Raw genomic sequence first — 56,804 nt, 5'->3', positions numbered from 1 at the left:
AACTTTAGCTTTAACAGGAGAACCTATGTTAGATGATTATCACCAGCACCAGAAAGCGCGCGCTGAGTCGGGTATTCCGGCGAAACCGTTAACGGCGGAACAAACCGAAGCACTGATTCATCGTTTAATAAAAGATGAGTCCGCACATCATCCACAATTATTGGATTTATTAACCCACAGCGTTCCGCCGGGGGTCGATCCTGCGGCAAAGCTAAAAGCCGATTTTTTATTTAAGGTGGCATTGCAGGAATACCGTGTTAACGGGCTTTCTCCCGACGCGGCCACAGCGCTTCTGGGATCCATGCAGGGGGGCTATAACGTCCAGCCGCTGATTGAGCTTCTTGACCATCCGAACCTCGCGCCGCTGGCCGCCGGGCAGCTTTCTTCAACTATCCTGATCTTTGAAAAATTCAGCCTGGTGGAAGCCAAAGCGAAGAGCGGCAACGTCCGGGCAAAAGAGGTGCTTCAGTCCTGGGCTAATGCCGAGTGGTTCACGCGCCGTCCGGCCATGCCTGATAAAATTACCCTGAAGGTGTTTAAGGTACCCGGTGAGACCAATACCGACGATTTGTCTCCGGCACCGGAGGCGTGGTCACGTCCGGATATTCCGCTGCACGCGCTCTCTATGCTCAGTAACGTCAGGGAAGGGGTAACGCCTGATGAACCCGGCGCGCGCGGCCCTTTGCGCCAGCTGGCAGAACTGAAAGCCTCGGGCTGGCCGCTGGCGTACGTCGGTGACGTCGTGGGGACCGGATCCTCACGTAAATCCGCCACCAACTCCATCCTGTGGCACATCGGGAACGACATTCCGTACGTGCCGAATAAACGTAACGGCGGGTTTGTGTTTGGCGGCAAAATCGCGCCCATTTTCTTCAACACCCTGGAAGATTCCGGCGCGCTGCCGGTAGAGATGGACGTCTCCGCGCTGACGACCGGGATGCTGATCGATCTTTACCCGTACAAGGGCGAAATTCGTGAGACAGAAAGCCAGCGGCTGGTGACGACCTTTACCCTTAAAACCGAAGTGCTGCTGGACGAAGTGCGCGCCGGCGGGCGGATCCCGTTGATTATCGGACGCAGCCTGACGGCGAAAGCGCGGGAATCACTGAAGCTTGAGCCTTCAGCGGTATTCCGCACGTCCGCTTCACCTGCGCCATCCGCAGCCGGCTTTACGCTGGCGCAGAAAATGGTGGGTAAAGCCTGCGGCGTGGCGGGGATCCGCCCCGGGCAGTATTGCGAGCCGAAGATCGCTACCGTCGGTTCTCAGGACACCACCGGCGGGATGACGCGCGACGAACTGACCGACCTTGCCTGCCTCACGTTTTCAGCCGATCTGGTGATGCAGTCCTTCTGCCACACCTCTGCGTACCCTAAGCCGGTAGATGTCCAGCTGCATGAAACCCTGCCGCAGTTTATCACCCGCCGGAATGGGGTGGCGCTCAGGCCGGGCGACGGCATTATCCACTCCTGGCTTAACCGCATGCTGCTGCCGGATACGGTAGGCACGGGTGCCGACTCCCATACCCGCTTCCCGCTGGGGATCTCCTTCCCGGGCGGTTCCGGGCTGGTGGCGTTCGCCGCCGCAACCGGCATCATGCCGCTGGATATGCCTGAATCGGTGCTGGTGCGCTTTACGGGCGAGATGCAGAAAGGGATCACCCTGCGCGACCTGGTGCATGCCATTCCGCTCTACGCCAGAAAGCAGGGGCTGTTGACGGTCGAGAAAAAGAATAAGCGCAACGTTTTCTCGGGCCGGATCCTCGAAATTGAAGGCCTGGAAACATTAAGCGCAGAGCAGGCGTTTGAACTGGCTGACGCCTCCGCCGAACGGTCCGCCGCCGCGTGCGTTATGCGCCTGGCGGAAGAGAATGTCGCGCAATATCTTCGCTCCAATGCGGCTCTTTTGCGCTGGATGGTTAATCAGGGGTATGAAAACGCCGCCACGCTTGAACGACGCATTGCTGAAATCGAGGCGTGGCTGGCTAACCCGTCGCTGCTCCGCGCCGATCCTGACGCGGAATATGCGGCAGTCATTGAGATCGATCTCAATGAAATTACCGAACCGGTGGTCTGCGCGCCGAACGATCCGGACGATGCTCGGTTACTTTCGGAGGTTGCCAGCACTCCTGTCGAAGAGGTGTTCATTGGCTCCTGCATGACAAATATCGGTCACTTCCGCGCTGCGGGTGAAATCATGGCCGGTGCCAGAGAGAACCAGGCGCGCCTGTGGCTCGCACCGCCGACAAAAATGGATGCCCAACAGCTCTCCCGTGAGGGCTATTTTAATCAGTTTATTAAAGCGGGAGCGAGAATCGAGCCCGCGGGCTGTTCCCTGTGCATGGGGAATCAGGCGAGGGTGCGTGAAGGGAGCAGCGTGGTATCGACGTCCACCCGAAATTTCCCGCATCGTCTGGGAACGAATGCGAAAGTGTTCCTTGCCTCAGCTGAATTAAGCACCGTTGCGGCCATGCTCGGAAAAATGCCAACCGTGGAAGAATATTTTGACTATACGAATAAACTTCACGATGCGCATGAAAATATCTACCGCTATCTCAGTTTTGATACTCTGTCCGAATATCAGTCCAGGTGGAGTGATAATATCAATATTGTTAGCGTGTAACTGTTAATTATTTATTTGATAAATGTATTTAATCGGTGGAGGCTTCTCTCAGGAGCGGTCTCCGCTATTCAGGGACCCTTTTCTCATGGGTGAGATATGCTTAATTCCAATGTTTTAAAAACAATCTTACTTGCCGTAATAATATTATTATCAATATTTATTCCTCCACCTGATGGATTAACCAAAGAGGCGTGGATACTGGCAGGCATATATTTGTCCGCTATCGTTGGGCTGGTCATTAAACCGTATCCCGAACCCGTCATTATGCTGGTCGCGGTGGCATTAACCTGTTTTACGGTAACAAAATTCCCGGATTCTCCTGTCAAATCAATGGATGTCCTGAGCGGATACGCCTCGGGCACGACCTGGCTGGTGTTTAGCGCCTTTACGCTGAGCGCGGCCTTTGTCACAACGGGGCTTGGAAAACGTCTTGCCTACTGGTTTATCCTCAAGTTTGGCAGCACGACGCTGAGGTTGGGGTATGTGACCGCCTTACTGGATTTAGTGCTGGCACCCGCCACGCCCTCAAATACCGCGCGGGCAGGCGGCGTGGTTTTTCCTATTATTAACAGCATCGCGATGGTATTAGGCTCAACGCCAAAAGAGACGCCGTGCAGGGCTGGGCGTTATTTAATGGTCAATGTCTATATGGTGACTAAAACGACCAGCTATATGTTTTTAACGGGCTTTGCCGGAAACGCGTTAGCGCTACAGCTCATTTCCGACATTTTCCATATTCATATTAGCTGGATCGGCTGGATGCTGGCAGGGGCTCCGCTGGGGTTATTGATGCTGTGTATCATTCCCTATATTTGCTACCGGGTTGCTTCCCCGGAAATTAAACATATTGATAATATCGCCATTGCGACCAACGGCCTGCAAAGCCTCGGGGCAATGAGCATCAAAGAGAAGGGGCTGGTGGTAATTTTTATCGCCGCGTTATTGGGCTGGATCTTCTCTCGTTACCTTGGGCTCAATGAATCCGCCGTCGCCATTATCGCGATGGGGGCAGCGCTGCTGTTTAATATTATCGGCTGGAGCGACGTACAGAAAAACAAAGGCGGCTGGAATACCCTGATGTGGTACGGAGGCATCATCGGTCTGAGCGCCACGCTGAGCAAGGAGGGATTTTTCCGCTGGCTGGCTGATTTCCTGTCAGCGCACCTCGATTTTCTCAGCGCGGGGAATATGACCATCGTTATTATCGTGTTTCTCAGCGTGCTGGTTCGCTATTTCTTTGCCTCAGGCGGGGCGTACGTTGCGGCGATGGTGCCGGTCTTTGCCACCGTGGGGCTGGTCACCGGAACGGCACCCGTTCTGCTTGCCCTCGCCATTCTCTTTTCCAACTCCTATGGAGGTTGCATCACGCACTATGGCGGCGCAGCGGGGCCGATTATCTTCGCCGCCGGGTATAACGACATCAGGTCATGGTGGACGATAGGCACGCTCGTGGCGCTGTGCACGTTTTTAATCCACATGTTCCTCGGCATTCCCTGGTGGGGTTTCCTGATGCAGCACGGCATGCTGCAGTCTTAACAGACCGGGAGTAGAAAAAGGTAGGCCGGGTAAGGCGTTGCCGCCACCCGGCAACATCACTGCTTAGACGGGGTATTAAACAATTCGAGCGTGATTAATGTATCGAGATGGTTGTTAAACGCGGCTTCGTCCATTTCGGGCATGTTTAAGATATACATTCCGTCAAGACCGCACACCAGACCAATCAAGCGCCAGGCAATATTTTCCGCCCGATCGCCCGGCTTCAATTCTCCCGCCTCCGTTCCCGCTTTGATAAGCGCCACCGTTTCCTGGTGCCACATCTCCATGGTCATCACATAGGCACCCTTGATGTCGGCATCACGGCTGGCAAGGATCTGCGCTTCCCGCCACAGGCGAATATAGGGCTCAAACCTTCCGTCATCGCTGCCGAGCATGGCATGAAGCTGCTCGCGCCATCCGGCCTGTTTACTCGCGACGTCCGCATCCAGCAGCTCGCGAATCAACCGTACGAAGGCCAGCGATTTTAGCTCTCCGCCGGACGTAAAGTGATGATGCACCTGGCCGGTGGCGACCCTGGCCTCGGCGGCAATACGGCGTACCGTCATTGCCGCCAGTCCTTCAGCCAGCGCCACGCGCATGGCGGCCTGTAAGATGGCTTCCCGCCGTTCATCCTTGCTCAGATATCGCATGTTTACTCACTCTCAATGGGAATGAAACGAGTGTAACAAAAAGCTGGACATGCGTTCAACTTTACGTAGGATCGCATCCTGGACATGTGTCCATGTTTTAAAAGAAAAGGATATTTATGTTTCGTCAGTGGTTAGCGTTAGTGATTATCGTGCTGGTGTATATCCCGGTGGCGATCGACGCGACGGTGCTGCACGTGGCGGCGCCGACATTGAGCATGACGCTGGGCGCCAGCGGTAATGAATTGCTGTGGATTATCGATATTTACTCGCTGGTGATGGCGGGTATGGTGCTGCCGATGGGTGCCCTGGGTGACCGCATTGGTTTTAAACGACTGCTCATGATTGGCAGCACGCTGTTTGGCCTGTCGTCGCTGGCGGCAGCGTTTGCCCCGTCAGCAGGGTGGCTGATTGCGGCGCGCGCCTCGCTGGCAATCGGTGCGGCGATGATCATTCCGGCTACGCTTGCTGGGATCCGCACGCTGTTTATCGACGCGCGGGATCGTAATATTGCGCTCGGCGTCTGGGCCGCGGTGGGTTCCGGCGGGGCGGCGTTTGGCCCGCTGATTGGCGGTATGCTGCTTGAGCATTTCTACTGGGGCTCGGTATTCTTGATCAACGTGCCGATCGTGCTGGTGGTGGTTTCGCTGGCCGCGCGTTTTGTGCCTCCTCAGCAGGGCCGTCCGGAGCAGCCGCTGAATATTAGCCATGCCATTATGCTCATTGTGGCGATTTTGCTGCTGGTCTACAGTGCGAAAACCGCGCTAAAAGGCGTCCTGTCACCGTGGGTAGTCGCGTCCGCGCTGGTGACCGGCTCGGTGCTGCTGTTTATCTTCGTGCGTATTCAGCTCCGCGCGCTCGTACCAATGATCGACATGCGTCTCTTCTGCCATCGCATCATCTTGAGCGGCGTGGTGATGGCGATGACCGCCATGATTGCCCTGGTCGGGTTTGAGCTGCTGATGGCTCAGGAGCTGCAGTTTGTTCATGGCTTTACGCCGTTTGAAGCGGGAATGTTCATGCTGCCGGTGATGGTCGCCAGCGGGTTCAGCGGACCGATCGCGGGTGTGCTGGTCGGGCGTTTGGGGCTACGCATCGTCGCGGCCGGCGGAATGGGGCTCAGCGCCGTCAGCTTTATCGGCCTGTCGATGCTCGACTTCAGCACGCAGCAGTGGCAGGCGTGGGGGCTGATGGTGCTGCTCGGCTTCAGCGCCGCCAGCGCGCTGCTGGCCTCAACCTCGGCAATTATGGCGGCCGCACCGAAAGAGAAAGCCGCCGCCGCAGGGGCAATTGAAACCATGTCCTACGAACTGGGGGCCGGGCTGGGGATCGCCATCTTTGGTCTGCTGTTGACCCGCAGCTTCTCGGCGTCGATTGCGCTGCCGCAAGGGCTGAATGCTTCTCTCGTCGATAAAGCCTCGTCATCCATTGGCGAGGCGATGAAGGTGGCGCAGGATCTGACCCCGTCGCTGGCGGAGTCGGTGATTGGGGCGGCGAAAAGCGCGTTTATTACCTCGCACAGCGTGGCGCTGGGCAGCGCGGGCGGAATGCTGCTGCTGCTGGCAGTGGGGATCTGGTTCAGCCTGGCGAAGGTCAAGCCGCAGTAATACAGGACGCGCGGTTGGCGCGGGCGGGGCAGATGGGCTATGTTTTTTATAGGATTATCTGACTCTTGCTGGAAAATATGCGCCCTCGCGACAGCAGTGAACCCTCCCAACCGCTCTCCCGGTTAACCCTGCTTGCAGGGGGCGCGCTGGGCGTCGTTTTTGGTGATATCGGCACTAGCCCGCTCTATACCTTCCGGACGGTGCTTTCGCTCTCTGAGCATGACCCAACGCCCGGCGTCATACTGGGCCTGCTCTCGCTGATTACCTGGACACTCATCCTGGTAACGTCCATAAAATATGCCGCCTTCGCCATGCGAATTGATAATCATGGCGAGGGGGGCATCATGGCCTTGATGTCGCTTCTGGTAGAAAAAGGCAAAGGCGGGCGCTGGGTGATTTTTGCCGCCCTGATTGGCGCAGCGCTGATTTACGGTGACGGCGCGATAACCCCGGCGATCTCCGTGCTTTCCGCTCTGGAAGGGCTGGAGATGGTGATCCCTGAGTCCCAGCCGTACATATTACCCCTGACGGTGGCAGTTCTGCTGGCGCTGTTTCTTATCCAGCCTTTTGGTACCGCCCGAATAGGGAAAATATTTGGCCCGGTGATGGCGCTGTGGTTTCTGGCGATTGCCGCGCTGGGCGTCTGGGGCATCATTCAACACCCTTCGGTGCTGTTGGCCCTGAATCCGGCTTACGGCATCGCGTTTTTGTTCTCAAACGGGTACACCAGCTTCCTGGTCCTGGGCGGCGTTTTTCTCTGCGTAACGGGGGCCGAGGCTCTTTATGCCGACATGGGGCATTTCGGTAAAAAGCCGATCTGGCTTGCCTGGTACGGCGTCGTTTTTCCTTCCCTGCTGTTCAACTATGCCGGCCAGTCGGCGCTGATCCTGGCGGGTGCCGACAGCAAACAAAATCTCTTTTACCTGCTGTGCCCGCCGGTGCTGCAGGTTCCGCTTATCGTTCTTGCCGCGCTGGCGACGATCATTGCCAGTCAGGCGATTATTACCGGCGCGTTTTCCATGACGCGTCAGGCCATTCAGCTTGGCTGGTTACCCCGATTACGCATCAAACAGACGGCGGCAGAAAGCTACGGTCAGATTTATATCGGGATCATAAACTGGCTGCTGATGGTGGTGACCATCGGGCTGGTGGTGTTCTTCAAATCCTCCGATAAGCTTGCCGCGGCGTACGGCATCGCCGTGTCGTTAACCATGCTGATGACCACGGGGCTATTGTTCGTGGCGATGCGGGAAGTGTGGCGCTGGAGCCTGGCCAGCAGCGCGGTGATTGCCCTCTGTTTCCTGGTGATTGATGCCACCTTCTTGTTTGCCAATCTGATTAAGGTCCTGGAAGGCGGCTATATTCCGCTGCTGATGGCCGCAGCGATTTGTACGGTGATGCTGATCTGGCACCGCGGCGTTAAGGCGGTATCCGCATCGGTGGGCGAGAAGGGCGTCAGCGTGGATGCGTTCTTTGCCCAGCTTCAGCAAAAGACGGTGCCCAGGGTGGCGGGCTCCGCCGTCTTTTTGACCCGTACGCAGAACAATATCCCGCCGGTCATGCGCTGGCACGTCGCGCGAAACCGGGCGCTACAGCAGGACGTCTTGTCGCTGACCATTGATATTCTCAACGTGCCCTACGTCGGAGAAGAACAGCGCATCAGCGTGGAGCAGCGCGCGCCGGGCTACTGGCACGGCGTGGCGCAGTACGGCTTTATGGAACACCCGGACATCCCGCGCTTGCTGCAGGGCGTCAGCGAGATTAACGCGCTTTTTGCCACGGATGACGCCACCTGGTACGTCGGGCATGAAACCATTGTGGCTGGCGAAGGCGGGGCCGGAATGGCGGCGTGGCAACGACACATTTTTGCCTTCATGAAGCGCAACTGCACGCACGTCATCAACCACTACCACCTTCCCAGCGATCGGGTTGTCGAAATCAGCCGGCGCGTTGCCGTCTAGCGCCGCGCCTATTTCTCCTGGGCCGCGGAGAGGACGCTGTGTAACAACACATTCGCCCCTTTCTCTGACCACTCCGGGAGGATCCTCTCCGCTTCGTTATGGCTGATGCCTTTCACGCAGGGGATAAAGATCATGCTGGCGGGCGCAATTTTGCTCACATAGCAGGCGTCGTGTCCCGCGCCGGAGACCATCGGTTTCGACGAATAGCCCAGATCCGCCACGGCCTTCTCCGTACGCGCCAGGCATTCGGCATCAAATGCGATGGGCGCGTAGTCAAAGATGCGTTCAACGACAGCCGCGACGCCGCGCAGCTTCAGACTTTCAGCCACCTTGTGCAGCGCCGCTTCCATGGCTTCCAGCGCCTGCTGCGCCGGATGGCGAAACTCAACGCTGCATTCCACGCGGGACGGCACAACGTTGCGCGAGTTTGGCGTAACCTTCGCCATACCGATCGTCGCGCGTCCATCCGGCGCATGCCGATAGCCAATCTCTTCCACCTTCAGCGCCAGCTCTGCGAAGGCGGTCAGCGCGTCGCGGCGGCTGTGCATCGGCGTCGTGCCCGCGTGGGCGGCGAATCCGTCCAGCGTCAGGGTAAACCAGCGCTGGCCCATTGCCGCGCGGACTAACCCGATATCCAGACCTTCATCTTCGAGAATCGGGCCCTGTTCGATGTGCAGTTCGTAGCAGGCGTGAAGCGGAAACGCGCGGGCAGGGGCTTCACCCCGGTAGCCAATGCTCTCCAGCGCTTCGCCCACGGTGGTGCCATCGTTATCCGCGCGGGCATGGGCGTACGCTTCGCTAAACTGTCCCGTCCAGACCCCTGAAGAGAGCATGGCTGGCGCGAAGCGCGCGCCTTCTTCGTTGGTCCAGTTCACCAGCACAATATCGCGCTCCGTCCCAACGCGATGGTCATTGAGGGTGCGCAGCAGCTCCAGCCCGGCCAGCACGCCGTAAACGCCGTCGTAGTTACCGCCCTGCGGCTGAGTATCCACGTGCGAGCCGGTCAGGACCGGCGCGAGAGCCGGGTTTTCCCCCGCGCGACGGATAAACATATTGCCCATGCTGTCAACGTCGCAGGTGAAACCCGCGTCCAGCGCCCAGTCGCGCAGCAGGTTACGCGCAATACGATCTTCCTCACTCAATGCCAGACGGGTCACGCCACCGGCGGGCGTGCCGCCGATCTGCGCCATCATCTCAAGCGTTGACCACAGCCGTTCGGCGTTAACGCGGATCATGTCTTGTCCTTATTGCTGCGGTAGCGGAAATCACAGCACGCGCCGCCCTGCATGATGGTGGTCGTGCGGGTCAGCTTCACGTCCGGCGCATAGCCAACGATGAACTTTTCATCGCGCGCGCAGGAGAGCAGATGACCAATCTCGCCCAGCCCCATCTCGTGATACATCTCCGCGTAGCGGCAGCGGGTGACGTTGTAGTTGTACTGCTGGTCGTCGGCGTCGATCACCTTCACGTCCAGGGCGTTATCTTTCTCCCACAGATACTGCAGGGCGATAAAGCTTTTGACGTCCGCGCCGTTGGGTTCTTTGCTGGCAAACGCTTTGCCAGCGTCAATCGCCGCCTGCTCAATGGCCTCGCCAATGACCGCCTGGGCGCGGGTTTTCCCTATCTCGCGCACCAGGATTTCATAGATTGGCTTAATAATTTCTGCTTCAATTTTGCGGCGGGCGAGAATGCCCAGCTCGTTATTATCACTCATCACATTGCCCTCACTACGTTACTTCGCTTTTGCGCCACCCAGCACGGTCTGCGGCTGCCATTTGCCGTCGACAACTTTGTAAACGGTGAAGGACGGCGATTTCAGGTTTCCTTCTTTATCAAACGCGATCTGTCCGGTGACGCCGGAGTAGCTGATGGCGCGCAGGGCGGGCAGATAGTCGGACGGCTCAACGGAGTCCGCTTTTTCCATCGCCGCAACCAGCACGCGGGTGGCGTCATAGGCGAACGGGGCGTGCAGTTCGATATGGGTGTGGTAGCGGGACTGATAGGCCTGTTCGAATGCCTTTCCACCCGGCATCTGGTCAACGGGCAGACCCGGCTCCAGCGCGACCACGCCTTCGCCTTCTTTCTGCGCCAGCTGCAGGAACGTCTGGCTGACAAATCCGCCTGCGCCCATCAGGGTGGCGTTCATGCCCAGCTGTTTGATACGACGCGCCAGCGGTGCGGCCTGGCTGTCGACGCCGCCGAAGAAGATCAGATCGGCGTTTTTACTCCGGATGGCGGTCAGCACGGCGCTGAAGTCCACCGTTTTGTCATCCACGTACTGACGATCGACAACCTTCACGCCCTGCGCTTCCAGCGATTTAATAAACTGGTCCGCCAGACCCTGACCAAAGGCGGTACGGTCGTCGATCACCGCAATGCGTTTGGCTTTCAGGGTATTCACCGCGTACTGGCCGGCGAGCTGACCGCCGTCATCGTCGTGGCCCATCACGCGGAAGCTGGTGTCAAAACCCTGTTTGGTATAGGCATGACCGGTCGCGACCGGTGCCACCTGGGCAATACCTGCATCGTGATAAATGCGGGCCGCAGGAATGCTGGTGCCGGTATTCCAATGGCCGACAACGCCCGCCACGCCGCTGTCCACCAGACGCTGCGCCACGGCCACGGCGGTGCGCGGGTCGGACTGATCGTCTTCGGACTGCAGTTTGAAGGTCACCGCTTTGCCGCCGATGGTCGGGTGCTGCTTGTTAATGTCGTCAATGGCCAGCTGCGCGCCGTTCTCCAGATCTTTACCGATACGGGCGGACGGGCCGGTGAGCGGGCCTGCCAGACCGATAACCACGGTTTCACCGTCGGCTGCCCACGCGGCCGTCGAGGCAAAACTGCCGAGGAGGATAGCGGCGCTGAGCGCACTGATTTTTACTGTTTTCATTGTATTTCCCTGATGTTGGCTGGTGTTGTTAAACGGGCATTTCGCCCAAATAAATCTGTGCAATCTGGTCGTCATTGAGCAGCGCTTTCGATTCGCCATGATGAACAATGCTGCCGCTGTCCATCACCCACGCGCTGTCGGTGACTTCCAGCGCCAGGCGGGCGTTTTGCTCGATGAGCAGCAGGGCAACGCCGCGCTCGCGCAGGCCGGCAATGACGGCAAAAATGTTTTCGACCATCTTCGGGGCGAGGCCCATCGAGGGTTCGTCGAGGATCAGCAGGCGCGGTCGGCTGAGCAGGGCGCGGTTAAGGGCCAGCAGCTGTTGTTCTCCGCCGGAAAGCAGGCCGGCGAGCTGGTGCTGGCGTTCTCCCAGGCGCGGGAAGCGCTCGAAGATCTCGTTCATCTCACGCTTAACGGTGACAGTGTCACGCCTGAGCCAGGCGCCCATCTGCAGGTTTTCCAGCACCGTCATGCGGGAGAAGATCCCCCGACCTTCCGGAACCATGACCAACCCGTCGCGGAGCAGGGTTTCGGGGGTGTGCTTACGTACCGCTTTACCGTTGAATTCAATACGGCCGCTAAAGTTTTCCAGCCCGGTAATGGCGCGCACGGTGGAGCTTTTCCCCGCACCGTTAGCGCCGATCAGCGTAGCCTGTTCGCCCTCGTGCAGGGTAAAAGAGACATCGCGTACGGCCTGAATGCCGCCGTAATGCACGTCCAGACGTTCCACCTTCAGTAATTCAGACATGGGCGTTGCCTCCAAGCCAGGCGGCGATCACTGCCGGGTCGCGACGCACGCTCTCCGGCGTGCCGGTGGCGAGCGTTTTGCCGTAATCCAGCACCGTCAGGCGATCGCAGATGCCCATCACCAGCTTGACGTCATGTTCAATCATCAGCAGGGTTTTGCCGTCATCGCGCAGTCGGATAAGCAGCTCGCCGAGCGCCACTTTTTCCGCTGCGTTCATCCCGGCTGCGGGTTCGTCCAGCGCCAGCAGCAGCGGATCCGTTGCCAGCGCGCGGGCGATTTCAAGCCGACGCTGATGGCCATAGGCCAGATCGCAGGCGCGGTAGTGGGCGAACTTCGCAATGCCGGTGTACTCCAGCCAGTGCCAGGCCAGTTCCCGGGTCTGCGTCTCTTCCGCGCGGGCGCGTTTGTGGCGACTCAGCGCGGCCCACAGGCCGTTACGGGTGCGCACGTGGCGACCTACCATCACGTTTTCCAGCACCGACATGTCGTTAAAGAGGCGCACGTTCTGGAAGGTGCGCGCGATCCCGGCGGCGGTGACTTTCTCAATGTGCTTTGGGAAATAGGGCTTATCGGCAATGGAAAATTCACCGCTGTCCGCCGGATAAAGCCCGGTGATCAGGTTAAAACAGGTGGTTTTTCCCGCCCCGTTAGGACCAATCAGCCCGTAGATCTCGCCCTTGTTTACGGCGATCGAAACGTCATCCACGGCGGTAAGCCCGCCGAAGCGTTTTGACATATTGCGTACGGTTAACAGGCTCATGTATTCACCTCCTTATGGCGTACCGGCCAGATCCCGGCAGGACGCACCAGCATGACCAGTACCAGCGCCAGGCCGTAGAAAAGCTGACGCAGCACTTCCGGGTCAATCAGCACCGTACCGAACAGCGCCTGCTGAACCGGAGCAGCCTGACTGCGCAGCAGTTCCGGCAGGGCGGTTAGCAGTATCGCGCCGAGGATCACGCCCGGAATATGCCCCATGCCGCCCAGCACCACCATCGCCAGCACGGCAATGGATTCCTGTAACGTGAAGGATTCCGGGGAGACAAAGCCCTGAAACGCGCCGAACAGAGCACCCGCCACGCCGCCAAAAGAGGCACCCATCGCAAAGGCCAGCAGCTTATAGTTACGCACGTTAATGCCCATCGCGCGGGCGACATCCTCATCTTCACGGATGGCGTGCCAGGCGCGACCAATACGAGAATGCTGCAGGCGCAGGCAGACAAAAATAATCGCCACAATCACCAGCATCAGCAGGTAGTACCACAGCCACAGCGCGGGCACTTTGAAACCAAACCAGTGGTATACGCCGCTAAACTTCAGGCCGAACAGGTTGAGCGTATCCACCCCGGTAATACCCTTCGCACCGTTGGTGATGTTCACCGGTCGGTCGAGGTTGCGCATCAGAATGCGGATAATTTCGCCAAAGCCGAGGGTTACTATCGCCAGGTAGTCCCCGCGCAGCTTCAGCGTAGGAGCGCCCAGTAAAATGCCGCAGACCGCCGCGACGAGTGCTGCCAGCGGAATAATCAGCAGATATGACGTGTGCAGCCCGTCCGGGAACCAGACGCCGAGGAGAGGAAACACCTCCAGCAGGTGTGGCGAGGCCATCAGTGCTGCGAGGTAAGCCCCGACCGCGTAAAAGGCGATAAACCCCATATCCAGCAGGCCGGTATAGCCCACCACAATGTTGAGCCCCAGCGCCAGCATGATGTAGAGCAGGGCGAAGTCGATAACGCGCACCCAGTAGTTGCCGCCCAGCTGCGTGGCCACCACGGGGGCAACCAGCAGCGCGAGGCAGAACAGAACCATGCCTGACCAGAATTTGCGCGTCGCCGCCGGGGTTTGTAGTTGAAGTGTTGTCATCTTTTTCCTTACGCCCTGTGCGCCACGCGCTCGCCCAGCAGACCTGCCGGACGGAAGACCAGCACCAGAATCAGGACCATGAAGGCAAAAACGTCCTGATAGTTGCTGCCAAAGACGCCGTGGGTCAGTTCACCCAGGTAGCCCGCGCCCAGCGCTTCGATAATGCCGAGCAGGATCCCGCCAATCATTGCGCCACGAATGTTCCCAATGCCCCCTAGCACGGCGGCGGTGAAGGCTTTTATTCCGGGCAAAAAGCCCATCGAGAAGCTGGCGTTGCCGTAGTTGCTCGCCATCATCACGCCTGCCAGCGCGGCGAACACGCCGCCAATGGCGAACGTCAGGGTAATAATGGCATTGGGGTTAACCCCCATCAGCGTGGCAACGCGCGGGTTTTCCGCCACGGCGCGCATGCCGCGGCCCAGGCGGGTGTATTCAACCAGCAGCCATAGCCCGATCATCACCGCAAGCGCCAGCGCCACGGTAACAATGCCGGTGACGGTCACAATGGCAGGGGGATGCAGTTCACTTCCCGACGTTACGGCGATCGGGTCCATGGGCAGGATCTGCGGGAACATCAGCGGATTGCGCGTCCAGATAATCATCGCCACGGTTTGCAGCAGGACCGAGACGCCGATACCGGAGATCAGCGGTGCCAGGCGCGGGGCGTTGCGCAGTCGGCGGTAGGCAAAGCGCTCCACGGCCATTGCCAGCAGGGCGCAAACGGCCATGGCAATCACCAGGGCAGCGCCAAGCTGCAGCAGCAGCGGCATGTGCGGAAAGGTGGCATTCAGGGCGTTAATGGCGGAGAGCGTGGTGAGCGCGCCGACCATCAGAATATCGCCGTGAGCAAAGTTAATAATGCGCAAGATGCCATACACCATGGTATAGCCCAGCGCGATCAGCGCGTAGATGCTTCCCAGCATCACACCGTTGATCAGTTGTTGTATGAATGTATCCAACGTCTGTACCCGCAAAGTGCTCTGTCTGCGGCTACCATCCGATAAATGAATTAAATTGTAAAATACGCATCTATTATTTCTTATGATAAATAGATATTGCCTTATCTTTATGATTTATATAAAGATAACGAAAGCCTGCTTTTGGGTGAAAAGCCTAAAGAAATCAACATATGAATAAAACAGAACAATCAGTTGGCCTATCTGCGTATGCAGAAAGTCGCCTTGCAAACGATCCGCCGCTTCGGGCCGTGCGTGCCTTTGAGGCCATCGCCCGGCTGGGCAGCGTCACGCTGGCCGCGCAGGAGCTGGCTATCTCTCCGTCGGCCGTCAGCCATCAGCTGAAGGTGCTGGAAGGGTATCTGCAAATGCCGCTGACGGAGCGTCAGGGGCGCAGGCTGGTTCTGAGCCAGCACGGGCGTGAATACTACCGCTCGATCCGTGCGGCGTTTAACGTGCTGCGCCAGGCGACGGAGCATCTGGCTGAGCAGGCGCAAACGCGTCAGGTGACTATCAGCCTGATCCCGCTTTTTGGTATGGGGTGGTTTATCCCGCGTTTGCCTGATTTCATGCGTGCCAACCCGCAGACCGAGATCAACGTTGTGTATGCCAACCATCGTAACTATCTGAGCGATGCCTCGGATATGTCGATTCGTTTCGGTAACGGTCAGTGGGCGGGCTATCAGAGCGAAAAGCTGATTTCCGGGCAGATGGTGCCGGTGTGCAGCCGCGCGTTTTTGCGCATTCATGGCCATATCGACACGCCTGAGCAGCTGCTGCAAATGCCGCTGCTGCATGATGAGGAGCGCACCAGCTGGCCGCAGTGGTTTTTGCAGCAGGGGGTAAAACGCCCACTCCGGCGCAGCGGCCCTCTGTTCGAAGACGGGCTGTTAACGCTGGCGGGCGTGCAGGCCGGGCTGGGCTGCGCGTTAATGCGCGAGCCGCTGATCGCACCTTATCTTGAGAGCGGCGAGCTGGTGAAGATATTTGACTTACCCATTGATGACGGGCGCGACTATCACCTCTGCGTTCGTTCAGATTCAGAGATGACCGAGGACGGTAAGCTGCTGCAAAACTGGCTGCGTCGGGCAGCGAGCGTTGAACCGCTTACGGCGTAAGCAGGCAGTGTTGGTTCAGCGCTTCAACTTCCGATCCGCTGTAGCGCGCGTATTGCCCGGTCAGGCCAAAAAACGCAGGTTGGGTTTCGGTGTAGATTTCTGCCGCGAGCACCAGCCGACGTCGTTCATCCTCACTCATCTCAAGCAGCGTCCAGGGAATGAAGTAGCGCGAGGTTGAGGTCAGTTTGAACCACAGCGGGCAGCCGCAGCCGGGACAGAACCAGCGTTCGCCGCGTGCGGATGACGCAAAATGAGAAGGGGAAATGGAGTCTTGCTCTACCAGCGGCTGGCCCTGTGTCTCAAGATACATGGCAATACCGCCCGACCACTTCTGGCATTGCGTGCAGTGGCACGCGTACACGTCAAAATTGTTGAGGCTCACGCTGAACTGACTCATTGTGCACAAGCAGCGTCCTTTGAATATGTGCATGGCGTACTCCTTTTTGACGCCAGAAATCCGTATAAAAAAAGCCAGCCACAGGGGCTGGCCTTTTAACGTGACAAATCTTAGAACTGGTAGGTCAGACCTACAGCTACGATGTTGTCGGTAGCAACGCCAGTTGCTTTGGTGAAGCTGTTGTCGTCAACCAGGTTGATTTTGTAGTCAACATAGGTAGACATGTTTTTGTTGAAGTAGTAGCTCGCGCCAACGTCAACGTATTCCACCAGATCCTGGTCGCCGTATGAACCGATGTCTTTACCTTTGGATTTCAGGTAAGCGATGGATGGACGCAGGCCGAAGTCGAACTGGTACTGAGCAACAACTTCAAAGTTCTGAGCTTTGTTCGCGATATAACCGTTACCGAAGTTGGTCATGTTGCGGGTTTCAGAGTAGGTGGTTGCCAGGTAGATGTTGTTCGCATCGTATTTCAGGCCAGCAGCCCATACTTCTGCGTTCTCACCGCCAGCGTTAACGGTGTTAGCGACGCGACCTGCAGCAACCTGACGGTCAGTACGGTCAGATTTCGCGTAGGTTGCACCCACACCGAAGCCGTCCATTTCATAGGTAGAAGACAGACCCCAGCCGTCACCGTTCGCTTCGGTGATGTCATTACGGTCGTTTTTACCCTGGTACTGAGCAGCAACGTTCAGACCGTCAACCAGACCGAAGAAGTCGGTGTTACGGTAGGTTGCAACGCCAGTCGTACGGCCAGTCATAAAGCCATCGGTCTGAGTCCAGGTATCGCCACCGAACTCTGGCAGAACGTCAGTCCATGCGCCGATGTCGTAAGCAACACCGTAGTTACGACCGTAGTCGAATGAACCGAATTCGTTGAATTTCAGACCCGCGAATGCCAGACGGGTTTTGTTGCCGTCAGCGCCCTGGGATTCAGAACGGTTGCCTTTGAACTCATATTCCCACTGGCCGTAACCGGTCAGCTGATCGTTGATCTGAGTTTCGCCTTTGAAGCCCAGACGAACGTAAGTTTTGTCGCCGTCGTTGCTGGAATCATCAGAGAAATAGTGCAGACCTGTTACTTTACCGTACAGATCCAGCTTGTTACCGTCTTTGTTATAAACTTCAGCCGCGTTTACAACGCCTGCCGCCAACATGGAAGTCACTGCCACTGCAACTAATTTAAGTTTCATCTTAAATATTCCTTATAATTTTCTTTGGTATTTCCTGAGCCACTTTGAACGATTTCTAAACGAGGCTGTTCGTCAATGGCATGCTATTTTTAAAAATCTTGTAGTCCTATTTCAATAATAAGTTTCAAATTATTAGCAATAATTTCAGTTAGTGTGATCGAGATCGGGTAAATGGCGATGAAACAGCGTGAAATGTTCAGTGTTTAATCAATTTATTCTGGGATTGGTTGTCGTTAATATAATTTCTACATGGTTTTATAAAAAGCGGTAATTATCGGTATTTTCGTTCTTTTAAGGGGGTTTGGTGATAAATTGAACCATAAACCCTTGTTGTAAACCTAAAGAGTGCGGAAATTCCGTTGTATTGAATGAAATAAACAGAAACATACTATTGCACTTTGTGCTATTAAGATCGTGAGTATTCGCAAAGAACTAATCACGCAAGGGTGTCAAGTTGTGTCAATAGAAGTGAATGAGAATTTACGAAAGGACGCTAATATAAACAGAATCTAAACACGCGCTCTACCGGCCTGATGAATATTCTGGCGTGCGCTCACATATTAAATTTATGTTAAGTTTTCGCTATCGGGATAAATACTACCCGACAGCGAAACCGGAATTATTTTCTGGTTGCGTACCAGCAGAGCAACGACCCGGCGCAGACCATCAGCGCGCCTTGCCAGAACGAGAATGAGAGGGGGGAATTCAGCACTGCGGCGGCAAGCGCGGCTGAGAGGACAGGGGTAAAATACGATACGGCAGCCAGTACCGTGACGTTACCGTGAAGGATGCCAATATTCCATGCGGCGTATCCAAACCCGAGTGCGATACCGCACATGACGAGTTTCACCACCACCGGAAGCGTGAACACCATCTCTGGCTGATCGCTCAGGGCATATTTCACCCACAGGCTCAGCGCGGTCAGCAAAACAAACAGCGTGATGCCGTTTTGTCCTTTCGCAAATTTGCTGGTTACCGTGCAGTAGGCGGCCCAGATAAATGCTCCGGCAAACGCCAGCGCGTAGCTTAGCGGGCTGGAAACGATATTGCGGGTTATTTCATCAAGATGTAAACCCTGTTCACCGCCCAATACCCAGCACACGCCCAGCAATGAGACGGCTAAGCCGGGGATCACCCACAGGGTTGATTTCTGTCCGTTGAACAAGATGGCAAACACAATGGTCAGGCTTGGCCAAAGGTAATTGACCATGCCCACTTCAATAGCCTGCGAACGCGTTGCGGCATAGCCCAGCGACAGCGCCAGGCATATTTCGTAGCTGACAAATAAAACGCTGCCGGCAATAAGATAGCGGGGTGAAAACCGCCTGACATCAGGAAATCCTACCGTCACCAGACACAGTAATCCGCTGAGGGTGTAGATCATCGCCGCACCGCCTACCGGGCCCAGTCCCTCACTCACGCTGCGAATAAGGCCGACCATGGTGCTCCATAACAGTATTGCCGCCAGCCCAATTAGCGTTGCTCTTTTTCTGTCCATTACTTCGCCATTGCAATAAAAATCAAACGAAAAATGTATCGCATTCTTCCTGACGCTGTCGCGAATTATTCTCTTAAGCCGTTAATCAAAAAGGGGTATTTAACCGTACCGGAGGTGACTATTAAGGGGGTGAAGACAGATGACCTTGATTTGACGCAAAAAAATCAGGGAGGTTGCTGTTAGTTTGCGCCACGAAGTCTTTTCAGATAACGAGGACAACAATGGACGTCAGCCGCAGACAATTTTTTAAAATCTGCGCGGGCGGTATGGCCGGAACAACGGCAGCCATGCTGGGATTTGCTCCCAAAATGGCTCTGGCTCAGGCACGCAACTATAAGCTGCTGCGCGCGAAAGAGATCCGTAACACCTGCACATACTGCTCCGTAGGTTGTGGGCTTTTGATGTATAGCCTGGGCGATGGCGCGAAGAACGCCAGAGAAGCGATTTACCATATTGAAGGGGACCCGGATCATCCGGTGAGCCGCGGGGCGCTTTGCCCGAAAGGGGCGGGGCTGCTGGACTATGTTCACAGCGAAAACCGTCTGCGCTACCCGGAATACCGCGCGCCGGGTTCAGATAAATGGCAGCGTATCTCCTGGGACGAGGCCTTTTCCCGTATTGCCAAATTAATGAAAGCCGACCGCGACGCCAACTTTATTGAAAAAAACGCGCAGGGCGTAACGGTCAACCGCTGGCTCTCCACCGGGATGCTGTGTGCGTCCGCGGCGAGTAATGAAACCGGCATGCTGACGCAAAAATTTGTGCGCTCTCTCGGCATGCTGGCGGTAGATAACCAGGCGCGCGTCTGACACGGACCAACGGTAGCAAGTCTTGCTCCAACATTTGGTCGCGGTGCGATGACCAACCACTGGGTTGATATCAAAAACGCTAACGTCGTGGTGGTGATGGGCGGTAACGCCGCTGAAGCCCATCCGGTGGGGTTCCGCTGGGCGATGGAAGCGAAAAACAACAACGACGCGACGCTTATCGTTGTCGATCCGCGCTTTACGCGCACGGCATCGGTGGCCGATATCTATGCGCCAATCCGCTCCGGCACGGACATTACGTTCCTGTCTGGGGTACTGCTGTACCTGATCGAAAACAACAAAATTAACGCGGAATACGTTAAGCACTACACCAACGCGAACCTGCTGGTGCGGGATGATTTTGCCTTCGATGACGGGCTGTTTAGCGGCTATGACGCTGAAAAACGCCAGTACGACAAAACGTCCTGGAACTATCAGTTCGACGAAAACGGCTATGCGCTGCGTGATGAAACCCTGACGCACCCGCGCTGCGTGTGGAACCTGCTGAAGCAGCACGTTTCCCGCTACACGCCGGACGTGGTGGAAAACATCTGCGGCACGCCGAAAGCGGACTTCCTGAAGGTCTGTGAAGTGCTGGCCTCAACCAGTGCCGCAGACAGAACCACGACGTTCCTGTACGCGCTGGGCTGGACGCAGCACACCGTCGGCGCGCAGAACATCCGCACCATGGCGATGATCCAGCTGCTGCTCGGCAACATGGGCATGGCAGGCGGCGGCGTAAACGCGCTGCGCGGTCACTCCAACATCCAGGGCCTGACCGACCTCGGCCTGCTGTCGACCAGCCTGCCGGGCTACCTGACGCTGCCGTCTGAAAAGCAGGCCGATCTGCAAACGTATCTTGAGGCCAATACGCCAAAAGCGACGCTGCCGGACCAGGTGAACTACTGGAGCAACTATCCGAAGTTCTACGTCAGCCTGATGAAATCCCTCTACGGCGATGCGGCGCAGAAGGAAAACGACTGGGGCTTTGAGTGGTTACCGAAGTGGGACCAGGCGTACGACGTCATCAAGTATTTCAACATGATGGATAAGGGCAACGTCACGGGGTATATCTGCCAGGGCTTTAACCCGGTGGCCTCCTTCCCGGACAAAAACAAAGTCGTTCGCAGCCTGAGCAAGCTGAAGTACATGGTCGTTATCGACCCGCTGGTAACCGAGACCTCCACCTTCTGGCAGAACCACGGCGAATCAAACGATGTCGATCCGGCGTCGATCCAGACCGAAGTGTTCCGCCTGCCGTCTACCTGCTTTGCAGAAGAAGACGGATCTATTGCCAACTCCGGCCGCTGGCTGCAGTGGCACTGGAAAGGCCAGGACGCCCCGGGCGAAGCGCGTAACGACGGCGAGATCCTGGCCGGGATTTACCATCGTCTGCGCGAAATGTACCGCACCGAAGGCGGCAAAGGCGCTGAGCCGCTGCTGAAGATGAGCTGGAGCTATAAGCAGCCGGACCATCCCGAGTCTGAAGAGGTCGCGAAAGAGAACAACGGCGTGGCGCTGGCGGATCTCTATGACGCGAACGGCACCCTGGTGGCGAAGAAAGGCCAGCTGCTGAACAGCTTTGCGCTGCTGCGCGACGACGGGACGACGGCCTCGTCATGCTGGATCTACACCGGCAGCTGGACGGAGCAGGGTAACCAGATGGCCAACCGCGACAACGCCGACCCGTCCGGGATGGGCAATACGCTGGGATGGGCATGGGCGTGGCCGCTCAACCGTCGCGTGCTGTACAACCGTGCGTCGGCGGACATCAACGGCAAGCCGTGGGATCCGAAACGCATGCTGATCCAGTGGAACGGGGCGAAGTGGACGGGGAACGACATCCCGGACTACAACACCGCCGCGCCGGGCAGCAACACCGGGCCGTTCATCATGCAGCCGGAAGGGCTGGGACGCCTGTTTGCCCTCAACAAGCTGGCGGAAGGGCCGTTCCCGGAACACTACGAGCCGATGGAGACGCCGCTGGGCACGAACCCGCTGCACCCGAACGTGATCTCCAGCCCGGTAGTGCGCATCTACGAAGACGACGTTCTGCGCTTAGGTAAAAAGGACAAGTTCCCGTACGTAGGGACGACCTACCGCCTGACCGAGCATTTCCACACCTGGACCAAGCACGCGCGGCTTAACGCTATCGCGCAGCCGGAACAGTTTGTGGAGATCAGCGAGACGCTGGCGAAGGCGAAAGGCATCGCCAACGGCGACCGCGTGAAGGTGAGCAGCAAGCGCGGGTTTATTCGCGCGGTGGCGGTGGTGACCCGTCGTTTGCAAAGTCTGAACGTGCACGGCCAGCAGGTGGAAACCGTCGGTATCCCGCTTCACTGGGGCTTTGAGGGCGTGGCGCAGAAAGGTTACATCGCCAACACCCTGACGCCAAACGTCGGCGATTCCAACTCGCAAACGCCGGAGTACAAGGCGTTTCTGGTCAACATCGAGAAAGCGTAAGGAGCGATTCAATGGCGATGGAAACACAAGACGTTATCAAACGCTCCGCGACCAACCCGATAACGCCCGCGCCCCGCGCGCGGGACTACAAGGCAGAGGTCGCCAAGCTTATCGACGTCTCCTCATGCGTGGGCTGTAAGGCCTGCCAGGTGGCGTGCTCTGAGTGGAACGATATCCGCGACGAGGTGGGACACTGCGTTGGGGTCTACGACAATCCGGCGGATCTGAGTGCCAAATCCTGGACGGTAATGCGCTTTAGCGAAACCGACCAGAACGGCAGGCTGGAGTGGCTCATCCGCAAAGACGGCTGCATGCACTGTGAAGATCCGGGCTGCCTGAAGGCGTGCCCGTCTGCCGGCGCGATTATTCAGTACGCCAACGGGATCGTCGACTTCCAGCAGGACAACTGCATCGGCTGCGGCTACTGCATCGCGGGCTGTCCGTTTAATATCCCACGCCTCAATAAAGAGGATAACCGGGTATACAAATGCACCCTGTGCGTGGACCGCGTCAGCGTCGGGCAGGAGCCTGCCTGCGTGAAAACCTGTCCGACCGGGGCTATCCACTTCGGCACCAAAAAAGAGATGCTGGACGTGGCGCAGGCGCGGGTGGATAAGCTCAAAGCGCGCGGCTATGAGAATGCGGGCATCTATAACCCGCAGGGCGTGGGCGGGACGCACGTGATGTATGTGCTGCACCACAACGACCAGCCGGAGCTGTATCACAAGCTGCCGAAGGATCCGGCGATCGATACCTCCATCAACCTCTGGAAAGGGGCGCTTAAGCCGCTTTCGGCGGCGGGCTTTATCGCCACCTTTGCGGGGCTGATTTATCACTACATCGGTATCGGGCCAAACAAAGAGGTGGATGAAGACGAGGAGGATCGTCATGAGTAAGTCGAAAACGATCGTGCGCACGAAGTTCGTTGACCGCGCCTGTCACTGGACGGTCGTGATCTGCTTCTTCCTGGTGGCGGTATCCGGGATTTCGTTCTTCTTCCCGACGCTGCAGTGGCTGACCGAAACCTTCGGTACCCCGCAGATGGGGCGCATTCTGCACCCGTTCTTCGGCGTGCTGATTTTCGTGGTGCTGATGTTTATGTTCGTGCGCTTTGTCCACCATAACATCCCGGACAAGCAGGATATCCCGTGGGTGAAAGGGATCGTCGAAGTCCTGAAGGGGAACGAGCATAACGTCGCGAAGGTGGGGAAATACAACGCCGGGCAGAAGATGATGTTCTGGACCATCATGAGCATGATTTTTGTGCTGCTGGTGACCGGGGCGATTATCTGGCGTCCCTATTTTGCGCACTACTTCCCGATTCAGGTGATTCGCTACGCGCTGCTGCTCCACGCCACGTCGGCCATCATTCTGATCCACGCCATCCTGATCCATATGTATATGGCGTTCTGGGTAAAAGGATCGATTAAAGGGATGATTGAAGGGAAGGTGAGCCGCCGCTGGGCGCAGAAACATCACCCGCGCTGGTATCGTGACGTGGAACGTCTGGAAGCGAAAAAGGAAAGTACGGAAGGAATGAAGTGAGTCCTGCGCCGTCGGCTTTGCCCGGCGGCGCTGCGCTTGCGCGGGCCTACGTTATGTATTGGTCACGAACGCATCTATCGCAGCAATTACAGTGCTTCTCGCGCCGCGAAGATTGCATACATAATTTTTATTATTTAGTTTCTTTTTCTCCACGTGTGTTATGCCAGAGGTATTAAGAAAATATCGCTCAAAATCAATATTCACTAAAGGCGTTGCGGCGTTGATATGTCCGCGTAAATAGCTGTGGTAACTTAATGGAATAATTAGTCTTGTTGATAAATCATCATAATAGTCATGTTGAATTATCATAAAATAAGGCTGATAGTCCCGTGTTCTCTCTGAAGTGTTACGGTAAACGTCAAACTGAAAGCACATTAAATCCCTCCAAAGAAAGGGTCGTCTGATAAGAGTCCCGCTTTAGCCGTAAATTCATTCATGGCTCTTATGAACTCTTTATCTTGCTTTTGCTCTCGTCTTCGCGCCTCTGGTGTCCGGGCTTCGCGGGAGACTCCACCCGCCACGCTCTCCCTTTTGCCATAGTCTTTACTTCGGTTTGATTTCATTTTTAGCTCCTTTGTTGGTGCGGTTATTATCAACCGCAGCCAACAAAAAACAATACTGTATCCTCTGGTAATCTACATTCTGCGAGGCCTATTCCAGTAATTTCAGAACCGCTCCTCCACATACCGGAACGGGTATTTTGTGGGTTTGACTTTACCGATTTTACGTTTCGGTAAATCCACCTTGGCGACGTGTATTTCTTTATAGGGGATCTGCGAAAGCAGGTGCGAAATAATATTCAGTCGCACGCGTTTTTTATCTTCTGAACGCGCCACAAACCACGGCGCCCAGGCGGTATCGGTGGCTTCAAACATAGCGTCGCGTGCGCGGGTGTACTCGTCCCACAGGTTAAAGGATTTAATATCCATCGGTGAGAGCTTCCAGATTTTACGACCGTCGTTAATACGGTCGCGCAGACGGCGCTCCTGCTCTTTAGGCGTCACCTCCAGCCAGTACTTCAGCAGGATAATGCCGGCATCCACCATCGCTTTTTCCATGACCGGTGCGCCGTCCAAAAATTTCTCCGCCTGTTCTTCCGTACAGAACCCCATCACCCGTTCCACGCCCGCGCGGTTATACCAGCTGCGATCGAATATCACTATTTCGCCAGCCGAAGGCAGATGCGGCACATAGCGCTGGAAGTAGAGCTGGCTTTTTTCTTTATCCGTCGGGGCAGGGAGCGCAACAACGCGAAACACGCGGGGGCTGACGCGCTCGGTGATCGCTTTAATGGTACCGCCTTTACCGGCGCCGTCGCGCCCTTCAAAAACAATACACACTTTTAGCCCTTTGGCGACGACCCACTGCTGGAGCTTAACCAGTTCAACGTGGAGGCGACGTAACTCTTGTTCATACTCTTTGGTCTTTAACGGAGCATTCTTTACGACATCAACAGCGACGCTGGTTTTCTTTTTGCTTCCCATGATTGTCATCCTCAGGTTATCCGGCGCGGGAAAAAGCGAGGCCGCACTATGAAGTGTAATCCACCTGAATTAATGGATTAACCTGTCAGCCAGCTGATTTGAACTGGCTCACCATACAAGATTATTCAATAATGCCCGTCGCGAGTGATTAACCAGTGGTTGAAGTATGAAAAAGACAATTTTTTCGTTGGCGCTTGGCACCTTTGGCCTCGGAATGGCTGAATTTGGCATTATGGGCGTGCTCACCGAACTGGCACATGACACCGGTATTTCGATTCCTTCTGCCGGGAATATGATCTCGTTTTATGCGTTCGGGGTGGTGATTGGCGCCCCGATTGTGGCGCTGTTCTCAGGCAAGTTCTCGTTAAAAACCACGCTGCTGTTTCTGGTGGCGATGTCCGCTGTCGGCAACGGCCTGTTTACGTTCTCAACGTCGTACTTCTGGCTGGCGCTGGGACGGTTGATTTCCGGTTTTCCGCACGGGGCCATTTTTGGCGTCGGGGCGATTATCCTCTCCAAAATTGCGCCGCCGGGTAAGGTGACGGTCGCGGTGGCGGGGATGATCGCCGGTATGACCGTGGCTAACCTGGTGGGCGTTCCGCTGGGCACCTGGCTTGGGCACCAGTTCAGCTGGCGCTATACCTTTTTCCTGATTGCCGTGTTCGATGCGCTGGTGATCCTCTCGGTGCTGCTCTGGGTGCCGGACATCCATGACAAATCAGAAATTAAATTGACCGAGCAGTTCCACTTTCTGAAAAAACCAGAACCCTGGCTGATTTTTGCCGCCACGATGTTTGGCAACGCCGGGGTGTTCGCGTGGTTCAGCTTCGTTAAGCCGTTTATGGTCAACGTCTCCGGTTTTTCAGAAGGGATGATGACGGCCATCATGATGCTGATGGGGCTTGGTATGGTGTTGGGCAATCTGCTGAGCGGTAAACTCTCGGGGCGTTTTAGCCCGCTGCGCATTGCGGCCACCACCGACACGGTGATTGTCGCCTCGCTGCTGCTGCTTTTTGCCTTTGGTGAACTGAAAACGGCCTCGCTGGTCATGGGGTTTATCTGCTGTGCGGGGCTGTTCGCGCTCTCTGCACCGCTGCAAATTCTGCTTCTGCAAAATGCGAAGGGTGGTGAGATGCTGGGGGCCGCGGGCGGACAGATGGCGTTTAATCTCGGCAGCGCGATTGGTGCGTACTTTGGCGGGATGATGATTACCCTCGGCTTTAGCTGGAGCTACGTCACGCTGCCGGCGGCGATACTTTCGTTCTCGGCCATGAGTGCGCTGCTGATCTACGGTCACCTGCGGGCCAGACGGGCTCAGGCTAACGCTCGCGCGCTAGCCTGACGGGTTTCAGGCAAGCCAGGGCTCACCCAGGGTCAGCATCAGGCGGTTGGCCCAGGCGAAGAACGCGGCGGACTGCACCAGATCAAGCTGCGCCAGGGTATCCAGCCCCTCTTTTTCCAGCGCGGCAAAGTGTAGCGGCGTGGCGGCAGGCGGGGTGACCGACAGCGCCGCCGCAACGTTAATTTCCGCCTGCCAGCGCGCGGACTGCCCTTCGCTGAGGGATTGCCCCGGACGTACCGCCAGAAGCGCCTCTACCGCAGCGTCATCCTTTGACAGCTGGCTGGCTTTACGCGCATGGACAGATGCGCAGTAAATGCAGCCGTTGATTTTACTGGCGACCGTTGCGGCCAGCTCGCGCTCGGCGCGCGGCAATCCTCCCGATGTATAAAAAATCCCTTTATCCGTTAACGTACGCTGTTCAAGCACCGGCAGGTTGCGCGCCAGCAGGCGGAAGTAGTCGGAATCGGTATGACCAAATTTCGTCAGAATGGCAACCTCATCGTCACGGAAGTCCGCCAGCGGTTTGGCCGCTATCCACGGTTCCCATCCCAGCTCCTGCTGGGTAAACGCGACGGGGGCCGCCTTTCCGGTGACCGTTGTTGCGGTGGTGTGCCAGATGCCTGCCGCCACCGGCGCATCGCTTTTGGCGACGGGCCTGTCGTTCAGCAGCCGCAGCCCGGTGATGAGTCGGCTCTGGAAGCTCACAAACGCGACGAGCTGCGCCAGGGTAACAATGCCTTCCTTGCTCCATCCCGCCTGGGTCAGCGCCCTTAACGCTGCAGGCGTCGCTTCGACGGGGGAGAACGTCAGCAGCCGCGCAAAATTCAGCGCCGGGGTCAGGCGTTCTGAGGTGGGATCGGCCAGGCCAAACCCCGCATAGTGCGCTGCCAGCGCCTCCGCGCTGTGCCACCGGGCGACTTTGGCCGCCACGGCGAAGCGCTCGTCGAGTGCAAAATCATCATCCTGCTGGCTAAACAGGATTTCGTAGCTGCCCTGCGCGTGGCGCGTGGCGGCATCACGCGTGGCGCGCGCCTCTGCCAGAGGGGAACCGGGTTTAATTTCCGCCAGCTCGGCGAGAATGTCCTGACTTAATGACATAGGTGTCTCCTCAAAGGATGTGGGGGGCAATACGTTCGGCGATCAGTTCGATGGACCGCAGCGTGTCGCGATGCGTAGGTTCGACCGAATGGACCTGGAATGAGATATCCGTGGCGCGCCTGAGAATGGAATCAGCATTCAGCGAATGCAGCACCGTGTCGGGCGAACCAATATGGGCGTCAAACTGGCGGCGATAATCGGTGACGGTGTCACCTTTAACCACGTGTCCGGCGGCGCGATGCTGCTGGGCCTGTTTCGTGAGGCCCGGCGCCGCGATCTTCAGCGCATAGTCGTCGCTGTCGGCGACGAACGCCGTTCGGGAGGCCAGAATACGCGGTGCGATGCCCGCAGGCAGCGCATCGAGGTAGGCATCCACGATTGGGTTCTGGATCTCGTCGAGCGTCAAATCCAGCCGGTCTGCCGGGCGAGGCTGCGTGCGCGAGAGCATTAAACCGTGTCCGGCCTGCGCGGCGCGAATGGCACCGTCAACGGAGAAGGTGGCAATCCAGATACGGTCAGCAAGCTGTGGCGCAGGCGGGTAAAGGTGGTTATCCGGATGGGTCAGTGAATCCCCGCGCCAGGCGCTTTGAATTACATGCAAATGCTCGGCAAAGGCCGCGCCGCGCGCCTCAAACGTCAGGCCGAACGGCAGAAATGAGGTCGGTGTGCCGCCCGATCCAAAACCGACCTCAAGACGGCCATTGGCGAGTAAATCGAGCACGGCGGCATCTTCCGCGACGCGCAGCGGGTTTTCCATCGGCAGGGTAATGATGGCCGTGCCCAGTCGGATGGTTTCGGTATGCGCGGCGACGTGCGCCAGAAACAGCAGCGGCGACGGCAGGCCGCCTTCACTTTCATGGAAGTGGTGCTGCGCAATCCAGGCGCTGTCAAAACCGTGGCGTTCGGCGTGGCGGATCTGTTCAGTTGCCAGACGATAGCGCTCCTTCGGCGTAGCGTCGTCAAGCAGGCGGGTGAAAAATCCCAGGCGTTTTCGCGTCATGCGAACTCCTCCGTAGCGGGTGAAAAATGGGGAATGGCGTCAATCAGCTCGCGGGTATAATCGTTCTGCGGCGACGCGAATAAGGTTCCGACGTCGCCCTGTTCGACCACCTGACCGCTGCGCAGCACCGTGACGCTGTGGGCGATCCGGCGGACGGTAGACAGATCGTGTGTGATGAAGAGATAGGTCAATCCCAGCTGCTGCTGGAGTTGCTGAAGCAGCGCCAGGATCTGCGCCTGCACGGTGACGTCCAGCGCGGAGGTGGCTTCGTCCAGCACCAGAATGGTCGGCTCCAGGATCAGCGCCCGGGCGATGGCAACGCGCTGGCGCTGTCCGCCTGAAAGTTCCCGGGCGGTGCGGCTCAGAATATCGACGGGCAGAGCAACCCGCTGCGCGACTGTCTCCACGCGGACCTTTCGCTCCGCCTTACCGAGGCGAGAAAAGTTCTTCAGGGGCTCTTCGACGATCTCGAACAGCGTCTGACGCGGATCGAGAGAGGCGAACGGATTCTGGTAAACAAACTGGATCTTCTGGCGCAGCTGACGACGGGCCTCGCGGCTGAGCGCGGTGGCATCAATATCATCAATGATGACCTGCCCGCTGTCGGCCTGTTCAAAACCCAGCAAAATACGGGCGAGGGTGGTTTTCCCGGAGCCGGATTCACCAACCAGCGCATGAGTACTGCCGCGCCTGACGTCAAACGTCACCCGATCCAGCGCCTGAAGCTGATGACCTTTGCCCAGGGAGAATTGTTTGCTGATGGCGCGGGCGCGAATGGCTGGGGACGCGAGCGGGCGACCGGCCACCGGGGCGATGGTCAGGCGCTGGCCCTGGAGATCGCTCAGCAGCTGGCGGGTGTAGGCGTGCTGCGGTGTGCGGACGATATCGGCGGTGTCGCCGTGCTCCTGAACCTCGCCATCGCGAAAAACCAGCAGCCTGTCCGCGCGCTGTGCGGCCAGCGCCAGATCGTGGGTGACAAACAGAACGGCGGTACCCGACTCCCGGCGCAGGATATCCAGCAGATCGAGAATGCGTTTTTGCACCGTCACATCCAGCGCGCTGGTGGGCTCATCGGCAACGATCACATCCGGGCGCAGCGCAATGGCGATGGCAATCAGCACGCGCTGCTTCATTCCGCCGGAGAGCTGATGGGGATATTGCGTCATGCGCTGCTCGGGGTGGCTCAGGCCGACCTTTGTCAGCAGGGCGAGCACCTGCTCGTCGCGCTGGGCGCGGGTTACTTTCTGGTGTAACTGAATAATTTCTCCGACCTGCGCACCGATGGTCTTCACCGGGTTGAGTGAATTACCCGGATCCTGCGGAACCAGGCTAATTCGCGCCCCGCGAAGGGTATCGAGACGCTTCGCGGACCATCCGCTAATCTCTTCGCCGTTGAGCGATATTTTTCCCGCATCGCGCCGGGCGTTGTCAGCCAGCAGACCAATGATCGCCTGCGCCGTGGTTGTTTTGCCGGACCCGGATTCGCCGACAAACGCCAGCATTTCCCCTCGCCCGAGCGTGAAGCTGACGTTATGCACCACCTCTCGCCACTGGCGCGCGGTACGGTAGCTAATCGTCAAATTTTCCACTGAGAGAACGGTCATTAACGACCTCCGCTGAACTGTTGGCTAATACGGTTGGTGGCCAGCACCACGGCGATGACGACGCCGCCGGGGAAGGTGGTGAGCCACCAGGCGGTAGAGAGATAGTTACGGCCTTCGGCGATCAATAAGCCCCATTCCGGCACCGGCGGCGGGGTGCCGTAGCCGAGAAAGCTCAGCGTGGAGAGCGCCAGGATGGCCTGACCAAACTGCAGCGTGGCAAAGGCGAGGACGGCGGTTAACGCGTTGGGCAGGATATGTCGCCACAGCACGGTGAAAAACGTCCCGCCGCTGCCAAATGCCGCCTCAACGTAATCCGTATGGCGGATGCGCACGACTTCACCGCGCGCGAGGCGGGCGAAGCTGGCAATAGAGGCCACGCCGACGGCAATCGCGGCGTTAACGGTGCCAAACCCGAGCAAAATAATCACCGTCAGCGAGAGCAGCAGAGACGGAATGGACAGCAGCACGTCGACGAAACGCATCAGCAGAGACTCGACGCGTCCGGCGAACGCCCCGGCAACCACCCCTAAGCCGGTGCCTACCACCAGACCTATCGCAACGGCGGCCAGCGCCGCGCTCAGGGAATGTGACGCGCCATAAACGATACGCGTATAAACATCGCGGCCAAGCTGATCGGTCCCGAGCCAGTGTCCCGCCTGCGGCGCCAGGCGCTGTGCCCCGGCGATGCCCTCAATCGGGCTGTAGTGGGTTAACAGGCCGGGCGCCACGGCGGCAAACGCAGCGAGAATAATTACTCCCCATGCCAGCCACAGTCCGGGCTGCCATTCCACGCCCTGCCAGGCTGGAACGCGTTTTCGCGCGGCGGCCGCGTAATCGACCAGACTCATGATGCACCTCCGGTAACGGTTTGCAGACGGGGATCCAGCAGCGGCATCAGCAGATCCACCAGCAGATTGATCAGGACAAAACCGAGGGCGGAAATCATCACCACCGCCTGAAGCACGGCGATATCCTGGTTATTCACCGCCTGCTGGGTCAGCTGTCCGAGCCCGCTGCGGCCAAAAACGGTTTCCGCGATCAGCGCCCCGGCAATCAGCTCGCCCAGCAGCAGCCCGGCGATATTCAGGACCGGCAGCAGGGCGTTGCCGGTCACGTGACGCCACAGGACGGCGGCTTCACTCAGCCCCTTGGCCCGGGCAACGGCGACAAACGGCTGCGTCGCCACCTGGTCGAGACTGCGCATCAGAATTTGTGCCAGCGGGGCGGAGATCGGGATAGCCACGGTGACGATCGGCAGGATCAACCCCTGCAGCGGCGTCGGGTTAATCACCGGGATCAGCCGCAACTGAAAAGAGAAGAGCTGGATGAGGGCAATCCCCAGCCAGAACGTCGGTAAGGAGATAAACAGGACCGGCAGAGACTGGAGGGTATTGCTTAGCCAGCGCAGACCGGGCAGCCGCGACGCAAAGGCCAGCGCAAACGCCAGCAGGACCGCGAGTAAAAACGCGGGCAGGGCGAGACTCAGGGTATCCGGCAGATTGCTGGCAATCAGCTCGCTGACCGGCACCCCTGCCTGTAACGAATAGCCGAAATCCCCGCGCAGCATCGCCAGCAGCGTGTGGCCGTATTGCTGCCACAGCGGGCTGTCCGCGCCGTAGGCCACGCGCATCTCCTCGATTTGCGCCGGGCTTAAGCCCAGGTCCGGGTTCTGAAATTTAATCAGCACCGCGTCGCCCGGCAGCACCTGGAGCAACACGAACGAGAGTGTAAAGGCGGCCCACAGTACCAGCAGCCCGTGCCCAAAGCGTTGAAGAAGTGCGTGGCGCATTGTCAGCTCCTCAGTGTTTCTCAATCCACGCGCCGTAGAACGACGGGCGGCCTACCGCTTCAAAATTGACGCCTTTTAGCCACGGCGCACCGGCAAAGACCTGCGGCTCCTCGAAAATTGGAATGACGTAGGCGTGATCCAGCAGGTAGCGCTGGGCGTCTCCCGTCAGTTGCAGGCGTTTTTGCGGATCGATCTCTGAGGAGATATTCACCAGCAGCGCATTCAGCTTGTCGTCACGGAAGTTTTTGACCTTGTCGCTGGATCCGCCTTTTTGCAGCAGCGCGTCGCGGTTAGCCGGGTAGAACATGCTTTTCACCACGTCCGGATCGGCGCGGCCCACTTCGGAGACGGTCAGCGGGGTTTTCAGCGGGTCGAGGTTATCCAGCGTGCGGCTGCCTGCGTCCCCGGCTTTGACGCTCAGCGCCACGCCCACCCGGCGCCACTGCTGGGCAACCAGCTGCAGCACCTCTTTGTTTTGCGGCTGCGGCAGAGATTCATACACCGTCAGCGCCAGACGTTGGCCGTCTTTGGCGCGGATCCCATCGCCGCCCGCTTTCCAGCCTGCCTCGTCCAGCAGCTGGTTGGCTTTTGCCGGGTCAAAGGTCAATTTGTCGCTGAGATCGACAAAGCCTGCGGCGGAATCAGCAATCACCGACTTCGCCTGCGGATAGTTGGCCGAGAAGAGGGTCTCGACCACCTGTTTGGCATTGGTGGCATGCAGCAGCGCCTGGCGTACGCGAATATCGGAGACCAGCGGGTTATCCGGGCGGAAGCTGATGCTGTCATTCACCCCGCGCGTCGGGGCGGCGTAGATTTTATAGCCCTGGTCTGTCGCCTGCTTTTCGTCATACGCCTGCACCTGGCGAATAAAGTCGGCCTGACCCGCCAGCAGGGCGCCCACGCGCACGCTGTCTTCCTGGGTCACGATAAACTTGATGCCATCGAGATTGGCGGGCCCCTGTTGCGCCAGACTTTTCGGTCCCCACCGGTAGTCTTTGCGGGCTTCGAGCGTCACTTCACGACCCAGCTTCTCGTCCTTCACCACAAACGGGCCGGAGCCGATGATGTGGCGGGCATCCCCCAGCTCTTCGAAGTTGCGCTTCAATGTGCTGAGCGAGACCAGACCCGAGCCAATGGTGGCGGTGCCCTGCAGGAACCCCGGCGACGGTTTTTTGAAGTAGAACTTCACGGTCAGCGGGTCGATGACTTCGCTGCGATCGTAGTTATTGATCACTTCTGACACCGGCAGGCGCTGCGCCTTATTGCCTAAACCGTAGGTATCAAAATTTTTCGCCACGGCGTTCGCGTCCAGCGGCGTGCCGTCGGAGAAGGTGATGCCGGGACGAAGTTTAAAGGTGTATTCGGTTTTATCGGCGTTAGTGGTCCAGCTTTCTGCCACCCAGGGTTCCACCTGCAGCGTCTTTGGGTTCTGCCAGGTCAGTTTGTCGGTGATTTGATTCAGAATGCCGCCGTTCGGGTAAAAGCCACCGGCAGGGGGATAGAGGTTGGTGTGCGCCTGTTGCTCCAGATAAATCAGCGTGCCGCCTTTGACGGGCGCATCTGCTGCCCAGGCTGCGGTTGTCGCCAGAATCAGCGCCGCCAGCAGCGGCAGACGAAATGGGGTTTGCATGGTGAATTCCTTTGTTATCTTCTTGTTAGCGTCGGATTCATCATCGGGCGCGGGGGAAAACAAGGGAACAAAGGAATTAAGATAAGGATTGCCGGAAAATGGCTATAAAAAAACCGCCCCAGCGAGGGGCGGTGATGAAAGATGATCGGTTATGAACGTAAGTCGATCACCATACGGCCGCGGATCTGGCCCTGTTCCATCTCTTTAAAGATGGCGTTGATGTCCTCGATTGGACGCATCGTGACTTTCGGCACCACCTTACCTTCCGCGGCGAACTGGAAGGCTTCCTGCAGATCCTGACGGGTGCCGACCAGCGAACCGACCACCTGAATGCCGTCCAGCACCAGACGTGGAATGTCGAGGCTCATCGCTTCCGGCGGCAGGCCAACCGCGACCACGCGGCCACCGGCACGCACGGCATCAACGGCGGAGTTGAATGCGGCTTTTGCGACAGCGGTAACGACCGCGGCATGCGCGCCACTGGTTTTCTCCTGCACAATTTTAGCGGCGTCTTCGCTGCGGGAGTTGATGGTTAAATCGGCCCCCATGCTGGCCGCCAGCTTCAGCTGTTCGTCGTTAACGTCAAGGGCGATGACTTTGGCGTTAAAAACGTTTTTGGCGTACTGCAGCGCGAGGTTGCCCAGCCCGCCCAGACCGTAAATTGCAATCCACTGGCCCGGTTTAATTCCGGAAATTTTTACCGCTTTGTAGGTGGTGACCCCGGCGCAGGTGATGCTGCTGGCCGCCGCCGAATCCAGACTGTCCGGCACTTTTACCGCGTAATCCGCGGTGACGATGCACTCTTCCGCCATGCCGCCGTCAACGGAGTAACCGGCATTTTTCACATCGCGGCACAGGGTTTCGTTGCCGGTATTACAGTATTCGCAGTGGCCACAGCCTTCAAAAAACCAGGCCACGCTTGCGCGATCGCCGACTTTCAGCGACTTCACGCCGGGGCCGATTTCTTTTACGATACCAATCCCTTCATGGCCCAGGATAACCCCGGTCTTATCGCCGAAATCACCGTTTTTCACGTGGAGATCGGTATGGCATACGCCACAGCACTCCATCTTCAGCAGGGCTTCCCCATGCTTAAGCGGGCGTAAAGTTTTTTCGGTGACGTTGACCTGGTGATCCTGAGTGACAACAGCAGCCTTCATGTGTATCTCCTTGTTCATGATAAGAATCTGTGTAGCAGGTGTAGTACCCCTTAAGGATTGATACATTAGCCTGGTAATGCAAGGCTGCGGCAAAATAATGTCATCATTTGATTCGATTGCAGGTTAAGAATACGGCGTTCCTCCAATAATTTAGGGGGAAAATACTGGCCCGACGAGATGCTCGCCGGGCGCAGACTTACAGCTGTGCTTCTATCTCCTTAATCTCTTTACGCCATTGCGCCTGCAGCTGCGGCTTCTGATGCTTTGGCTTACGCGCCAGATCGTCTTCCAGCAGCGTTTCCAGCGCGACCAGCCGTTCGAGCAGATCGTCATACGGTGAGGATTGAACCGTCTGAGTAGCGATAACAGGTGCGGTGGATGTCACCAGCCCCGCGCTTTCACGCAGGCGCTCAAACACCGCTTCTGCATCGTGCCACTCGCTCAGCTTTCCGTCTTCAATCAGCCAGAAACGGTTGCAGCTTTGGCTAATTAGCTGACGGTCATGGCTGACCAGCAGGACGCCGCCTTCGAACTGCTGGAGGGTTTGCGCCAGCGCCTCTTTGCCTTCCATGTCGAGGTGGTTGGTCGGCTCATCCAGCATCAGCAGGCTGTAGCGGGCAAGCGTCAGTCCAACGAACAGCAGGCGCGAGCGTTCGCCACCGCTGAGCGTGCTGACCGTTTGTCCGTGACGCGCCCACGGGAAACCCGCGCTTATCAGTGCCATTTTGCGGTTCTGCGGATCCGGTGCGAAAGGCTCCAGCGCGTCGAGCAGCGTGGCGTTGTCCGCAAGCTGATGAAGCGTCTGGTCGTAATAGCCTGGCGAGACGCGCGGATGGATTTTCAACCCGCTGTCTGCGGACTCATCGGCGAACTGTTCCCAGATAAGCCTCATCAGCGATGATTTGCCGCATCCGTTACGCCCAACGATTGCCACGCGATCGCCGCTTTTTAGCCGCGCCATGTCGATGGTAAACAGCGGCGGTAGCCCGGGTGCAGGCGGGACGCTGAGGTTTTCCATCTCCAGCAGACGATCGGCCCGCAGCGCGTCGCCGCGCAGGGTTAACGTCCACTGGCTGCCTGCCGTGAGCGCCGTCTGGCTCTCCTTTAGCCGTTCGACCTGTTTTTCCATCTGTTTGGCTTTGCGGGCCAGGTCTTCGTTGTCGTAAACCTTGCCCCAGGTCGCCAGCCGCTTCGCGCTGGCGGTCACGCGGTCGATCTCCTTTTGCTCCGCCTTGTGGCGCTGCGCGTCGCTTTCATCCTTTGCTTCAAGCGCCTTGCGGGCGGCCGTGCAGGGAAGGGCGAAGTAGTGCAGCGTTTTATCGCGCAGGATCCAGCTGCCGTTTGTGACGGCATCCAGCAGCTGTCTGTCATGCGAGACCAGCACGAAGCTGCCTGACCAGTTCTGAAGAAAGTGTTCCAGCCAGAGCATGGTCGGCAAATCAAGGTGGTTGCTGGGTTCATCGAGCAGAAGCAGGTCCGGATCGTGAATCAGCGCTCGCGCCAGCAGCAGGCGGGTGTGTTGCCCACCGCTCAGCGTGGCGGATTGCAGCATCATATCCTGCGGCGTGAAGCCCATGCTCGCCAGCAGCGTTTCGGCTTTCCAGCGCAGGCTGTCGCGCTCAGCTAAAGGCAGCTGTGCGAGTACGGCATCCAGCATGGTCAGCGGGAAAATAGCGTCCGGAAGATGTTGCTCCACGCGCGCCATCAGGCAGTGTCCGGCCAGCGCGACCGTACCGGCGGCGGGGGAGTCTGTGCCGTCCAGCACCTTCAGCAGCGTACTTTTTCCGCAGCCGTTGTCGCCCAGCAGGCCAATGCGGTCGCCTTTTTTCAGCGTAAAGGAGAGTGAGTCGAAGAGCGTGCCAAACGCCGTATCAACGCGTAAAGATTGTGCAGTGAGTAAAGTGCTCATTGTTGCTTACCCAAGAGTTACAGGCATGTTTATGCCTCGTCAAACATCGCTGACGATAACTCAGTAAGCCCGAGAGAAGGGATTCAGGGGTTGGTGTCTTCGCTCAAGCAGAAGTTATCGCAGCACGATACCGATAACGCTTGAGCTGGTGCGATCACCAAATGTATGTGAAACATTGAAAATTTCACAGTACAGCATAATTGGCCTCCTTATATATTCAGTAGGTTAATGGATGAAGGGAGTGTAGCGGGGGAAAAGGGGTTTGGCTAGTGGGTATTCGATGGTGCGGTCTGTTGCCCTCACCCTAACCCTCTCCCATAGGGAGAGGGAAAACATCCGGCCCGTAGGCCCGGTAAGCGAAGCGCCACCGGGCGATTGGGCCGCACAGCGTCTCCCACCGGGAGAGGGAACGGTTAAAGCGCAGAATTAAATCGAGGTACGGCGATAGCTGCGGTATTCAGGCTTCCAGAAGTTGTCGTCGATGGCCTGCTGCAGCGCGTCGGCAGAGGTTTTCACCGCCACGCCCTGCTGCTGCGCCATTTTACCTACCGCAAACGCGATGGCGCGCGATACCTTGTGGATGTCTTTCAGCTCCGGCAGCACCAGCCCTTCACCGTTGTTGACCAGCGGCGAGTAGCCCGCGAGGGTTTCGCTCGCCGACATCAGCATTTCGTCGGTAATGCGGGACGCGCCGGAAGCGATCACGCCAAGACCAATGCCCGGGAAGATATACGAGTTGTTGCACTGGGCAATCGGATAGGTTTTATCCTTCCACACCACCGGGTCGAACGGGCTGCCGGTCGCGACCAGCGCGTTACCTTCGGTCCAGGCGATGATGTCCTGCGGCGTCGCCTCCACGCGGGAGGTCGGGTTAGACAGCGGCATCACGATAGGGCGCTCGCAGTGCTTGTGCATCTCGCGAATGATCTCTTCGGTAAAGAGACCGGTTTGCCCGGAAACGCCGATCAGAATATCCGGCTTCACGTTGCGCACCACGTCCAGCAGGGAAAGGACTTCGTTGTCGGTATCCCAGTTTTTCAGGTTTTCGCGCTTTTGCACCAGCTTGGTCTGGAACGGCAGCAGGTTCGGCATGCCGTCGGTCAGCAGGCCGAAGCGGTCAACCATAAAGACGCGGGAGCGGGCCAGCTCTTCGCTTAAGCCTTCGCGCTGCGTCTGGGCGATAATCTGCTCGGCGATACCGCAGCCTGCAGAGCCTGCGCCCAGGAAGACGATTTTCTGGTAGCTCAGCTGGCTGCCGGCAGCGCGGCTGGCGGCGATAAGCGTACCCACGGTCACGGCGGCGGTGCCCTGGATGTCGTCGTTAAAGGAGCAGATCTCATCGCGATAGCGGTTCAGAAGCGGCATCGCGTTTTTTTGCGCGAAGTCTTCAAACTGCAGCAGAACGTCCGGCCAGCGGTGCTTCACGGCCTGGATGAAGTCGTCGACAAACTGATAGTACTCGTCGTCGGTAATGCGCGGATGGCGCCAGCCCATATAGAGCGGATCGTTGAGCAGCTGCTGGTTGTTGGTCCCGACGTCCAGCACCACCGGCAGGGTATACGCCGGGCTGATGCCGCCGCAGGCGGTGTAGAGAGAGAGTTTACCGATTGGGATCCCCATCCCGCCAATGCCCTGGTCGCCGAGGCCGAGAATACGTTCGCCGTCGGTCACCACAATCACTTTGATATTGTGGTTCGGCACGTTCTGCAGAATATCGTCCATGTTGTGACGGTTCTGATAGGAGATGAAAACTCCGCGTGAACGACGGTAGATCTCTGAGAAACGCTCGCAGGCCGCACCCACCGTCGGGGTGTAGATCACCGGCATCATCTCTTCGAGATGGTTCTGCACCAGGCGGTAGAAGAGAGTTTCATTCGTGTCCTGAATGTTGCGCAGGTAGATGTGTTTGTCGATCTCAGTTTTGAAACCCTGATACTGGATCCACGCGCGCTCCGCCTGTTCTTCAATGGTCTCAACCACTTCCGGCAGCAGGCCAAGCAGGTTAAAGCTGCTGCGTTCTTCCATGCTGAAGGCGCTGCCTTTGTTGAGCAGGGGGAATTCGAGTAAAACCGGTCCGGCGTATGGGATGTATAAGGAACGATGTTTTTTCAGTTTGTTGTCCATGTCACTCACTCTTTTTATGAAGATCCGTCCCTGACACTGCTGTTTGTCATCTTTCTGGCCTGTGCGATCGGGTGCGGTCAGGCGGTATTATAAAGGAGCTAAATATTAATTACCGCAACACATAAACAAAAACACCATCGGGATTACCGATGGTGTTCTGGATCTCAGTCTGGAACTTACTTGCCGGCGTGGCGTTTTCTGCCGGTGGCGTGAGTGACCTGCGTTTCATGGTCGCCTTCAATCACCACTTTACGCTGGTTGGAAAGCTTGTAGTTCAGTCCCAGAATATGGCGTGCCTGACGGTTCGATTTCATGTTAACTCCTCAATCCTGTTGATAGTTTTAAGGACCAGTTTGCTTACGCAAACGAAATGTAACCCCTTAGGTTGCAGATCCAGCTTAGCAGGTTTTTACAAGGGTGCGTTTTGCCCGCTGACGACGTAGTTAATGGTCTGCTGGTAGATGTCACTGAGGATGTCATTATCCGTGGATTCCACCCATTTGGTCAGTTCCATCAAAATGTCATCTTCAGTCACAGCACCGTGCTCGGCGTGAAGACCCTGCGCAATCGCGTTAACGAGTTCAGGTTGTGCTGCTGTGGTATTAGCCGGGTAATAAGTAAACATGCTGCCTCCGTGTCGTTGTCTGTTTAATGGTACGGCTCGCAAAAAATTTAATTCATAAACAGAATGGCAAATATTTTCCCGGTTGTGGTTCAGATTCATCTTAGAAATAAAAATGACATAAGTGCATGCTTTTATGTACTTTTAAAACGTGTGGCTATATCGACGGGTAACGGCGGGGATATTTTGGCGATGCTCCTGCCATCACGGAAATATAGCAGGAGCCGTTTTTAAATTACCACTTCATTTCGCCAGTATTCACTTTGGCGCTTAATTCCAGCGAGCTTTCGTCAGCGAGGCCTGGATACTGTTTTTTCAGGGTATTGATAACGCCTGCGGAATCTTTATGCGCGGCTAAAGCCTTTTCAACGCGCTGCAGATAGTCGCGGGTAAAATCAATCGCGCCAGTACCCGCTGGTGGGGTGCCCAGATAGTGGCCCGGGATCACGCGTTCTGGCTTGTGCGCGGCCATAGCCTGCAGCGTTTCCTGCCACTGCTTGCGGCTTTCCGGGGTCTGGGTGTCTGCCGTCCAGACGTGAATGCCCCAGGCTACCCCGGTGCCGCCGAGGATCGTTTTTGCTGACGGGATCCACACATAGGCCGCGTAGCTGTCTGGCTGCTCGATATCGATTTTTTCCCCGTCAACCATGAACGTGGTGGAGGCAAGCACCTGCGGGACAACCAGCTCCGTTGGCGCGCCGTCTTTCATCTGCGGTCCCCAGAAGGCGAGCTTGGCATCTTTGGTGGCTTTAATATGGTCAACCACATGCTGTGTGGCCACCACTTTGGCATTCGGGAAGGCTTTGACCAGCGGCTGCAGGCCAAAATAGAAATCCGGATCGCCGGAGGTGATCACAATCTTATTCAGGGTTTTACCGCTGCGGCGAATTTTCTCTACCAGCGCTTCGCCATCCTTCACGCTGAACTGCGCGTCAAACAGCACCGCCTCTTTCGGGCCGGAAACCAGCGTGGAGGAGACCGGGAAAATGCCTTTTTCCTGCGGGTTATAGGTATCAATGGTCAACGGCGCGGCAAAAACAGCCGGCGCGAAAAGGGTGGAAATCAGGGCAAGGTGAGTGAGTTTCATGCTGTTGTCTCTGTTGTTCAGGAATGTCTCTATTGTACGGATATTCGCATTTGCCAGAATTCCTTAAACAAGACATGCTTAGTTTCATAAATCGAGCAAATGGAGCTTATATGGATCGCGTTATCGCCGCTCAGGTCTACAACCGGATATGCGAGCTGGGAAGTTTGAGCGCGGCGGCCCGCGCGCTGGGCATTTCCCGACCGATGGTGAGCCGCTACCTTGAACAAATGGAGAAGTGGGCGGGAACGCGGCTGGTAAACCGCTCCACGCGCAAGCTGACGCTGACCGCGGCAGGGGAAAAGGTGCTGCAAAAAACGCGGACGCTCTCGCAGATCTCACAGGAAATTGAGGGGCAGTCGGAGAAAGATCTCCCGTCAGGCACCCTAAGGGTGGCCTGCGCCCACTTTACCGCCATGCATATGATTGCGCCGGTTCTGCCCGGCCTGCTCGCGCGCTACCCGCAACTGCGCGTTGAGCTTGACGTGAACAACCACCCGGTGAGCCTGGTGGGAGAGCGCATTGACGTCGCCGTGCGCATTACCGACAACCCCGAGCCCGGGATGATTGCCCGCCGGCTGGGGGAGTGTCGGTCGGTGCTCTGCGCCTCGCCGGCGTACCTGGCACAGCACGGTACCCCCGTCAGCCCCGAAGAACTCGCGCAGCACAACTGCCTGCACTACAGCTTTTTCGCCGGGCAGTCCTGGCACTTCCTGACGGCGGAAGGTGAAAGCCTGAGCGTGGCCGTCAGCGGCAACCTGAGCGCCAGCATCTCTTCGCTGTTGATGGACGCGGCGATTAAGCACTGCGGTATCGCTATGCTGCCGGAGCGCGAAGCGTCTGCCGCGCTGGAACAGGGATTACTGGTGCCGGTGCTCGAGGCACTTGAGCCTAAACCGCTTGCCATCCATGGCATTTATCAGTCCCGGGAATACCAGCCTGCCGCGCTGCGCGTGTTCCTTGACGAACTGTCCCGCTACCTGGCGTAAGCAGGGATTACTTTGCCTTTAGCCAGGGAGAAGATGTGCTCCAGAAAATAATATCGGCCCCGAGATAACTTTCGCCGAAGCGGACAAACTCCGCTTTGGTGAACGGTTTTCCGGTCTGAGGATCCTTATAGGTCAGGGTCGGTTCCTGAACCGCCATGGCGATGAGCGGCAGAGTCTGTTTATTTTTATGGAAGAAGGGATAGGCATTTTTCATGTGCGCCTTGCGGTTGGGAACAATGTCCGGCCCACCGAGACCGACAGTGTTGGCGCTGGCATACGCAAACAGACGCCCCATGTAGTTGTGGTCATTATCCCATTCGCACGGCCAGAAGTTCACGTATTGCACCACGTGTGATTTCTGAAAAGCCTTTCGCGCAAAGGCCAGGTTTTCCATTTCTCCCGTGAAATAGCTGTCGCAGGTAAACCCGGCGGGCGGATTTTTTTCATCGAGATCGATGGCGGTTTCGGGCAGGTTTACCCCATACACCTCGCCGTCAAAGCGTTTGGCGAGGGCGGCCAGCAAAGCCTGGTAGCGCTGGCGGACGGCGGGATCCCACTGACGCGCCACCCATCCTGAACCGACGGGCTTGCCTTCGCCGGGGTTATCGAACTGCGGCGCAATCCCGCCACCGTATTGCTTATCGTGCATCAGATAGTCCGGCACGTACCGGGCGTCCGGCTCGAAGAAACGATCCTGGATTTGAATAAAGAGCTTTTTTCGGGCTGCCTTAACGCGCGCCAGATCTTGCTCAATTCGCGAGAAGTCATAGCTGTCCTTCTCGGGTTCCAGCAGGCGCCAGTTGTAAACGATCTGCACGCCGCCGATATCGCTTCGCGCAACAAGCGGAAACGCCGCGTCGAGATCGCCGGAGCTGGTATAGATAAAGTTCTCAGGCGTTTTGGCCAGAGAAGAGAGTGACAAAGCCAGCGTGGTTACGGCAACGGCCATCCTGATTTTTAGCGCCATAGTTTTATCCTTTTTGTCGGTACAGCAGGTGAAAGTCCCGGAATTGTCTGTGTTCCAGGGTCGGGCAGATGCGTAGTCTATACTTAACCCTTTGTAAGCCAAAAGGAGAGCAAGAATGACTATTCATAAGCACGGTTCGGCACACTGGTCTGGCGACATTAAGCGCGGGAAAGGAACGGTTTCCACCGAGAGCGGCGTTCTCAATCAACAGCCTTATGGTTTCAATACCCGCTTTGAGGGTGAAAAGGGGACCAACCCTGAAGAGCTGATTGGCGCGGCACATGCGGCCTGCTTCTCAATGGCGCTGTCGCTGATGCTCGGTGAAGCAGGGTATACCGCCGATTCCATTGATACCACCGCGGACGTTTCTCTGGATAAAACCGACGGCGGCTTTGCCATCACTAAGGTTGCCCTGAAAAGCAAGGTGACCGTTCCCGGCATCGCCCCCCAGCAGTTCGATGGCATTATTCAGAAAGCCAAAGCGGGCTGCCCGGTCTCACAGCTCCTGAAGGCTGAGATTACGCTGGACTATAAGCTTAATTAACACCCCGCCGGGTTTGCGCCCGGCTATCCCTTCAGCGCGGCGGGGAACACCTCCGCCAGCCACCCAATAAACACCTTCAGACGGTGCGTCAAATGCCGGTTCTGCGGGTATACCACGTGAAACGGATACGCGGCCGGGCGCCAGTCGCCCAGGATCGCCGTCAGCGCCCCCGCCTGCAAATACGACTTTGCCGAATACTCAAAGGTTTGAACGATCCCCAGCCCCGCCGCGGCAGCCGCCAGATGGGCATTACTTTCATTGACGCCGAGATAGTGCGGAATGTTGATTTCCAGCGCCTCGCCGTTCTGTCTGAAGCGAAACGGAAATGCCCGCCCGGTGACGGGCGAAAGGTAGCTGATCAGCTTGTGGCCGTTGCACAGCTCCTGCGGATAGGCCGGGACGCCGTGATTTTTCAGGTAGCCCGGCGTCGCGCAGGTGACCATCTCGGCGTTACCGAGATGACGGGCGATGAGGGTTGAGTCGTCCAGCGGCCCGCCGCGGATCACGCAGTCTACGTTGCCGCTGATGAGATCGACCGGCCGGTCGGCCACGCCAAGGTCGATGCGGATATCCGGGTAGCGCCGCATAAATTCCGGCAGCAGGGGGATAAGCACGTCCCGGGCGGTGGAGCCGCCCACGTCAACCCGTAAAAGCCCTTTCGGCGTCGCGCGGGAAACGCGAAACGAGGTGTCGATATCTTCGATATCTATCAACACCCTGAGCGCTTTTTCATAGTATTCCATCCCTTCAGGCGTCGCGACCACCCGGCGAGTCGTCCGGTGCAGGAGACGTATCTCCAGATGCGCCTCAAGCGATTTAACCAGCTTGCTCAGCGTGGCAATCGGCATATTCAGCGAGTCCGCCGCGCGGGTAAAGCTGCCGGACTCCACCACCCGCGTGAAAGCCCGCATTGCCATGAGCTGGTCCATGATGACCTCTGATTATTTCTGTAGGTGAATAGTCATTTTCATTTTTGCCGGTTTTTCACTAATCCCGCAAGGGCTAAAGTTTGTTCAACGCAAACCCAACAATAGGTAAATGACATGAACACGACTCTCTCAGGAAAAATCGCACTGGTCACCGGCGGCAGCACCGGTATTGGTCTTGCAACGGCGCAGGAGCTGGCGGCGCAGGGCGCGAAGGTGTACATCACCGGTCGTCGTCAGGCCGAACTGGACGCCGCGGTAGCAGAGATTGCGTCTGACGCAGTAGGCATTCGCGCGGACGTTTCAAAGCTTGCCGATCTGGATGAGGTTTATGCCCGGATAGCCAAAGATGAAGGCCGTCTTGATATTCTGTTCGCCAATGCCGGTGGCGGCGATATGCTGCCGCTGGGCGCGATCACCGAAGAGCAGTTTGACCGTATTTTTGGCACCAACGTTCGCGGGGTGCTGTTCACGGTGCAGAAGGCGCTGCCGCTGCTCTCCGCCGGATCGTCGATTATTCTGACCGGCTCGACGGTCTCCGTTAAGGGGACGGCAAACTTTAGCGTCTACAGCGCCAGCAAGGCCGCGGTGCGCAACTTTGCCCGCTCCTGGGCGCTGGATTTGCAGGGCCGCGGGATCCGCGTCAACGTGGTGAGCCCGGGCCCGGTCAAAACGCCAGGCCTCGGCGGTCTGGTGCCGGAAGAACACCGTCAGGGGCTGTTCGACGCGCTGGCCGCCCAGGTACCGCTGGGGCGTTTAGGCGCGCCGGGTGAGGTGGGGAAAGCGGTGTCGTTTCTGGCCTCCGACGCGGCCAGCTTTATTAACGCCATCGAGCTGTTTGTAGACGGCGGGATGGCGCAAATCTAATCCAGACTGCGCCAGCAGCGAACGTTACGGCCCTCGCGTGAGGGCTGTAACGGCTGCGGGCGTTCACACCCCTGCGTTGCCATCGGGCAACGGTCGCGGAAAAAACAGCCTTCGGGCAGATGACGGTTGCCGGGAAGCTCCGTTTTGCGTAACGCCAGATTTTCATCCAGCGGTTCACCGGTGCGGGGAACCGAGTCGAGCAGCAGGCGGGTATAGGGATGGCGCGGTTCACCCAGAACCTGCGCGGCGCTGCCCAGCTCCACAATCTGCCCGAGGTACATCACCGCCACGCGGTCGCTCATGTGCCTGACCACCGAGACGTTATGCGAGATTAACACGTAGGTCAGATTACGCTGCTGCTGTAGCGTCACCAGCAGGTTGAGGATTTGCGCCTGCACGGAGATATCCAGCGCGCTGGTGGGTTCATCGAGCACGATAATATCGGGGTCTGAAGAAAGCGCCCGGGCGATGGCGATGCGCTGGCGTTGCCCGCCGGAAAAGGCGTGCGGAAGCCGGTCGAGATATTCCGGGCGAATGCCAACCTGCAGCGCCAGGTTTTCAGCCAGCTGACGGCGCTCCCGCTCGCGGCTGCGCTTTTGCACCCACACCGGCTCGGTGATGATGCGCCAGACCGGCAATCGCGGGTCGAGCGAGGAGAGCGGATCCTGAAACACCATCTGCATGCCGCCCGCGTGGTGCGCCCGCTGGCATGCGCCGGTGCTGGGCTTAAGCATGCCCATCAGCAGCTGGGCCAGGGTGCTTTTCCCGCAGCCGGATTCCCCGACGATGCCGAGCGTTTCTCCCCGACGGATCTGAAGATCGAGCCCGTTGAGGGCATGAACCTGTTCCGTTACGCGGCCCAGCCAGTTTTTGCGCGCCGCAAAGTTCACGTGCACGCTGTCCAGTTCCAGCAGTACATCAGACATGGTGTTTCTCCCCTTGTGGATACCAGCAGGCAGCCTGTTGGCCTTCTGCACCAGTGGGCTGTAAGCGCGGCGTTTCGCTGCATTTCACCCCGGCGGCAAAACAGCGCTCGCGGAAGGCGCACCCCTGCGGAAGCTGGCTGAGGTTGGGCACCGTGCCGGGGATGGCGGGCAGCAGATCGCGCGGCTGGCCGTGTTCCGGCGCGCACTGCAGCAGACCAATGGAATAGGGATGCACGGGGCGGTGGATCAGCGTTTGCGTCGCACCGCTCTCGATCACGCTGCCCGCGTACATTACGTACATTCTGTCGCAAAGCTGCGACACCACGGCCATATCATGGCTGATAAACAGCACCGAGGTCCCGCTGGCCCGCGCCTTGTGCTTAAGCAGGCGCAGCACCTGCAGCTGGACGGTAACGTCCAGCGCGGTGGTCGGCTCGTCGGCGACGATCAGCTCCGGCTCGCAGGAGAAGGCAAGGGCGATCATCACCCGCTGGCGCATGCCGCCGGACAGTTCAAAGGGATAACGCTCCATGACCTGCTTCGCGTCGGGTATTTGCATCTCTTCCAGCAGGGTAATCGCCTTTTGCTGCGCCTCGCGCCGGGAAAGCGGCTGATGCTGGCGGATGACCTCCACCATCTGTTTGCCAATCCGCCGCGTCGGGTTGAGGGCGGTCATGGGCTCCTGAAAAATCATCGCGACCTTTGCGCCGCGCCACTGGCGAAGCTGCTTCTCGGACGCCGTCAGGACGTTTTCGCCGAGTAATGTCACCTGGCCGTGATGAATGCGGTAACTCCCTTCCGGCAGCAGGCGCATGGCGAGCATGGCGGTCACCGATTTACCCGACCCCGACTCGCCCACCACGCCGACAATTTCGCCCCTTTCGATCTCCAGCGAAACGTGGTTCAGCGCGTGAACCTCGCCGCGAAAAATCGGGAAGCTCAGGTGCAGGTCTTCAATGCGTAATACCGGTTCGGTCATCACTGTTTTCCTCCCGATTTCGGATCCAGCAGATCGCGGATGCCATCGCCAAACAGGTTAAATCCCACGGCGGTAATCAAAATCGCCGCACCGGGAAAGGCGCAGTACCACCACTGGTCCAGGACGTAGTTACGGCCCACGGCCACCATCGCCCCCCACTCGGCGGTGGGCTGCTGCGCGCCCAGGCCAATAAACCCCAGCGTGGCGGCCATCAGAATGGCGCTGCCGATATCCAGCGAAGCCTGCACAATCAGCGGCGGAAGGGCGTTGCGCAGGATATGCCAGCGGATCAAATGCCAGCGGGACGCGCCGAACGTGCGGGCGGCCTGAACGTAGGTAAACTGACGCACCACCAGGGTTTGCCCGCGCGCCAGGCGGACGTAGAACGGAATGCGGACAATCGCAATCGCCAGCATGGCGTTAAACAGGCTCGGACCGAGCGCGGCGGCCAGCGCCATGGTCAGCACCAGGGAGGGAATGGAGAGCATAATGTCCATCACCCGCATGATGATGGCGTCGCCGCGCCCGCCCAGCACGCCGGACAGACAGCCCAGCAGCGAGCCGATGCCGCCCGCAATCACCACCACCGCCAGCCCGGCGGTAATCGACTGCTGGCTGCCCGTCAGCACGCGGCTGAACAGGTCGCGTCCCACCTCATCGGTGCCAAACCAGTGCTGCACGGACGGCGCCTGCAGGCGGGCGGTCAAATCCAGCGCGTTCGGGTCATGCGGTACGATCCACGGCGAAGCCACCATCAGAAAGAGCATCGCCATCATAATGACGCCGCCAACGATCGTGAGCGGGCTTTGGCGCAGCATCCAGAACAGCTTTGCCCAGTTGATGCGTTGTCTGGCGGTTTTAACCGGGACGGGCGTTTCCTGCGTTAACATCATTCGGCACCTCCGCGCCCGATTCGCGGGTCAATCCACAGGTAAAGAAGATCGACCACCAGATTAACCAGCACGTAGGCCAGCGAAACAACGACGGCAAAGCCCATCACGGCAGGGAAATCGAGCGCCTGAATGGATGTCACCACCCAGGCGCCCATGCCCGGCCAGGCAAAGACGGTTTCGGTCAGCACGGCACCGTAAAGCAGATCGCCCAGCGCCAGCCCGAGCACGGTAATGGACGGGATCATCGCATTCGGCAGGGCGTAGCGCAGGACGATGAACCAGCCGGGCAGGCCGCTGGCGCGCGCGGTGCGGATGTAGTCCTCGCTAAGCTGATCAAGCATCGCCGAACGGACCTGGCGCGCCACAATCCCCAGGTGAACAAACGCCAGCGTCAGCGAGGGCAAAATCAGGTGCTGAAGCGCGTTGAAAAAGACCTCACCGTTGCCCTCCAGCAGCGCGTCCAGCAGATAAAACCCGGTGACGTGCGTTGGCGGATCGAGCCAGTCGTCCAGCCTGCCGCCGCCCGGCAGAATCTGCAGGTGCCCGTAGAACAGCACAATGACGCCCAGCCCAAGCCAGAAGGCCGGCGTGGAGATCCCGGTCATCGCCATTAAACGCACCAGGTGGTCCAGCCAGCGGTTGCGGTACACCGCCGATAAAATCCCCAGCGGCACGCCGATGACCAGCGCCAGCAGCAGAGAACAAAAGGCCAGCTCCAGCGTGGCGGGGAAAAAGGCCTTCAGATCTTCCGCGACCGGGCGTCCGGTACGGATGGACGTGCCTAAATCACCGTGGGCCAGAGCGTCCACGTAGCGACCAAACTGTATATACAGCGGCCGATCCAGCCCCAGCTGCTGGCGGATGTTCTGCACGATTTCGTCGCTGGCGCGATCGCCGGCCAGCAGACGGGCCGGATCGCCGGGGATCAGGTGTGAAATAATAAAGGTGATAATACAGACACCGGCCACCACCAGGAGTAACCCCCAGCAGCGCTGGCGCACGATGCTCCAGAACGTCATACACTTTCCCCCGGCGAGAACCGCTATTTACTCATGGTGGCGATGTTGAACACCTGCTCAAGCATCGGATTAAAGGTGAAGCCTTTGACCTCTTTGTTCATCGCCAGCTGGTAGTTTTTCTGGAACAGATAAACGTAGGCTGCCTCGTCGATGACCACCTTTTGCGCCTGCTGGTAATCTTTGGTGCGTTCCGCCTGATCGGTGGTTTTCAGCGCGGCCTGGAGCAGGGAATCGACCTCTTTGTTCTCATAGAACGAACGGTTGCCCGGCAGCCCTTTTTTGTCCGATTCGAACCAGTAGTTCATGAACATGTACGGATCGGCAAAGTCCGGGCTCCAGTTGCCGATGGCAATGTCGTAATCGCCTTTTCCGACGCGGTCGCGCATGGTGGCGTTTGCCAGCTTCTCCAGCTTGACGCTAATGCCGATCTTGCCGAGGCTGGCCTGAGTGGAGAGGGCGATAGGTTCCCAGTTCGGATCGTTGTCCGAGTAGAGGAAGGTCAGGCTGGCGGGTTTGTCTTTGACCTTCTCCAGCGCCGCTTTGGCTTTGGCCTCATCAAAGCTGTACTGCATGGCCGTGGCGTCAAAGCCCCACATGCCTTCCGGGATCGGGCCGCGCATCTGCTTGCCGTTGCCGCTCAGGATGCCTTTTACCATCCCCTGGTAATCCGTCGCCCAGGAGATGGCCCGGCGTAAATCCACCTGATTGAGCGGCGCTTTACCGTTGTTGAGATAGAGGTACGTCACGCGCAGGGACGGGTATTCCGCGACGGCGACTTTGCCTTCCTGCTTCAGCGCTGCGAGCTGATCGACCGGCAGGGAGTCGGCAATGTCCAGATCGCCGCGGGAAAGCTGCAGTCGGCGCGAGGCGCTCTCACCGATAATTTTCACCGAGACGCGCTTAAAGTGTGGTTTCTCACCCGGCCAGTGGGGGTTCGGCACCAGGATCAGCTGCTGGCCTTTCTGCCAGCTTTTCAGCATAAACGGCCCGGAACCGGCGGTGTTTTGCGCCAGAAAACCGCGCGCATCGTCTGCGGCATTAGCCTTCAGCACCGCCGGGTTAATAATGGACGCCCCGTCGTTTGCCAGGGTGTACAGGAAGGGCGCGAACGGCTGGCTGAGGGTGAATTTCACCGTATGGTCATCGACGACATCAATTTTCAGGTCTTTCGGGAAGGCTTCAGATGGCCCCTGGCCGAGCTTCAGCAGGCGTTCAAAAGAGAGTTTTACCGCTTCAGCGGTGACCGGCGTGCCGTCGGAGAATTTTGCGTTATTCGCCAGGGTAAAGGTCCACTCTTTCTGGTCTTCAGACGCCTTCCAGCCCGTCGAGAGATCGCCCTCTACCTCGGTCGAGCCAGGCTTGTACTTGACCAGACGCTGGTAGGACGGATAGGTCACGGTCCAGTCGTTGTTATCAATGGTGATGGCCGGATCGAGCGTTTGCGGGTCGGCGGCTTTACCGATCGCCAACATGTCTTTCGGGACGGCAGCCAGCGCCAGCGGGGCGCTCAGGGCCAGCGTGGCGGCAATTACGGTCGGGAGAAGCGATGTTTTCATGGCAGTGCTCCAGTTTAAAGAGAGGTGTGCGTCAGGGGAAAACAGGCGAAACGGTCATCAAGCAGCGGGTAGCTGGCGGCGTTCGGCAGTTCGAAGTGCCACCATTCGCTGCTGATACCCACAAAACCGCCGCCAAACATGATGGCGTTTAACAGCAGACGGTTGCGCTGGGCGTGCGGCGGTACGGAGGGGTGATACGGATGCGATCGGTCATGCATTTCGTCAAAACCGGCCCCCATATCCAGCACGGCGTTATGTTCATCCATCAGGGTGACGTCGATGGCCGTACCGCGGCTGTGATTGGAGCCAATCGCCACGTCGACCACGTATTCCGGGTTCGGGCAGGCATCCCACAGCTGAGCCTGCGCCTGCTGCGGCCGGTAGGCGTCATAGACCACCAGCTTTAGCCCGGCCAGCGTGGCAATGCTGATGGCTTTTGCCAGCGCGGTGGCCGCGTCGGTATGCAGCAGGCACAGCGCCTCCTGATAGATCGGACGGCCGGTGATGTTGTCGGCGGTGGCGTACTTCAGATCGATATGCAGCGTGGGAAACGTCTTCGCCACATCAATCAGTTGACTCTCTTCGGGCATAGCTCCGCTCCTTTAGCGTTCGAATTGACCAAACTCTTGTTGTAATTGTCGGTTTACCGCCAGACGCGCCGGGAGCGCGTCACCCAGCGCCTCCACCACGCCCGACAGCAGCAGGTTGAACAGGCAGCTCACGGGGGCAAGTGAATCCCAGAAATGACCGGTATCGGTTTTCACCTGCAGTAAATCCATCGGGTAATCCCGCGCCCACGGGCACCAGATGTCGGTGATCAAGGCCAGCGGAATGCCTTTCTCGCTGGCGACGCGGCAGTACTGGCGGGCCATTGAGGAGTAGGTGCGCGTATCGGTCAGCACGACGTACGGGTGCGAAAACCCCGAGTTCAGCGATTCCACCCAGCTGCCGGACGCGCCCTCCGAATAGCTCACCCGCGGGCGGAGGTACTCGAGGTGGCTGAAGAAGGCGTTGGCAATCCCGCGCGTGGACTGGATCCCCAGCACAAACACCGCGTCGGCGTGGGCCAGGTTGTGCACCACCTGACGGAAGGCGTCCGTTTGCGCCAGCTGGTACACCTGCGAGATGGCATCCACTTCCAGCGACAGGGCGTGCTGAAGGCGGCTGGAAAGAGGGCGCTGCTGCTGCCAGGAGTCAAGGCGCTCGTTCATGCCCCAGGGCTGATAAGGATCGCGCAGGCTCTTTTTGGCATCCTCCAGGTTGCGATACCCCAGCTTGCGCAGGAAGCGTCCGACGGTAATTCCGCTGGTCCCGCTGGCCTGACCCACGCTCTCAGCCGTTTCAAACGGGATTTGCGCGGCGTGCGCCAGCAGCCAGCTCCCGACCCGCTTTTCGCTGGGCGTGAGCTGGCTGAACGTCGCTTCGATACGGCTCAACATCTCAGGTTTCGTCGTCATACCGCCTCGCTGTTAACAGGCTGTCAATGGCTGAATTTGTGTTACCCGGTTAACAATGCATGACGCGTGCCATGTTCGCAGGGGGGCGTAAACCCGCTGCGCGGTAAACTTCATACAATATTTAGTTAACCAATGATCAACATTTGTGCAGCGTAGTTCACTTTTGGTGCACTGTCTGAACCGGCAGGTATGTATTTGGTGAATACGTCAGTCCGTTCACATTTTTGATAAGATAGAAGTACTGTGAATATAAAAGGGATCCCGGCATGGCAAATTGGCCCTTGCGAGTCAGCGTGCGCCTGATGACGCTTGCAAAGAAAATAGGGATGGTCGTGGGGATCGTGCTGATCGTCCTGCTGGCGGTGCGGGTCTATCTCTCGCAGCAGGGGCCGGAACTGCATCTGTGGCATACCTGGCGGGCCGATGAGATGTCCGTGCGCGAGCTGGACAAGGCCGATTTTGCCGGGTACATCACCCGAGAAAACGCCATTTTTGCCGATCTTGATATCGCGGTGACGGCGAAAACAGGGGGCGAGGAACAAACCCCGTTAAACCGCTATTATCGCCAGAGCCTGGTGTGGCCCGGTCAGTTTACCCCCGATGCCAACCGCTCATTTGTGCTGATGCCTGCCGGAAAGCCGCGCGGAGCGGTGGTGCTGCTGCACGGTTTGACGGACTCGCCTTACAGCGTCCGGCGTCTTGCAGTGAACTATCAGCAACGCGGTTTTGTCGCGGTGGTCCCGCGCCTGCCGGGGCACGGCACCGCGCCCGGCGCGCTGACGGATGTTGACTGGGAGATGTGGCTGGCGGCGACGCGTCTTGCGGTGCGGGAAGCCACGCGTCTGGCGGGTGAGGCAGTGCCGCTGCATCTGGTGGGCTACTCTAACGGTGGGGCGCTGGCCATGAAATATACCCTCGATACGCTTGACGCGCCTGCGCTTCGTAAACCGCAGCAGGTGATACTGCTCTCCCCGATGATTGGCGTGACGGCCTTTGCGCGCTTTGCCGGTTTCGCCGGGCTACCGGCGCTGCTGCCGGCGTTTGCCAAAGCGGCGTGGCTGAATATCGCCCCGGAATATAACCCGTATAAATATAATTCGTTCCCGGTGAACGCTGCCCGGCAGTCTTGGCTGCTGACGAAGGCTCTTCAGGAACAAATTGGTCGCGAAGCGCGGGAGAACAGGCTGGTGAATTTGCCACCGATCCTGGCGTTCCAGTCGGTGATGGATTCTACGGTCAGCACCCGCGCGGTGGTGACCGGTCTGTTTGATCAGCTTCCGGCCAACGGCAGCGAGCTGGTGGTGTTTGATATCAACCAGGCAGCCAGCTTCCGCCCGCTGTTCAAGCCGTCGTCGTGGACGGCAACCTCGGCGCTGCTGCCGATTGCGCAAAGGCGTTACAGTGTCACGATTATCACCAATGCGGACGAGCACAGCTTCTCGACGGTGGCGAAAACAACGCCGGCAGGCAGCACCCGCGAGACGGTCATGCCGCTTGCGCAGGCCTGGCCGCAGGATGTCTATTCGCTGTCGCACGTTGCGGTGCCGTTCCCGCCGGATGACGATCTCTATGGCCGCGAGCCTGGCATGAAAAACCGCTACGGGATCAGCCTGGGGACAATTGCGCTCTGGGGCGAAACGTCCGTGCTAAGCGTTGGGAAAGAGGCGCTGATGAGGGTCACCTCGAACCCGTTTTACGGCTATATGCAGGAGAGGATTAACAGCCGGATCGGGGGCGGGGGAAAGTAACGTTCCCCTGTGGTGTGAATATGTTAGGTCGCATTGATTAAGTATGTTAAATAATAGCTTCAAGGCACCTCTCTTTCTCATCGGAACCCATTTTTGTGCTGACGACTCTGATTTACCGAAGCCAGTTGAATTTATCCCGCCCCTCCACCGAGCTGCGGGAGCTCGTAGCGCGCGCCAGAGGCCGTAACGCAAATCTGAATATTACCGGTGTACTCCTTGCTAAAGGGAGTGACGTTCTGCAAATCCTCGAAGGGTCGGAAGAGAGTGTGGTTAAGCTGTTCCATAAAATCCGCGATGATAAGCGGCACACTGGAGTGGTGGAACTGATGCGGGACTATGGCCCGCGAAGACGCTTCGAAAACGTCGGTATGCTGCTGTTCGATCTGCAGACGCAGTCACCGAAAGAGGTGCTGCAGTCGGTTCTGAATTACAGCAAGCTGGAAAGCTATCTCACATCCGATGACCGGGTGTTCAAATTTATCCAGACGTTTATCACAGGTAAACGTCCGGCCCTGTCGGGTGCACGCTACGTACCTGAAAAATGGACGCTTTCACCCGAGGCGTTGCCCTTTGGCGAGCGTCTGGGGCTGATGGCCAACCAAACCTGTCAGTTTGCGCTCCAGCCTATCGTTGAGCCCTCGGAAGGGAAGATCAGCTCGCTGGAAGCCCTTATTCGCGGCAACGACGGCGGCAGCCCGGAGCATTTCTTCAGCTCTCTCAACCCGGACAAACTCTACGAGGCCGATCTCCAGACGAAAGCGTATGCCTTCGCGCTGGCGGAAAAGCTGGGCATTGGCAGCCATAAAATTGCGGTCAATCTGCTCCCGATGTCGCTGGTGAATGTCCCCGGCGCAGTGGAATTTCTGGTCGATCAGATTAAAAACCATGGTCTTCAGCCGGAGCAGGTGGTAATTGAAATCACCGAAAACGAGATGATCTCCGGACTTAACCAGTTCAACAGCGCCATTAAACAGCTTCGCGGCGAGGGCGTGGGTCTGGCAATCGATGATTTCGGGTCCGGCTATGCCGGTCTTTCGCTGCTGACCCGCTTCCAGCCGGACAAAATTAAGATCGACCGGGAGATAGTTAGCGATGTCCATCTCAGCGGCCCGAAGCAGGCAATTGTGCGCTCCATCGTCAGCTGTTGCTCCGATCTCGAAATTACCCTGGTGGCCGAAGGGATCGAGAAGATAGAGGAGTGGTGCTGGCTCGAGTCTGCCGGGATCCGCCGTTTCCAGGGCTTTCTGTTTGCCCGTCCGCAAATTAATGGCGTCGGTGATATTCACTGGCCTCATCTGGTGCGTTAGCCAATTTTCCTCCCGCGTTATTTCCCCTTCGCCCTGCCTGTGCTTAAATAGCTAAAACGGTTTAACATAGTTTAGCTAAGAGGGTTACATGAAAAAAATCTGGGTACTTGGCGATGCGGTGGTGGATTTGCTGCCTGATGGAGAAGGCAGATTGCTGCAGTGTCCCGGCGGCGCACCGGCAAACGTCGCGGTCGGCATTGCCCGACTGGGCGGCCAGAGCGCGTTTATCGGCAGGGTTGGCGACGATCCTTTCGGACGTTTTATGTCTAAGACATTAGCCGACGAGCGGGTCGACGTGAAGCATATGCGCCTTGACCCGGCGCACCGCACCTCAACGGTGGTGGTCGATCTTGATGACCACGGCGAACGCTCGTTTACCTTTATGGTGCGCCCGAGCGCCGATCTGTTTCTGGAAACCGCCGATCTGCCGACGTTCAGCGCCGGGGAGTGGCTGCACGTCTGTTCTATCGCGTTAAGCGCAGAGCCGAGCCGTTCCGCGACGTTTGAGGCGATGGCCGCCATTCGCAAGGCAGGCGGTTACGTCAGCTTCGACCCCAATATTCGGCCAGACCTCTGGCCGGACGAGAACGAATTGCGCCGCTGCCTGGAACAGGCCCTGCAGAGCGCAGACGTGGTGAAACTCTCTGTCGAAGAGCTGGCGTTCTTAACCGGCGATGTGTCGGTAAGCGTCGGCCTGGACGTGCTGATGGCGCGCTGCCCGGCCCGTCTGGTGCTGGTCACCCAGGGTAAAGAGGGCGTCATCGCCTGGCATGACGGCACCGTGAAGCACTATCCGGCCACCCCCGTTCAGTGCGTCGATACGACCGGCGCGGGCGATGCCTTCGTCGCCGGACTGCTCTACGGGCTGGCCGCCGGGCAGGATCTGACGCCGGTCATCGCCTTAGCCCAGCGCTGCGGCGCGTTAGCCACCACGGCCAAAGGGGCGATGACCGCATTGCCCTGGCAGCACGAACTGTAATTCCTTCCTTCACTGGCCGTCTTCCGGCGGCCTGAATTGTCGCCTCGATCACACTTACTAAATCGGTTTAGCAAAAAAGATTGCCGATCCAAAATTCCGGGGTTTAGTATCAGCTACCTAAACCGGTTTAGCAATTTAGCACGTTTAATGACTTCTTTTAGGGATGCGACAAAATGTATAAAAAACGCAGACTTGCCGTGATGATAGGCATGCTGGCCGGAAGTACCTCTGTTTTTGCCCAAACGGATATGACAACTATCGAAGCGCGTCTTGCCGCAATGGAGCAGCGCCTCCAGGCGGCGGAAACGCGTGCGCAGGTTGCGGAGAAGCGCGCCACGGATGCAGAACAAAAAACGCAGCAGCTGGTTGCCGCCCAGCAGCAGACGCAAACGACAGCCCAGGCGGTGGCGCAGCGCACCACCGCGCTGGAGAAGAAGGCGGATCAAAGCAGCGGGTTTGAGTTCCACGGTTACGCCCGTTCGGGCCTGCTGATGAACGATGCGGCCTCCAGCAGCAAAAGCGGCCCGTATCTGACCCCGGCCGGTGAAACCGGCGGTGCGGTGGGGCGTCTGGGTAACGAAGCCGATACCTACGTGGAGCTGAACCTGGAGCACAAGCAAACCCTGGACAACGGTGCTACCACGCGCTTCAAAGCGATGCTGGCCGACGGGCAGAGAACCTATAACGACTGGTCAGCCGACACCAGCGATCTCAATATTCGCCAGGCCTTCGCGGAGCTGGGCAATCTGCCTGATTTTACCGGCGCGCTGAAGGGCAGCACCTTCTGGGCGGGTAAACGCTTCGACCGCGACAACTTTGACATTCACTGGCTGGATTCCGACGTGGTGTTCCTCGCCGGTACCGGCGGCGGCGTCTATGACGTGAAATGGAACGATTCGCTGCGCAGCAACTTCGCCATCTATGGCCGCAACTTCGGCAGCGTGGAGCAGACC

The 56,804-nt window shown here is 58.0% G+C and carries 52 protein-coding genes (2 of these 52 only partly in view); 17 read left to right on the top strand and 35 right to left on the bottom strand.

Annotation, left to right across the window (positions count from 1 at the left end):
* From L370_RS03745 to L370_RS03755, 3 genes are all read left to right on the top strand, one after another.
* Positions 1-8: the 3' portion of an RBBP9/YdeN family alpha/beta hydrolase gene (locus L370_RS03745; RefSeq protein WP_023335826.1), read on the top strand. The gene continues 541 nt to the left of window position 1, outside the view; 8 of the gene's 549 nt are visible here — the last part of the coding sequence; its start codon lies off the left edge, out of view; its stop codon occupies positions 6-8.
* Between the two features lie 17 nt (positions 9-25).
* A complete protein-coding gene (gene acnB, locus L370_RS03750; protein ID WP_023335825.1) occupies positions 26-2,620 on the top strand; it encodes a bifunctional aconitate hydratase 2/2-methylisocitrate dehydratase in 2,595 nt (864 codons plus the stop codon).
* 96 nt (positions 2,621-2,716) lie between these two features.
* Entirely contained in the window at positions 2,717-4,156 is a 1,440-nt protein-coding gene (locus L370_RS03755) for an anion permease (protein WP_032666613.1), read from the top strand.
* A gap of 56 nt (positions 4,157-4,212) precedes the next feature.
* On the opposite strand, the gene L370_RS03760 is transcribed toward L370_RS03755, so the two are convergent.
* A complete protein-coding gene (locus tag L370_RS03760) occupies positions 4,213-4,806 on the bottom strand; it encodes a TetR family transcriptional regulator (RefSeq protein ID WP_023335823.1) in 594 nt (197 codons plus the stop codon).
* 116 nt (positions 4,807-4,922) lie between these two features.
* On the opposite strand from L370_RS03760, the gene L370_RS03765 reads away from it, so the two are divergent.
* Both L370_RS03765 and L370_RS03770 read left to right on the top strand, forming a co-directional pair.
* Positions 4,923-6,410, top strand: a complete 1,488-nt coding sequence (locus L370_RS03765) for an MFS transporter (RefSeq protein ID WP_023335822.1) — start codon at positions 4,923-4,925, stop codon at positions 6,408-6,410.
* A 77-nt stretch (positions 6,411-6,487) separates the two neighbouring features.
* The gene (locus L370_RS03770; protein ID WP_023335821.1) at positions 6,488-8,371 is read left to right on the top strand and encodes a potassium transporter Kup; all 1,884 of its coding nucleotides are present in this window, start codon (positions 6,488-6,490) and stop codon (positions 8,369-8,371) included.
* Between the two features lie 8 nt (positions 8,372-8,379).
* Here L370_RS03770 and L370_RS03775 read toward each other — a convergent pair whose 3' ends face one another.
* The 7 genes from L370_RS03775 to L370_RS03805 are packed head-to-tail and all read right to left on the bottom strand — an operon-like array spanning position 8,380 to position 14,831.
* Entirely contained in the window at positions 8,380-9,606 is a 1,227-nt protein-coding gene (locus L370_RS03775) for a Zn-dependent hydrolase (RefSeq protein WP_023335820.1), read from the bottom strand.
* Positions 9,603-10,085, bottom strand: coding sequence for an L-2-amino-thiazoline-4-carboxylic acid hydrolase (locus L370_RS03780; protein ID WP_023335819.1), 483 nt, complete (start codon positions 10,083-10,085; stop codon positions 9,603-9,605). Before L370_RS03780 ends, L370_RS03775 begins: the two co-directional genes overlap by 4 nt.
* An 18-nt stretch (positions 10,086-10,103) precedes the next feature.
* The gene (locus tag L370_RS03785; protein WP_023335818.1) at positions 10,104-11,261 is read right to left on the bottom strand and encodes a branched-chain amino acid ABC transporter substrate-binding protein; all 1,158 of its coding nucleotides are present in this window, start codon (positions 11,259-11,261) and stop codon (positions 10,104-10,106) included.
* 28 nt (positions 11,262-11,289) lie between these two features.
* Positions 11,290-12,009 carry an ABC transporter ATP-binding protein gene (locus tag L370_RS03790; RefSeq protein ID WP_023335817.1) on the bottom strand — a complete coding sequence of 240 codons (720 nt, stop codon included), beginning with the start codon at positions 12,007-12,009 and terminating at the stop codon, positions 11,290-11,292.
* Positions 12,002-12,769, bottom strand: a complete 768-nt coding sequence (locus tag L370_RS03795; RefSeq protein WP_023335816.1) for an ABC transporter ATP-binding protein — start codon at positions 12,767-12,769, stop codon at positions 12,002-12,004. The genes L370_RS03790 and L370_RS03795 overlap by 8 nt, the downstream gene beginning before the upstream one ends.
* On the bottom strand, positions 12,766-13,872 hold the full coding sequence (locus L370_RS03800; protein WP_023335815.1) for a branched-chain amino acid ABC transporter permease: 1,107 nt from the start codon (positions 13,870-13,872) through the stop codon (positions 12,766-12,768). The genes L370_RS03795 and L370_RS03800 overlap by 4 nt, the downstream gene beginning before the upstream one ends.
* A gap of 8 nt (positions 13,873-13,880) precedes the next feature.
* A complete protein-coding gene (locus tag L370_RS03805) occupies positions 13,881-14,831 on the bottom strand; it encodes a branched-chain amino acid ABC transporter permease (RefSeq protein ID WP_032666612.1) in 951 nt (316 codons plus the stop codon).
* 170 nt (positions 14,832-15,001) lie between these two features.
* Between L370_RS03805 and L370_RS03810 the strand changes: the two genes are divergently transcribed.
* A complete protein-coding gene (locus L370_RS03810; RefSeq protein WP_023335813.1) occupies positions 15,002-15,946 on the top strand; it encodes a LysR substrate-binding domain-containing protein in 945 nt (314 codons plus the stop codon).
* Here the strand turns inward: L370_RS03810 and L370_RS03815 are convergent.
* The 3 genes from L370_RS03815 to yddG form a co-directional block, all read right to left on the bottom strand.
* Positions 15,936-16,376, bottom strand: coding sequence for a GFA family protein (locus L370_RS03815; protein WP_023335812.1), 441 nt, complete (start codon positions 16,374-16,376; stop codon positions 15,936-15,938). The two genes, L370_RS03810 and L370_RS03815, sit on opposite strands and share 11 nt — an antisense overlap.
* Before the next feature lie 77 nt (positions 16,377-16,453).
* Entirely contained in the window at positions 16,454-17,536 is a 1,083-nt protein-coding gene (gene ompC / locus L370_RS03820) for a porin OmpC (protein ID WP_023335811.1), read from the bottom strand.
* A gap of 619 nt (positions 17,537-18,155) precedes the next feature.
* Entirely contained in the window at positions 18,156-19,034 is an 879-nt protein-coding gene (yddG, locus tag L370_RS03825) for an aromatic amino acid DMT transporter YddG (protein WP_023335810.1), read from the bottom strand.
* 221 nt (positions 19,035-19,255) lie between these two features.
* Here yddG and fdnG point away from each other — a divergent pair, with 221 nt between their 5' ends.
* The 3 genes from fdnG to fdnI are packed head-to-tail and all read left to right on the top strand — an operon-like array spanning position 19,256 to position 23,848.
* Positions 19,256-22,303 carry a formate dehydrogenase-N subunit alpha gene (gene fdnG, locus L370_RS03835; protein ID WP_155858053.1) on the top strand — a complete coding sequence of 1,016 codons (3,048 nt, stop codon included), beginning with the start codon at positions 19,256-19,258 and terminating at the stop codon, positions 22,301-22,303.
* An 11-nt stretch (positions 22,304-22,314) separates the two neighbouring features.
* A complete protein-coding gene (fdxH, locus tag L370_RS03840; RefSeq protein WP_023335808.1) occupies positions 22,315-23,199 on the top strand; it encodes a formate dehydrogenase subunit beta in 885 nt (294 codons plus the stop codon).
* The gene (fdnI, locus tag L370_RS03845) at positions 23,192-23,848 is read left to right on the top strand and encodes a formate dehydrogenase-N subunit gamma (RefSeq protein WP_023335807.1); all 657 of its coding nucleotides are present in this window, start codon (positions 23,192-23,194) and stop codon (positions 23,846-23,848) included. The genes fdxH and fdnI overlap by 8 nt, the downstream gene beginning before the upstream one ends.
* Before the next feature lie 51 nt (positions 23,849-23,899).
* Here fdnI and L370_RS22995 read toward each other — a convergent pair whose 3' ends face one another.
* The 3 genes from L370_RS22995 to ppk2 form a co-directional block, all read right to left on the bottom strand.
* A complete protein-coding gene (locus L370_RS22995) occupies positions 23,900-24,223 on the bottom strand; it encodes a CcdB family protein (RefSeq protein WP_023335806.1) in 324 nt (107 codons plus the stop codon).
* A complete protein-coding gene (locus L370_RS03850) occupies positions 24,223-24,411 on the bottom strand; it encodes a type II toxin-antitoxin system CcdA family antitoxin (RefSeq protein ID WP_023335805.1) in 189 nt (62 codons plus the stop codon). The genes L370_RS22995 and L370_RS03850 overlap by 1 nt, the downstream gene beginning before the upstream one ends.
* Positions 24,412-24,513: 102 nt before the next feature.
* Positions 24,514-25,332 carry a polyphosphate kinase 2 gene (ppk2, locus tag L370_RS03855; RefSeq protein ID WP_023335804.1) on the bottom strand — a complete coding sequence of 273 codons (819 nt, stop codon included), beginning with the start codon at positions 25,330-25,332 and terminating at the stop codon, positions 24,514-24,516.
* Between the two features lie 166 nt (positions 25,333-25,498).
* Between ppk2 and araJ the strand changes: the two genes are divergently transcribed.
* Positions 25,499-26,674 (top strand): MFS transporter AraJ, encoded by a 1,176-nt coding sequence (gene araJ, locus L370_RS03860; protein WP_023335803.1) that lies wholly within the window; start codon positions 25,499-25,501, stop codon positions 26,672-26,674.
* A 6-nt stretch (positions 26,675-26,680) separates the two neighbouring features.
* Here araJ and L370_RS03865 read toward each other — a convergent pair whose 3' ends face one another.
* The 12 genes from L370_RS03865 to L370_RS03920 form a co-directional block, all read right to left on the bottom strand.
* Positions 26,681-27,772, bottom strand: a complete 1,092-nt coding sequence (locus tag L370_RS03865) for an alkylhydroperoxidase domain protein (protein WP_023335802.1) — start codon at positions 27,770-27,772, stop codon at positions 26,681-26,683.
* Between the two features lie 10 nt (positions 27,773-27,782).
* Positions 27,783-28,772 carry a putative FMN-dependent luciferase-like monooxygenase gene (locus L370_RS03870; protein WP_023335801.1) on the bottom strand — a complete coding sequence of 330 codons (990 nt, stop codon included), beginning with the start codon at positions 28,770-28,772 and terminating at the stop codon, positions 27,783-27,785.
* Positions 28,769-30,376, bottom strand: a complete 1,608-nt coding sequence (locus L370_RS03875) for a dipeptide ABC transporter ATP-binding protein (RefSeq protein WP_023335800.1) — start codon at positions 30,374-30,376, stop codon at positions 28,769-28,771. Before L370_RS03875 ends, L370_RS03870 begins: the two co-directional genes overlap by 4 nt.
* On the bottom strand, positions 30,376-31,224 hold the full coding sequence (locus tag L370_RS03880) for an ABC transporter permease (protein ID WP_023335799.1): 849 nt from the start codon (positions 31,222-31,224) through the stop codon (positions 30,376-30,378). Before L370_RS03880 ends, L370_RS03875 begins: the two co-directional genes overlap by 1 nt.
* Positions 31,221-32,165 carry an ABC transporter permease gene (locus tag L370_RS03885; protein WP_023335798.1) on the bottom strand — a complete coding sequence of 315 codons (945 nt, stop codon included), beginning with the start codon at positions 32,163-32,165 and terminating at the stop codon, positions 31,221-31,223. Before L370_RS03885 ends, L370_RS03880 begins: the two co-directional genes overlap by 4 nt.
* 10 nt (positions 32,166-32,175) lie before the next feature.
* On the bottom strand, positions 32,176-33,795 hold the full coding sequence (locus L370_RS03890) for a TIGR04028 family ABC transporter substrate-binding protein (protein ID WP_023335797.1): 1,620 nt from the start codon (positions 33,793-33,795) through the stop codon (positions 32,176-32,178).
* 149 nt (positions 33,796-33,944) lie between these two features.
* Positions 33,945-34,955 carry an alcohol dehydrogenase AdhP gene (gene adhP / locus L370_RS03895; protein ID WP_023335796.1) on the bottom strand — a complete coding sequence of 337 codons (1,011 nt, stop codon included), beginning with the start codon at positions 34,953-34,955 and terminating at the stop codon, positions 33,945-33,947.
* A gap of 196 nt (positions 34,956-35,151) precedes the next feature.
* Positions 35,152-36,864, bottom strand: coding sequence for an ABC-F family ATP-binding cassette domain-containing protein (locus tag L370_RS03900; protein WP_023335795.1), 1,713 nt, complete (start codon positions 36,862-36,864; stop codon positions 35,152-35,154).
* Between the two features lie 426 nt (positions 36,865-37,290).
* Entirely contained in the window at positions 37,291-38,988 is a 1,698-nt protein-coding gene (locus L370_RS03905) for an NAD-dependent malic enzyme (protein WP_023335794.1), read from the bottom strand.
* Between the two features lie 176 nt (positions 38,989-39,164).
* Positions 39,165-39,302 carry a stationary-phase-induced ribosome-associated protein gene (sra, locus tag L370_RS03910; RefSeq protein WP_008501714.1) on the bottom strand — a complete coding sequence of 46 codons (138 nt, stop codon included), beginning with the start codon at positions 39,300-39,302 and terminating at the stop codon, positions 39,165-39,167.
* Positions 39,303-39,397: 95 nt separating this feature from the next.
* Positions 39,398-39,613 (bottom strand): biofilm-dependent modulation protein, encoded by a 216-nt coding sequence (bdm, locus tag L370_RS03915; RefSeq protein ID WP_023335793.1) that lies wholly within the window; start codon positions 39,611-39,613, stop codon positions 39,398-39,400.
* Positions 39,614-39,845: 232 nt separating this feature from the next.
* Positions 39,846-40,697, bottom strand: a complete 852-nt coding sequence (locus tag L370_RS03920; protein WP_023335792.1) for a Vmh family MBL fold metallo-hydrolase — start codon at positions 40,695-40,697, stop codon at positions 39,846-39,848.
* Positions 40,698-40,807: 110 nt separating this feature from the next.
* Between L370_RS03920 and L370_RS03925 the strand changes: the two genes are divergently transcribed.
* Positions 40,808-41,683: a LysR family transcriptional regulator gene (locus L370_RS03925; protein ID WP_023335791.1), complete on the top strand. Its 876-nt coding sequence runs from the start codon at positions 40,808-40,810 to the stop codon at positions 41,681-41,683.
* Positions 41,684-41,690: 7 nt separating this feature from the next.
* On the opposite strand, the gene L370_RS03930 is transcribed toward L370_RS03925, so the two are convergent.
* Positions 41,691-42,650 carry a hypothetical protein gene (locus tag L370_RS03930; protein ID WP_023335790.1) on the bottom strand — a complete coding sequence of 320 codons (960 nt, stop codon included), beginning with the start codon at positions 42,648-42,650 and terminating at the stop codon, positions 41,691-41,693.
* 115 nt (positions 42,651-42,765) lie between these two features.
* On the opposite strand from L370_RS03930, the gene L370_RS03935 reads away from it, so the two are divergent.
* On the top strand, positions 42,766-43,194 hold the full coding sequence (locus L370_RS03935; protein ID WP_023311893.1) for an OsmC family protein: 429 nt from the start codon (positions 42,766-42,768) through the stop codon (positions 43,192-43,194).
* 23 nt (positions 43,195-43,217) lie between these two features.
* Here L370_RS03935 and L370_RS03940 read toward each other — a convergent pair whose 3' ends face one another.
* A complete protein-coding gene (locus L370_RS03940; RefSeq protein WP_023335789.1) occupies positions 43,218-44,123 on the bottom strand; it encodes a LysR family transcriptional regulator in 906 nt (301 codons plus the stop codon).
* 114 nt (positions 44,124-44,237) lie between these two features.
* Here L370_RS03940 and L370_RS03945 point away from each other — a divergent pair, with 114 nt between their 5' ends.
* Complete coding sequence (locus L370_RS03945) at positions 44,238-44,987, top strand: SDR family NAD(P)-dependent oxidoreductase (RefSeq protein ID WP_023335788.1); 750 nt, start codon at positions 44,238-44,240, stop codon at positions 44,985-44,987.
* On the opposite strand, the gene L370_RS03950 is transcribed toward L370_RS03945, so the two are convergent.
* The 7 genes from L370_RS03950 to L370_RS03980 are packed head-to-tail and all read right to left on the bottom strand — an operon-like array spanning position 44,984 to position 51,817.
* Positions 44,984-45,913, bottom strand: coding sequence for an oligopeptide/dipeptide ABC transporter ATP-binding protein (locus L370_RS03950; protein ID WP_023335787.1), 930 nt, complete (start codon positions 45,911-45,913; stop codon positions 44,984-44,986). The genes L370_RS03945 and L370_RS03950 overlap by 4 nt on opposite strands.
* On the bottom strand, positions 45,906-46,892 hold the full coding sequence (locus L370_RS03955; protein ID WP_023335786.1) for an ABC transporter ATP-binding protein: 987 nt from the start codon (positions 46,890-46,892) through the stop codon (positions 45,906-45,908). Before L370_RS03955 ends, L370_RS03950 begins: the two co-directional genes overlap by 8 nt.
* On the bottom strand, positions 46,892-47,785 hold the full coding sequence (ddpC, locus tag L370_RS03960) for a D,D-dipeptide ABC transporter permease (RefSeq protein WP_023335785.1): 894 nt from the start codon (positions 47,783-47,785) through the stop codon (positions 46,892-46,894). The genes L370_RS03955 and ddpC overlap by 1 nt, the downstream gene beginning before the upstream one ends.
* Positions 47,782-48,804: an ABC transporter permease gene (locus tag L370_RS03965; RefSeq protein WP_023335784.1), complete on the bottom strand. Its 1,023-nt coding sequence runs from the start codon at positions 48,802-48,804 to the stop codon at positions 47,782-47,784. Before L370_RS03965 ends, ddpC begins: the two co-directional genes overlap by 4 nt.
* Positions 48,805-48,827: 23 nt before the next feature.
* Positions 48,828-50,360 carry an ABC transporter substrate-binding protein gene (locus tag L370_RS03970; RefSeq protein WP_023335783.1) on the bottom strand — a complete coding sequence of 511 codons (1,533 nt, stop codon included), beginning with the start codon at positions 50,358-50,360 and terminating at the stop codon, positions 48,828-48,830.
* 14 nt (positions 50,361-50,374) lie between these two features.
* Entirely contained in the window at positions 50,375-50,950 is a 576-nt protein-coding gene (gene ddpX, locus L370_RS03975; RefSeq protein WP_023335782.1) for a D-alanyl-D-alanine dipeptidase, read from the bottom strand.
* A gap of 12 nt (positions 50,951-50,962) precedes the next feature.
* Positions 50,963-51,817 carry a MurR/RpiR family transcriptional regulator gene (locus L370_RS03980; RefSeq protein WP_023335781.1) on the bottom strand — a complete coding sequence of 285 codons (855 nt, stop codon included), beginning with the start codon at positions 51,815-51,817 and terminating at the stop codon, positions 50,963-50,965.
* A 266-nt stretch (positions 51,818-52,083) separates the two neighbouring features.
* Between L370_RS03980 and L370_RS03985 the strand changes: the two genes are divergently transcribed.
* From L370_RS03985 to L370_RS04000, 4 genes are all read left to right on the top strand, one after another.
* Entirely contained in the window at positions 52,084-53,565 is a 1,482-nt protein-coding gene (locus tag L370_RS03985) for an alpha/beta hydrolase (RefSeq protein ID WP_023335780.1), read from the top strand.
* A 95-nt stretch (positions 53,566-53,660) separates the two neighbouring features.
* Positions 53,661-54,872, top strand: coding sequence for a diguanylate phosphodiesterase (locus L370_RS03990; RefSeq protein WP_023335779.1), 1,212 nt, complete (start codon positions 53,661-53,663; stop codon positions 54,870-54,872).
* A gap of 88 nt (positions 54,873-54,960) precedes the next feature.
* Entirely contained in the window at positions 54,961-55,851 is an 891-nt protein-coding gene (locus L370_RS03995) for an aminoimidazole riboside kinase (protein ID WP_023335778.1), read from the top strand.
* Between the two features lie 173 nt (positions 55,852-56,024).
* Positions 56,025-56,804, top strand: the 5' portion of a protein-coding gene (locus tag L370_RS04000; RefSeq protein WP_023335777.1) for a carbohydrate porin. 738 nt of this gene lie beyond the right edge of the window; only the first 780 of its 1,518 coding nucleotides appear in the window; the start codon lies at positions 56,025-56,027; the stop codon falls past the right edge of the window.

This window comes from Enterobacter sp. MGH 24, from assembly GCF_000493015.1.
Taxonomy (GTDB): Bacteria; Pseudomonadota; Gammaproteobacteria; order Enterobacterales; family Enterobacteriaceae; genus Enterobacter.
The sequence above is the reverse complement of the archived record's forward strand: the minus strand, read 5'-3'. Positions and strand labels throughout refer to the sequence as shown.

What these genes read in the sequence shown, in the direction of transcription:
- acnB (WP_023335825.1), top strand. Translation starts at nt 26, where the DNA reads ATGTTAGATGATTATCACCAGCACCAGAAAGCGCGCGCTGAGTCGGGT.
- L370_RS03755 (WP_032666613.1), top strand. Translation starts at nt 2,717, where the DNA reads ATGCTTAATTCCAATGTTTTAAAAACAATCTTACTTGCCGTAATAATA.
- L370_RS03760 (WP_023335823.1), bottom strand. Translation starts at nt 4,806, where the DNA reads ATGCGATATCTGAGCAAGGATGAACGGCGGGAAGCCATCTTACAGGCC.
- L370_RS03765 (WP_023335822.1), top strand. Translation starts at nt 4,923, where the DNA reads ATGTTTCGTCAGTGGTTAGCGTTAGTGATTATCGTGCTGGTGTATATC.
- L370_RS03770 (WP_023335821.1), top strand. Translation starts at nt 6,488, where the DNA reads ATGCGCCCTCGCGACAGCAGTGAACCCTCCCAACCGCTCTCCCGGTTA.
- L370_RS03775 (WP_023335820.1), bottom strand. Translation starts at nt 9,606, where the DNA reads ATGATCCGCGTTAACGCCGAACGGCTGTGGTCAACGCTTGAGATGATG.
- L370_RS03780 (WP_023335819.1), bottom strand. Translation starts at nt 10,085, where the DNA reads ATGAGTGATAATAACGAGCTGGGCATTCTCGCCCGCCGCAAAATTGAA.
- L370_RS03785 (WP_023335818.1), bottom strand. Translation starts at nt 11,261, where the DNA reads ATGAAAACAGTAAAAATCAGTGCGCTCAGCGCCGCTATCCTCCTCGGC.
- L370_RS03790 (WP_023335817.1), bottom strand. Translation starts at nt 12,009, where the DNA reads ATGTCTGAATTACTGAAGGTGGAACGTCTGGACGTGCATTACGGCGGC.
- L370_RS03795 (WP_023335816.1), bottom strand. Translation starts at nt 12,769, where the DNA reads ATGAGCCTGTTAACCGTACGCAATATGTCAAAACGCTTCGGCGGGCTT.
- L370_RS03800 (WP_023335815.1), bottom strand. Translation starts at nt 13,872, where the DNA reads ATGACAACACTTCAACTACAAACCCCGGCGGCGACGCGCAAATTCTGG.
- L370_RS03810 (WP_023335813.1), top strand. Translation starts at nt 15,002, where the DNA reads ATGAATAAAACAGAACAATCAGTTGGCCTATCTGCGTATGCAGAAAGT.
- L370_RS03815 (WP_023335812.1), bottom strand. Translation starts at nt 16,376, where the DNA reads ATGCACATATTCAAAGGACGCTGCTTGTGCACAATGAGTCAGTTCAGC.
- ompC (WP_023335811.1), bottom strand. Translation starts at nt 17,536, where the DNA reads ATGAAACTTAAATTAGTTGCAGTGGCAGTGACTTCCATGTTGGCGGCA.
- yddG (WP_023335810.1), bottom strand. Translation starts at nt 19,034, where the DNA reads ATGGACAGAAAAAGAGCAACGCTAATTGGGCTGGCGGCAATACTGTTA.
- fdxH (WP_023335808.1), top strand. Translation starts at nt 22,315, where the DNA reads ATGGCGATGGAAACACAAGACGTTATCAAACGCTCCGCGACCAACCCG.
- fdnI (WP_023335807.1), top strand. Translation starts at nt 23,192, where the DNA reads ATGAGTAAGTCGAAAACGATCGTGCGCACGAAGTTCGTTGACCGCGCC.
- L370_RS22995 (WP_023335806.1), bottom strand. Translation starts at nt 24,223, where the DNA reads ATGTGCTTTCAGTTTGACGTTTACCGTAACACTTCAGAGAGAACACGG.
- L370_RS03850 (WP_023335805.1), bottom strand. Translation starts at nt 24,411, where the DNA reads ATGAAATCAAACCGAAGTAAAGACTATGGCAAAAGGGAGAGCGTGGCG.
- ppk2 (WP_023335804.1), bottom strand. Translation starts at nt 25,332, where the DNA reads ATGGGAAGCAAAAAGAAAACCAGCGTCGCTGTTGATGTCGTAAAGAAT.
- araJ (WP_023335803.1), top strand. Translation starts at nt 25,499, where the DNA reads ATGAAAAAGACAATTTTTTCGTTGGCGCTTGGCACCTTTGGCCTCGGA.
- L370_RS03865 (WP_023335802.1), bottom strand. Translation starts at nt 27,772, where the DNA reads ATGTCATTAAGTCAGGACATTCTCGCCGAGCTGGCGGAAATTAAACCC.
- L370_RS03870 (WP_023335801.1), bottom strand. Translation starts at nt 28,772, where the DNA reads ATGACGCGAAAACGCCTGGGATTTTTCACCCGCCTGCTTGACGACGCT.
- L370_RS03875 (WP_023335800.1), bottom strand. Translation starts at nt 30,376, where the DNA reads ATGACCGTTCTCTCAGTGGAAAATTTGACGATTAGCTACCGTACCGCG.
- L370_RS03880 (WP_023335799.1), bottom strand. Translation starts at nt 31,224, where the DNA reads ATGAGTCTGGTCGATTACGCGGCCGCCGCGCGAAAACGCGTTCCAGCC.
- L370_RS03885 (WP_023335798.1), bottom strand. Translation starts at nt 32,165, where the DNA reads ATGCGCCACGCACTTCTTCAACGCTTTGGGCACGGGCTGCTGGTACTG.
- L370_RS03890 (WP_023335797.1), bottom strand. Translation starts at nt 33,795, where the DNA reads ATGCAAACCCCATTTCGTCTGCCGCTGCTGGCGGCGCTGATTCTGGCG.
- adhP (WP_023335796.1), bottom strand. Translation starts at nt 34,955, where the DNA reads ATGAAGGCTGCTGTTGTCACTCAGGATCACCAGGTCAACGTCACCGAA.
- L370_RS03900 (WP_023335795.1), bottom strand. Translation starts at nt 36,864, where the DNA reads ATGAGCACTTTACTCACTGCACAATCTTTACGCGTTGATACGGCGTTT.
- L370_RS03905 (WP_023335794.1), bottom strand. Translation starts at nt 38,988, where the DNA reads ATGGACAACAAACTGAAAAAACATCGTTCCTTATACATCCCATACGCC.
- sra (WP_008501714.1), bottom strand. Translation starts at nt 39,302, where the DNA reads ATGAAATCGAACCGTCAGGCACGCCATATTCTGGGACTGAACTACAAG.
- bdm (WP_023335793.1), bottom strand. Translation starts at nt 39,613, where the DNA reads ATGTTTACTTATTACCCGGCTAATACCACAGCAGCACAACCTGAACTC.
- L370_RS03920 (WP_023335792.1), bottom strand. Translation starts at nt 40,697, where the DNA reads ATGAAACTCACTCACCTTGCCCTGATTTCCACCCTTTTCGCGCCGGCT.
- L370_RS03925 (WP_023335791.1), top strand. Translation starts at nt 40,808, where the DNA reads ATGGATCGCGTTATCGCCGCTCAGGTCTACAACCGGATATGCGAGCTG.
- L370_RS03930 (WP_023335790.1), bottom strand. Translation starts at nt 42,650, where the DNA reads ATGGCGCTAAAAATCAGGATGGCCGTTGCCGTAACCACGCTGGCTTTG.
- L370_RS03935 (WP_023311893.1), top strand. Translation starts at nt 42,766, where the DNA reads ATGACTATTCATAAGCACGGTTCGGCACACTGGTCTGGCGACATTAAG.
- L370_RS03940 (WP_023335789.1), bottom strand. Translation starts at nt 44,123, where the DNA reads ATGGACCAGCTCATGGCAATGCGGGCTTTCACGCGGGTGGTGGAGTCC.
- L370_RS03945 (WP_023335788.1), top strand. Translation starts at nt 44,238, where the DNA reads ATGAACACGACTCTCTCAGGAAAAATCGCACTGGTCACCGGCGGCAGC.
- L370_RS03950 (WP_023335787.1), bottom strand. Translation starts at nt 45,913, where the DNA reads ATGTCTGATGTACTGCTGGAACTGGACAGCGTGCACGTGAACTTTGCG.
- L370_RS03955 (WP_023335786.1), bottom strand. Translation starts at nt 46,892, where the DNA reads ATGACCGAACCGGTATTACGCATTGAAGACCTGCACCTGAGCTTCCCG.
- ddpC (WP_023335785.1), bottom strand. Translation starts at nt 47,785, where the DNA reads ATGATGTTAACGCAGGAAACGCCCGTCCCGGTTAAAACCGCCAGACAA.
- L370_RS03965 (WP_023335784.1), bottom strand. Translation starts at nt 48,804, where the DNA reads ATGACGTTCTGGAGCATCGTGCGCCAGCGCTGCTGGGGGTTACTCCTG.
- L370_RS03970 (WP_023335783.1), bottom strand. Translation starts at nt 50,360, where the DNA reads ATGAAAACATCGCTTCTCCCGACCGTAATTGCCGCCACGCTGGCCCTG.
- ddpX (WP_023335782.1), bottom strand. Translation starts at nt 50,950, where the DNA reads ATGCCCGAAGAGAGTCAACTGATTGATGTGGCGAAGACGTTTCCCACG.
- L370_RS03980 (WP_023335781.1), bottom strand. Translation starts at nt 51,817, where the DNA reads ATGACGACGAAACCTGAGATGTTGAGCCGTATCGAAGCGACGTTCAGC.
- L370_RS03985 (WP_023335780.1), top strand. Translation starts at nt 52,084, where the DNA reads ATGGCAAATTGGCCCTTGCGAGTCAGCGTGCGCCTGATGACGCTTGCA.
- L370_RS03995 (WP_023335778.1), top strand. Translation starts at nt 54,961, where the DNA reads ATGAAAAAAATCTGGGTACTTGGCGATGCGGTGGTGGATTTGCTGCCT.